This window comes from Exiguobacterium sp. B2(2022), assembly GCF_028823655.1.
Taxonomy (GTDB): Bacteria; Bacillota; Bacilli; order Exiguobacteriales; family Exiguobacteriaceae; genus Exiguobacterium; species Exiguobacterium aestuarii_A.
Genome location: NZ_JAPEHX010000022.1, coordinates 1 through 42,170, shown reverse-complemented (window position 1 = coordinate 42,170; position 42,170 = coordinate 1). Strand labels below are relative to the sequence as shown.

General features: G+C 46.0%; 43 protein-coding genes and 2 riboswitches. Of the genes, 15 read left to right on the top strand and 28 right to left on the bottom strand.

Features of this window, described 5'->3' with window-relative positions:
- Window positions 1–339: 339 nt before the first annotated feature.
- Complete coding sequence (locus ON063_RS06215; protein ID WP_274664559.1) at window positions 340–1,182, top strand: VanW family protein; 843 nt, start codon at window positions 340–342, stop codon at window positions 1,180–1,182.
- A 26-nt stretch (window positions 1,183–1,208) separates the two neighbouring features.
- On the opposite strand, the gene ON063_RS06210 is transcribed toward ON063_RS06215, so the two are convergent.
- From ON063_RS06210 to ON063_RS06180, 7 genes are all read right to left on the bottom strand, one after another.
- Window positions 1,209–2,567 (bottom strand): NCS2 family permease, encoded by a 1,359-nt coding sequence (locus tag ON063_RS06210; RefSeq protein ID WP_251125744.1) that lies wholly within the window; start codon window positions 2,565–2,567, stop codon window positions 1,209–1,211.
- 88 nt (window positions 2,568–2,655) lie between these two features.
- Window positions 2,656–2,757, bottom strand: a riboswitch (purine riboswitch).
- A 134-nt stretch (window positions 2,758–2,891) separates the two neighbouring features.
- A complete protein-coding gene (guaA, locus tag ON063_RS06205; RefSeq protein WP_251127027.1) occupies window positions 2,892–4,415 on the bottom strand; it encodes a glutamine-hydrolyzing GMP synthase in 1,524 nt (507 codons plus the stop codon).
- 110 nt (window positions 4,416–4,525) lie between these two features.
- Window positions 4,526–4,626, bottom strand: a riboswitch (purine riboswitch).
- A gap of 41 nt (window positions 4,627–4,667) precedes the next feature.
- A complete protein-coding gene (locus tag ON063_RS06200; protein ID WP_274664558.1) occupies window positions 4,668–6,524 on the bottom strand; it encodes a DUF4129 domain-containing transglutaminase family protein in 1,857 nt (618 codons plus the stop codon).
- On the bottom strand, window positions 6,493–6,825 hold the full coding sequence (locus ON063_RS06195; RefSeq protein WP_274664557.1) for a hypothetical protein: 333 nt from the start codon (window positions 6,823–6,825) through the stop codon (window positions 6,493–6,495). Before ON063_RS06195 ends, ON063_RS06200 begins: the two co-directional genes overlap by 32 nt.
- Window positions 6,822–7,892 (bottom strand): DUF58 domain-containing protein, encoded by a 1,071-nt coding sequence (locus ON063_RS06190; RefSeq protein WP_214697254.1) that lies wholly within the window; start codon window positions 7,890–7,892, stop codon window positions 6,822–6,824. The genes ON063_RS06195 and ON063_RS06190 overlap by 4 nt, the downstream gene beginning before the upstream one ends.
- Window positions 7,889–8,839 (bottom strand): AAA family ATPase, encoded by a 951-nt coding sequence (locus tag ON063_RS06185; RefSeq protein ID WP_214786260.1) that lies wholly within the window; start codon window positions 8,837–8,839, stop codon window positions 7,889–7,891. Before ON063_RS06185 ends, ON063_RS06190 begins: the two co-directional genes overlap by 4 nt.
- A gap of 172 nt (window positions 8,840–9,011) precedes the next feature.
- Window positions 9,012–9,617, bottom strand: a complete 606-nt coding sequence (locus ON063_RS06180) for a flavin reductase family protein (RefSeq protein ID WP_274664556.1) — start codon at window positions 9,615–9,617, stop codon at window positions 9,012–9,014.
- A gap of 235 nt (window positions 9,618–9,852) precedes the next feature.
- Here ON063_RS06180 and ON063_RS06175 point away from each other — a divergent pair, with 235 nt between their 5' ends.
- Together ON063_RS06175 and ON063_RS06170 are read left to right on the top strand one after the other, a co-directional pair.
- The gene (locus ON063_RS06175; RefSeq protein WP_274664555.1) at window positions 9,853–11,694 is read left to right on the top strand and encodes an ATP-binding protein; all 1,842 of its coding nucleotides are present in this window, start codon (window positions 9,853–9,855) and stop codon (window positions 11,692–11,694) included.
- A gap of 99 nt (window positions 11,695–11,793) precedes the next feature.
- Window positions 11,794–12,210 (top strand): hypothetical protein, encoded by a 417-nt coding sequence (locus tag ON063_RS06170; protein WP_274664554.1) that lies wholly within the window; start codon window positions 11,794–11,796, stop codon window positions 12,208–12,210.
- A gap of 47 nt (window positions 12,211–12,257) precedes the next feature.
- On the opposite strand, the gene ON063_RS06165 is transcribed toward ON063_RS06170, so the two are convergent.
- Window positions 12,258–13,523, bottom strand: a complete 1,266-nt coding sequence (locus ON063_RS06165) for a tetratricopeptide repeat protein (RefSeq protein WP_274664553.1) — start codon at window positions 13,521–13,523, stop codon at window positions 12,258–12,260.
- Between the two features lie 257 nt (window positions 13,524–13,780).
- Here ON063_RS06165 and ON063_RS06160 point away from each other — a divergent pair, with 257 nt between their 5' ends.
- The 3 genes from ON063_RS06160 to ON063_RS06150 all read left to right on the top strand — a co-directional run bounded on the left by ON063_RS06160 (window position 13,781) and on the right by ON063_RS06150 (window position 16,307).
- On the top strand, window positions 13,781–14,452 hold the full coding sequence (locus ON063_RS06160) for a hypothetical protein (RefSeq protein WP_274664552.1): 672 nt from the start codon (window positions 13,781–13,783) through the stop codon (window positions 14,450–14,452).
- A 74-nt stretch (window positions 14,453–14,526) separates the two neighbouring features.
- Window positions 14,527–14,778 (top strand): hypothetical protein, encoded by a 252-nt coding sequence (locus ON063_RS06155; protein ID WP_274664551.1) that lies wholly within the window; start codon window positions 14,527–14,529, stop codon window positions 14,776–14,778.
- 224 nt (window positions 14,779–15,002) lie between these two features.
- Complete coding sequence (locus ON063_RS06150; protein WP_274664561.1) at window positions 15,003–16,307, top strand: N-acetylmuramoyl-L-alanine amidase; 1,305 nt, start codon at window positions 15,003–15,005, stop codon at window positions 16,305–16,307.
- 34 nt (window positions 16,308–16,341) lie between these two features.
- Here ON063_RS06150 and ON063_RS06145 read toward each other — a convergent pair whose 3' ends face one another.
- Both ON063_RS06145 and ON063_RS06140 read right to left on the bottom strand, forming a co-directional pair.
- Complete coding sequence (locus ON063_RS06145; RefSeq protein ID WP_274664550.1) at window positions 16,342–16,854, bottom strand: GNAT family N-acetyltransferase; 513 nt, start codon at window positions 16,852–16,854, stop codon at window positions 16,342–16,344.
- Window positions 16,855–16,885: 31 nt separating this feature from the next.
- Complete coding sequence (locus ON063_RS06140) at window positions 16,886–17,713, bottom strand: CPBP family intramembrane glutamic endopeptidase (RefSeq protein ID WP_274664549.1); 828 nt, start codon at window positions 17,711–17,713, stop codon at window positions 16,886–16,888.
- A 139-nt stretch (window positions 17,714–17,852) separates the two neighbouring features.
- Between ON063_RS06140 and ON063_RS06135 the strand changes: the two genes are divergently transcribed.
- Entirely contained in the window at window positions 17,853–20,201 is a 2,349-nt protein-coding gene (locus ON063_RS06135) for a bifunctional diguanylate cyclase/phosphodiesterase (protein ID WP_274664548.1), read from the top strand.
- A 19-nt stretch (window positions 20,202–20,220) separates the two neighbouring features.
- Here ON063_RS06135 and ON063_RS06130 read toward each other — a convergent pair whose 3' ends face one another.
- From ON063_RS06130 to glmS, 6 genes are all read right to left on the bottom strand, one after another.
- Complete coding sequence (locus ON063_RS06130; RefSeq protein ID WP_274664547.1) at window positions 20,221–21,369, bottom strand: mannitol-1-phosphate 5-dehydrogenase; 1,149 nt, start codon at window positions 21,367–21,369, stop codon at window positions 20,221–20,223.
- The gene (locus ON063_RS06125) at window positions 21,370–21,801 is read right to left on the bottom strand and encodes a PTS sugar transporter subunit IIA (RefSeq protein WP_214748595.1); all 432 of its coding nucleotides are present in this window, start codon (window positions 21,799–21,801) and stop codon (window positions 21,370–21,372) included.
- 47 nt (window positions 21,802–21,848) lie between these two features.
- Window positions 21,849–23,270, bottom strand: coding sequence for a PTS mannitol transporter subunit IICB (locus ON063_RS06120; protein WP_274664546.1), 1,422 nt, complete (start codon window positions 23,268–23,270; stop codon window positions 21,849–21,851).
- A gap of 167 nt (window positions 23,271–23,437) precedes the next feature.
- The gene (locus ON063_RS06115) at window positions 23,438–25,432 is read right to left on the bottom strand and encodes a BglG family transcription antiterminator (RefSeq protein ID WP_274664545.1); all 1,995 of its coding nucleotides are present in this window, start codon (window positions 25,430–25,432) and stop codon (window positions 23,438–23,440) included.
- Complete coding sequence (locus ON063_RS06110) at window positions 25,422–25,691, bottom strand: hypothetical protein (RefSeq protein WP_031424638.1); 270 nt, start codon at window positions 25,689–25,691, stop codon at window positions 25,422–25,424. The genes ON063_RS06115 and ON063_RS06110 overlap by 11 nt, the downstream gene beginning before the upstream one ends.
- 144 nt (window positions 25,692–25,835) lie before the next feature.
- Window positions 25,836–27,632: a glutamine--fructose-6-phosphate transaminase (isomerizing) gene (gene glmS, locus ON063_RS06105; RefSeq protein ID WP_274664544.1), complete on the bottom strand. Its 1,797-nt coding sequence runs from the start codon at window positions 27,630–27,632 to the stop codon at window positions 25,836–25,838.
- A 412-nt stretch (window positions 27,633–28,044) separates the two neighbouring features.
- Here glmS and ON063_RS06100 point away from each other — a divergent pair, with 412 nt between their 5' ends.
- Window positions 28,045–28,380: a hypothetical protein gene (locus tag ON063_RS06100; RefSeq protein WP_274664543.1), complete on the top strand. Its 336-nt coding sequence runs from the start codon at window positions 28,045–28,047 to the stop codon at window positions 28,378–28,380.
- 30 nt (window positions 28,381–28,410) lie between these two features.
- On the opposite strand, the gene ON063_RS06095 is transcribed toward ON063_RS06100, so the two are convergent.
- Genes ON063_RS06095 through ON063_RS06065 form a run of 7 tightly spaced genes read right to left on the bottom strand, consistent with a single transcriptional unit; the run spans window position 28,411 to window position 31,910 of the window.
- Complete coding sequence (locus ON063_RS06095; RefSeq protein ID WP_274664542.1) at window positions 28,411–29,154, bottom strand: endonuclease/exonuclease/phosphatase family protein; 744 nt, start codon at window positions 29,152–29,154, stop codon at window positions 28,411–28,413.
- Window positions 29,155–29,180: 26 nt separating this feature from the next.
- Entirely contained in the window at window positions 29,181–29,651 is a 471-nt protein-coding gene (locus tag ON063_RS06090) for a hypothetical protein (RefSeq protein WP_274664541.1), read from the bottom strand.
- Window positions 29,638–30,156, bottom strand: a complete 519-nt coding sequence (locus ON063_RS06085; protein ID WP_274664540.1) for a hypothetical protein — start codon at window positions 30,154–30,156, stop codon at window positions 29,638–29,640. Before ON063_RS06085 ends, ON063_RS06090 begins: the two co-directional genes overlap by 14 nt.
- A complete protein-coding gene (locus tag ON063_RS06080) occupies window positions 30,135–30,605 on the bottom strand; it encodes a hypothetical protein (protein WP_274664539.1) in 471 nt (156 codons plus the stop codon). Before ON063_RS06080 ends, ON063_RS06085 begins: the two co-directional genes overlap by 22 nt.
- Entirely contained in the window at window positions 30,589–31,038 is a 450-nt protein-coding gene (locus tag ON063_RS06075) for a hypothetical protein (protein WP_274664538.1), read from the bottom strand. The genes ON063_RS06080 and ON063_RS06075 overlap by 17 nt, the downstream gene beginning before the upstream one ends.
- Entirely contained in the window at window positions 31,039–31,467 is a 429-nt protein-coding gene (locus tag ON063_RS06070; RefSeq protein ID WP_274664537.1) for a hypothetical protein, read from the bottom strand.
- Entirely contained in the window at window positions 31,467–31,910 is a 444-nt protein-coding gene (locus ON063_RS06065) for a hypothetical protein (RefSeq protein ID WP_274664536.1), read from the bottom strand. The genes ON063_RS06070 and ON063_RS06065 overlap by 1 nt, the downstream gene beginning before the upstream one ends.
- A 205-nt stretch (window positions 31,911–32,115) precedes the next feature.
- On the opposite strand from ON063_RS06065, the gene ON063_RS06060 reads away from it, so the two are divergent.
- The 7 genes from ON063_RS06060 to ON063_RS06030 all read left to right on the top strand — a co-directional run bounded on the left by ON063_RS06060 (window position 32,116) and on the right by ON063_RS06030 (window position 37,658).
- Window positions 32,116–32,826, top strand: coding sequence for a GntR family transcriptional regulator (locus ON063_RS06060; RefSeq protein ID WP_214696897.1), 711 nt, complete (start codon window positions 32,116–32,118; stop codon window positions 32,824–32,826).
- Window positions 32,827–32,978: 152 nt separating this feature from the next.
- Window positions 32,979–33,326 (top strand): PTS lactose/cellobiose transporter subunit IIA, encoded by a 348-nt coding sequence (locus ON063_RS06055; protein WP_214696899.1) that lies wholly within the window; start codon window positions 32,979–32,981, stop codon window positions 33,324–33,326.
- Window positions 33,323–33,631: a PTS sugar transporter subunit IIB gene (locus tag ON063_RS06050; protein WP_224863627.1), complete on the top strand. Its 309-nt coding sequence runs from the start codon at window positions 33,323–33,325 to the stop codon at window positions 33,629–33,631. Before ON063_RS06055 ends, ON063_RS06050 begins: the two co-directional genes overlap by 4 nt.
- Before the next feature lie 15 nt (window positions 33,632–33,646).
- On the top strand, window positions 33,647–35,053 hold the full coding sequence (locus ON063_RS06045) for a GH1 family beta-glucosidase (RefSeq protein WP_214696901.1): 1,407 nt from the start codon (window positions 33,647–33,649) through the stop codon (window positions 35,051–35,053).
- A 197-nt stretch (window positions 35,054–35,250) separates the two neighbouring features.
- Complete coding sequence (locus tag ON063_RS06040; RefSeq protein ID WP_342455031.1) at window positions 35,251–36,360, top strand: PTS sugar transporter subunit IIC; 1,110 nt, start codon at window positions 35,251–35,253, stop codon at window positions 36,358–36,360.
- Between the two features lie 96 nt (window positions 36,361–36,456).
- The gene (locus tag ON063_RS06035; RefSeq protein WP_274664535.1) at window positions 36,457–36,594 is read left to right on the top strand and encodes a hypothetical protein; all 138 of its coding nucleotides are present in this window, start codon (window positions 36,457–36,459) and stop codon (window positions 36,592–36,594) included.
- Window positions 36,595–36,695: 101 nt separating this feature from the next.
- Entirely contained in the window at window positions 36,696–37,658 is a 963-nt protein-coding gene (locus ON063_RS06030) for a quinone oxidoreductase family protein (RefSeq protein WP_274664534.1), read from the top strand.
- A 33-nt stretch (window positions 37,659–37,691) separates the two neighbouring features.
- Here the strand turns inward: ON063_RS06030 and ON063_RS06025 are convergent, their stop codons facing one another.
- The 5 genes from ON063_RS06025 to ON063_RS06005 form a co-directional block, all read right to left on the bottom strand.
- Complete coding sequence (locus tag ON063_RS06025) at window positions 37,692–37,937, bottom strand: hypothetical protein (RefSeq protein WP_274664533.1); 246 nt, start codon at window positions 37,935–37,937, stop codon at window positions 37,692–37,694.
- 85 nt (window positions 37,938–38,022) lie between these two features.
- The gene (locus ON063_RS06020; protein WP_271306114.1) at window positions 38,023–39,375 is read right to left on the bottom strand and encodes a GH1 family beta-glucosidase; all 1,353 of its coding nucleotides are present in this window, start codon (window positions 39,373–39,375) and stop codon (window positions 38,023–38,025) included.
- A 24-nt stretch (window positions 39,376–39,399) separates the two neighbouring features.
- Window positions 39,400–40,329 (bottom strand): carbohydrate ABC transporter permease, encoded by a 930-nt coding sequence (locus ON063_RS06015; protein ID WP_214748642.1) that lies wholly within the window; start codon window positions 40,327–40,329, stop codon window positions 39,400–39,402.
- 3 nt (window positions 40,330–40,332) lie between these two features.
- Window positions 40,333–41,235 carry a carbohydrate ABC transporter permease gene (locus ON063_RS06010; RefSeq protein WP_214696921.1) on the bottom strand — a complete coding sequence of 301 codons (903 nt, stop codon included), beginning with the start codon at window positions 41,233–41,235 and terminating at the stop codon, window positions 40,333–40,335.
- 59 nt (window positions 41,236–41,294) lie between these two features.
- Window positions 41,295–42,170: ABC transporter substrate-binding protein (locus ON063_RS06005; RefSeq protein WP_274664532.1), on the bottom strand; the 876-nt coding region annotated here is incomplete at its 5' end.

Genomic DNA, 42,170 nt, shown 5'->3' with positions numbered 1-42,170 from the left:
CGAAGCTTGCGCTTCATTCAAAAATTGTAAAACTTATTTTTTTTTTGCCTCATCGTTCAGTTTTCAAAGTTCGTCTGCCGCTCTTGGCGACTAAATGATAATAACATTTAATTCTTTTTGATGTCAACAACTTATTTGTTTGTTCAACATTTGTCGCTGGCAACAGAGATAACTATATCACCTGCTTTTTAATCTTGCAAGCATTATTCTAAAAAAACTTTTGATTATTTTTCGTATCTTCATAAAGTTTGAATCTCAACTTCTAAAAGGAAGAACAGATCACTTTAAAGAATACACTTATATCTAATAACGACTATCAACCGATAAGGAGTCACATTCATGATCCAAACCGATTTACAAAAACCAAAAAAGCGTTCCCCGTTTAGAATCTGGTCCGGTACACAAGTATACACAATGAAACGACGATTGGAATGGATAACGGATAAACGACAATACGTATCGAAACAAAACATTGAACCAATGTCTCATCTCATCTTCACACACCGAACTCCCCTCTATCGACAGCTACGCGATGTAGACATGGAAGTTCAACATAATAAAGTCACGAATCTAAAGATCGCAATCGCAAACCTAAACGGAGCCATCCTAACACCGAACGACGTCTTTTCTTATTGGAAGATGATCGGAAAGCCCACCAAACGAAAAGGTTATGTCGATGGCATGATTCTGCATTACGGAAAGGTCACCTCAGGAATCGGTGGTGGCTTATGCCAACTATCTAACCTCATTTATTGGATTACACTTCATAGCCCATTGACTGTAACTGAGCGTTATCGTCATAGCTACGACGTGTTTCCTGACTATCGAAGAGACCAACCATTCGGAAGTGGCGCAACATGCTCTTACAATTATCTCGATTTACAAATTACAAATCAAACCGCACAAACATATCAACTCCTTCTATATATAGAGGGAGATTATCTCGTAGGTGAATGGCGCTCTACCATCCCGAATAAAGAGCAGTATCATATATATGAAGAAAACCATCATTTCACCCGTGAGTGGTGGGGAGGGACAATACGACACAATCAGATTTTCAGAGAGGTCACTTCAATGAATGGCACTCATCTCCGGAATGAATTCATTACAGAAAACCATGCCATCACGATGTATGACCCTTTCCTAACTGAAAATACTGCATACAAAAAAGCCGACTCTTAATGGAAGAGCCGGCTTTTCAAATGAACTTATGCGTGTGGTAAGAACATGAAGTATGCCAAGAAGATGATTAACATCCCATACATGATTGGATGAATTTCTTTTGTCTTTCCTTTCGCAATCATCATGAGTGGGTAAAGGATGAACCCAAGTCCAATTCCTGTTGCGATTGAAGATGTCAAAGGCATCATAATGATCGTCAAGAAAGCTGGTACGGCGATTTCGATTTTCTTCCAATCGATATCAAGAAGAGCCGAAGCCATGAGCACACCGACAATGATTAATGCAGGAGCCGTAACCGGCGCTGTTACAACCGCCAAGAGAGGTGAGAAGAACAATGCCAAACCAAAGAACAATCCTGCGAACACCGCCGTCAAACCTGTACGTCCACCTGCAGCAACACCAGCTGACGATTCAACATATGAAGTCGCTGTAGATGTTCCGAAGATCGCACCCGCTACCGTTGCTGTCGAATCAGCCATTAACGCCTTACTTGCGCGCGGTACTTTATTTTCTTTCATGATTCCTGCTTGACGCGCCACGGCAACGAGCGTACCAGCCGTATCAAAGAAATCGATGAAAAAGAACGTTAAGATGACAATCAGCATTTGGAGAGTGAACACGTCACTGAAGTTGATGAACGCTTGACCGAACGTTGATGACATGCTCGGTGGCATTGACACAACATCAGAGATTGCCGTCGGAGTCGGAACGAGACCGAAGATCATACCAACGATTGCCGTCAACAACATCCCGATGAAGATTCCACCTTTTACATCACGCGCCATGAGCAACGCACTGACAACAAGTCCGAATACAGCAAGAAGTGTCGTTCCCGTTCCAAGTGAACCGAGACTTACGAGTGTCGCTTCGTTCGCTACGACGATTCCTGCGTTTTTCAATCCGATGAAAGCGATAAAGAAACCAATGCCTGCTGCCACTGCCATTTTGAGTGGCGCTGGAATCGCGTTAACAATTGTTTCGCGAATACCAGAAAGCGTCAATACGATGAAGAAGAGACCTGATACGAGTACACCCGACAAAGCCGTTTGCCACGGTACACCCATTCCGATAACAACGCTATATGCGAAGAACGCGTTGAGGCCCATGCCCGGCGCAATCGCAATCGGATAATTCGCTAAAAGTCCCATTGTCAATGAACCGACTACTGCAACAAGTCCAGTTGCGACGAAGACCGCGCCTGTATCCATCCCCGCTGCCCCGAGAACGTTTGGGTTCACGAAAAGGATGTACGCCATTGCGAGGAACGTTGTGAATCCTGCAATCAATTCAGTGCGGACACTCGTTCCAAGTGCTGTGAGTTGGAAGTAACGATCAATCCGACTCGTTGTAGGTTGTTGCTGTTCTTGCTTGAGCTGTGTGCTCATTTGTTTTCCTCCTTGTACTCGCCGTAAAACGAGAAAAGGCCCCCGGCAAATGACCGAGGACCCCACGCGAAACATACGAGGGCATACACCCTCATCTATGTCTCGCCGTAGTGAAATCATTTAAGGTGATTTCGTAGAGACTCTCGGGCCATATCCCCGACATTATACGGCAAAATATTTTATAATTGTTCGGTTATAATAAGAACGTTCTTATCATATCAGCGTGAAAATAGAATGTCAACTAAATTCACGGATTTTACATCTTAAAAAAACGTTAATGTTCGGTTTTAAGACAAAACAGAGGGTGTGAGCCCTCTGTTTGACTTATTCCCATTCGATTGTTGCAGGTGGCTTAGACGTAATGTCATACAGCACACGGTTGACGTGGCTGACTTCATTGACGATACGGACAGAGATTTTCTCAAGTACATCCCATGGAATGCGCGCCCAATCAGACGTCATCCCATCAATTGATGTAACGGCACGGACGCCGACTGCATAGTCGTACGTACGCTCATCACCCATAACTCCAACTGAGCGAATCGGTGTGAGAACCGTGAAGTATTGCCAGATATCTCGTTCAAGACCTGCCTTCTTCACTTCTTCGCGCAAAATTGCATCTGATTCACGGACAATTTCGAGTTTCTCTTCCGTGATTTCACCAAGTACACGAATTCCTAGACCCGGGCCTGGGAATGGCTGGCGCCACACGATATAGTCAGGAAGACCGAGCTCAGTACCGAGCGCACGGACTTCATCTTTAAAGAGCGTGTTGAGTGGCTCGATCAGTGTGAAGTTCATGTCTTCTGGCAATCCACCGACATTATGGTGTGATTTGATCGTTTGCGCTGTATCTGTCCCACTCTCGATAATATCTGTATAGAGCGTTCCTTGTGCGAGGAAGTCCATATCGACAAGTTTCGATGCTTCTTCATCAAATACATAGATGAACTCGTTTCCGATAATCTTACGTTTTTGTTCAGGATCCGACACACCAGCCAACTTCGTCAAGAAACGTTCCTGCGCATCGATTTTAATGACCTTCATGTTAAACCCGTCAGCGAACGTCTTCATGACGCTATCTGCTTCTCCTTTACGAAGGAGACCGTGGTCGACGAACATACATGTCAATTGATCACCGATTGCGCGATGCACGAGTGCCGCAACGACAGAAGAGTCGACGCCACCTGAAAGGGCACAAAGTACTTGCTTGTCGCCGACGATTTCACGAATCTTTTCGACTTCGAGGTCAATAAAGTTTTCCATTGACCATTCACCTTTAGCACCACACACTTCATAGATGAAGTTTTTCAAGATGTCGTTCCCATACTCCGAGTGACGAACCTCTGGGTGATATTGAACACCATACATTTTCAACTCATCGTTTTTAATCGAAGCGACCGGGCAAGATGGGTTCGTTCCGTCAACGATGAATCCTTCAGGTGCTTCCATGACGAGGTCGCCGTGGCTCATCCAAACTGTATGTTCAACAGGAAGTCCATTATAGATGGCTGATGCTTCCGGCGTTGAGAACAATGTCGCTTTTCCATACTCACGGTGTGCAGCACGTTCGACACGACCACCGAAATGATGCGTCATGAGCTGCATGCCGTAACAGATTCCGAAGATTGGAATACCTAATTCGAAAATTTCCGGGTCACAACGATATGCACCTTCTGCGTATACGCTGTTCGGTCCACCAGAGAAGATGATGCCGACCGGGTTCAATTCGCGAATCTCCGCTGCAGTCATTTTATGTGAATGCAACTCACTGTATACGCCAAGGTCACGGACACGACGCGTGATCAACTGGTTATACTGTCCACCAAAATCGAGCACCAAAATCATTTCTTGTTCTACTTTCACGAAATCTCCACCTTTCTGCCTTCTCCTCAAAAAAAGGACGAGCCTCTCCCCAGATTATCCAAACCGAAGAAGAAGCACGCCCTTTTCTTTGTATGCGAAACGTGCTCCTTCATAGTCGGTCCATTTACGGTGGTCCGGTAGAGACTCTCGCGCCAATTCACGAGTATATACGAAGGAATGCCATGTTCAATTATCTAACTAATGCGTCTATCTTACTTGATGCATCCCGTCACTTCAACTCATAATTCTACGAATCATGATTTTCCAATATTCTTTATATTTTGAATTCGGTTCTTGTTCGGCGTAAACTGCTTGCTCGAACAAGGCCGTCAAACGCGTCATGTCGTTCGTTTCGTAATAGGCATCGACTTCTTTGGCAAGCTCCGACGGCGTACGCCCTTCGACTTTAAATCCGTTCGCGCGAAGTCGCTTCACTAAATAGCGATGCATCGATACGAGACTACCGTCTGTGAGCGGACGACTCATCCACCAGACGTACATGATTTGCCGCTCAATGATTTTCCGGTTCCAAATGACAACGGCCACAAGGAAAAGAATGACAATCCACCCCCATACCGGGATACTGCGAGACTCTTCTTGTGCCTCACCTGTTGTGACATCATCGATCAACAAATCTTCTTGTGGACGATTTTGCGCATTGTTGTCTTGTGTTGCCTGCGGATCATTCGTTGCCGGTGTCGTATCATCTGTGTCCGTTTCTCGTTCCATCTGTAGTAAGTTCGCATCTGAGAAGCTGATCGTCGCCTCTAACGGGACCCAACCTGCACCTTCGATAAAATACTCGACCCACGAATGGGCGTGACGGTTACGAATCGTATGCTCTTCCTCACCTTGAACAACTCCTCGCGTATCACCCATTGTAAATCCTTTTACCCAACGTGTCGGGATTCCATTCGCCCGTAATAAGACGGCTGCTGACGTAGAGAAGTTATCACAATATCCAATCTGTGTGTCGAACAAGAATTGGTCTACATAATCGGTTTCCCCTTCTGGTTGCGCGACATTTTCCGTATCGTATTGAAATTCTCCGTTTCGGAAATACGCTTCTACCGCTTCTGCTTTCTCATTTGGAGTTTCACTTTCAGCGGTAATCTCCGTAGCCAAGTCACGTACACGATCCGGTAAGGAATCCGGTAGTTGTAAATAGACCCGTTCTTCCTCTTCTGTCAGGGATGTTACCTCTTCATTTAAGGCAAGTTGCTCTTCTGAGAAAGCCGGAACACTATAGCGAAGTTGAATCGTCCGAGGTGTCGCTTGATTTTCGTTTTCAAACACAATTTTTCCGGACGGTTGGATTGTGATGGTCTCGTTCGGAAAAGCTTGTTCCACATCACCGACCAAAAACTCTGTTCCGGACTCCGTCTCCGCTGCTTGTGGGTATTCCCCACCATACGGAACGAACGTCTGTCGGCGTTCAAATCGGAGGAGTGCTTGTTCCGGAGTCGTATCTACATCTGAGTCCACTAACTGCCCACGGTTATAATCAGAATCAAGCACTGGTGCCTCAATCCAACCTTTCCCTGTGTAAATGGCTTTTGATTCAATTCGCCAATAACGAGCCGGGACACCTCGCGCAATAAAGACAATGCCGTCATCCTGTTCAAACGGACCACCTAGCGCCTCATCGTTCACACCATATCCGACCCGACCAGGTCCGTTCCCGTCACCTTCTGTTGTCGCATTCCGGAAACTCGTCGTAATTCGATCGGACCAATCTCCTTCTAATGTCGGGGAGGCACTCGCAAGCGCAACGACGACACTGAGAAGCAAACCGATACTGACGAATCGTACGAGCGATTGACTTGGACGCTTCGCTAAATCCGTGACAAATAGTAATAGAAGTGAGGTGACGATTGCATAAAGGATATTCCCTTCTCCGTCATACAGTGTCCACGTATCGAAATAAGCCATGAGACCGAGCGTTGAAACAATCATCCCAAGTGCGAATCCGTAACTCGGGTATGTTCGTCCAACAAGGATGGCAAATAGTAGACCGATGAGCGCCATCGCAGAGAAGAAAATCGCCTCGTTTGGTAACTCACCGCTTATGACGCCCATAAAATCTTCCATCCATATGCTTCGCCTCGTTTGGTAACTCACCGCTTATGACGCCCATAAAATCTTCCATCCATATGCCGAACCAGTCGAAAATACTTCCGTGATAGACGTATAACACAACTAGGAAATTGAGAAGGGAGATTCCAAGAAATGCACTCCACGGGAGAAGACTGACGAACATTGGGACGATCAGAAGAAAATAAAACGGCCAACTTACATCGAACGTTGTACTTCCAACAATCGGCTCAATCCAAAAAGACAATAAGTAGGCGGCGAGCACTGTATATACAATCCGTGTGATCCACGTCTTCATCCCGTCACCTCATTTACAGCTGTGTATAAGTGATAACTACCTTGCGTTTCATGCATGAGCTCTCGAATCGAAGTCGTTTCAAACGGACTGATCAGAATCAAGTCCCCTGTTTGTTGAGGCAAGTTTTGTTTCACACGCTCGACAAGACGCCCCTCCGCTTCAGGAGTCGCAGTTAACAGATAGTGTCCGACTTCTGCACTTTGATCCGGAAGATGGAATAAACGGACCTGTTCTTCAATGACATATAGCTCAAACGGCAAGTTCTTTCGTTCCAACTGTCGAATCGCACCAACGAGCAAGGACAACGAACGTTCAAACGCCTCCTCATACCCGGCAGAGACTGCCGGGACGAATACGAGCGAAAGTTTCTTTTCTTGCTCTTGGTCAAATGTTTTTGTCATCAAGTTCCCACGTCGAGCGGATGCTTTCCAGTCAATCCGACCAATTCGGTCCCCTGCCGCGTATTCACGGACACCGCTCGTCGTATTGGCCACTTCCGTATAAGTACGCATTTGACGATATTGTTCGCCGCGTCCTCCGACATGTTCATCCCGCGGAAGGTCGAACGGAAGTTCAGCAGGTGACACTTCTACGACCGTTTCGATTCGCAACGTCCGCTTCCGGTCGAATAAACCAAACACATCGCGTACATGAAGAACCGTTCGGTCAAAGACATGAATTCCCCGCTTAATCGCATTGACCTCGTAATGGACCTCTTCGGCGCGTCGAAAGAAACGGTCTACCGGTACGATGATTGTCCTGTCTTCATCAATCAATCGTTGTGGCAATCGTTCTTCTAACGTCACCATTCCAATCAAAAAAGGATATTTTCGTTCGATTCGTAACTCGACGTCCATTGATTGACCCGAGACGAGACGTTTCGTCGTGACTCGTCGTGACACATTTGCCGCAGTGACCGGATAAATCATAAAGAGCGTCCAATAAACCGTCAACACCACGAACGACCACCATAATGTCGAAGCAACGATACTCCCTTCGATACGGGCAAATGCGTACAACCCGAATGCCGCCGCCCATACAACGAACAGCTTCATCCAGTTTTTCATACCTCGTTGACCTCACGATCCATCGGGACAGGCAACGTATCAAGCCAACCTTGAATCAATTGATTTGGTGTTTTTCCTTTATAACGTGCTTCCGCCGTCAACAAGACGCGATGTCCAAGCACACTCGTCGCCATCGCCTTGACATCATCCGGTAACACGAAGTCACGATTATGAATATACGCCCATGCCTGCGCCGCTTTCATCAATGCGAGCGTAGCTCGCGGACTACCTCCTAAATACGTATGGGGATCCTTCCGTGACTCATGTACCAATCGTACAATGTATTGTTTGACGGCACTTGATACATGAACCTCTCTCACTTCACGTTGCATGAGTTCTACTTCTTGTTTTGTAATGACACTATGAAGTGCATCAAGCGGCTCGTCCTTTTCAAAACGACTTAAGAGTGCGATTTCTTCATTAAATGTTGGATAACCCATCTCGATTTTGAGTAAGAAGCGGTCCAACTGTGCTTCCGGTAATGGATACGTCCCTTCATGCTCAATCGGGTTTTGTGTCGCCATGACGAAAAATGGTGAAGGTAACACTTTCAACTCACCGTCTACCGTGACACTCCGCTCGGCCATTGCCTCGAGAAGAGCGGACTGCGTTTTTGGTGAAGTTCGGTTAATTTCATCCGCTAAGATAATATTGCCCATGAGCGGTCCCGGACGATATTCGAACTCTCTCGTTTTTTGGTTGTACATTGAGATCCCCGTCAAGTCGGACGGCAACATGTCTGGCGTGAATTGAATTCGCTTAAAATCTAAGTCGATTGCCCGGCTAAACGTACGAACGAGCATCGTTTTCCCGACGCCCGGTACATCTTCTAGAAGAACGTGCCCTCCTGCTAACAAGGCAGTCAGACTCTTGGCGATGACTTCTTCTTTTCCGACAATCACAGTTTCAATGGCAGTTATAATCGATTGGACAGTTGGACGATACATGACGGATTCCCCTTTTTCTCTGAATCTAGGATGACTTGAAGTTAGAATGTTCTGACTTTATTGTGACATAAGAGCATATCGGAATGAAAGAAATACTACATGTAAATACGCTCCTTATTCCTTTACCCAAAAAACGTGCTCGTTCTTTAGAAAAAACGGGCACGTTTGTCGATTATTCAGGACGCTTTACATCAAAAAGTTCACCGAGTGTTGCATAACTATTCCCGGCCATACGGCTGACCGGCGCCAACTGTCTCGCATCGATTCGTCCATGTTCATACAATTCCCGATCAATGTGAAAACGGACAACCCTTGCAATCAACAAGTCTGCTGTCGTTTGTCCTTCATGTTCGATTGGTACATGTTGATGTAAGACACATTCAAATCGAATTTTTGCTTCTTTGATTCCTGGAGTCGCAATCACTTCGCTCGGTTGAATTGTGAACGTTGTACGTGACAGCTCACTCTCATCAGCGTCAAGATTCGCAGCCGTCTCATTCACATCGTGAATATTCGTTTCGTCAACAACATGGATGACAAGTTCTTTAGTCGTAATTGCGTTTCGTGCCGTATCTTTCATCACGCCATTTTTTCGTTGAATAGACACGGAGACGAGAGGCGGATTGGAAGCGACTACGTTGAAGTAACTGAATGGAGCAGCGTTGATCACGTCCCTATTACGTGTCGTTACAAAGGCGATTGGTCGCGGTACAATACTGCCAATCAAAAACTTATACGTGTCCCGCTCAGTTAAAGCGGATGGTTCAATGGATAACATTTAGTCACGCTCCTCGTTTTTATCTTAAATTCAAGATAATAATTATTGATGATCTTGTCAACGACTAGAAAGTTGGGACGTGTATATTTCAATCATTTCGGGTAAATCGCTTTATGTGCTAGATATGCACATCACGTAAGCAAATTAATTCAATTTCCTTTCCCTTTTTCATAAAATGCAGGGCAAGGAAAAGATGGCCTATCGTTTTTTATGTTCAAGGAAGGAAGTAGAACGAATGATCAGCAAGTGGATTGAACAACTAAACAGTCGTCAAATACTCAGTATTTTATATAGCGTATGCGGATTTAGTCTCATTTTAACTGCCATTGGAGCCTGGTTTGTTCGAGATGGAAATGTGTCTACTCTCGAACTTACCGCCCTTCGGTGGATTTGGATGATGGGACTCGTCATGTTCATTAGCGCTATTCTTTTGATTGGGCGTCCGCTCATCAAACGAATGGCCGATCAAAACAGTAGACTTAAAATGAAAAAAGAAAAACTCGAAAATGTGATTAAAGAGTCAAAGTTGAACGAAATGAATCTTCAATACCGCAATGAATTGATCGAAGTATTGGCGTCGAAAGAATCTTTATTTGATTATTCTTCTGTCATCGAAAAAATCGTATTACTCACGAAGTCTGAATTCGGCGCTTTGTTACTCACTAAAGACGGAGAAATCACGTCTGTCGTACCAAAAGAAATGACGGAAGACCAACAAGAGAGTCTCAAAAAGGAATCACTGCTTCTTAAACGTGTCATGATTTCAAAATCGCCTGCAGCTACGTCAAAGCGGGTCGTCGATGCCTTGCACACGTATCCGTATTATATTTATGAAACGGTCATCCCAATTATGGACCCGTCAGATAACAGCCTGATTGGTTGCCTATATTTGGCCCGTTACGATGAACACTATGACGCAAGTGAAAAGTCTGAACTGAATGCGTTCGCTAGTCAGCTCGCCATTTCACTGCTTCGGATGCAACTTTATCGTCAGATGCAACAAGATCGAAAAGAAACCGCTCAATTGATCAATTCCGTGCGCGAAGCCATTTTATACGTGAACTATGAAGACGATACTGTCGTTGGAAATCGCGCGTTTATTCGCATGTTTGATGACCTTCACTTTGACTATAAAGGGTATGAAGAGTTGTCAGCGATTGATATCGATATCGAGCAACTCGCAGAACGTGTGGATCAGCATGAACAATTCGTTCGTTACTTCGAACGCGTCTTTTCACAAGATACGCCTGAAGACGGACTTACAATTTCAATCGATCAAGGTGATTGTTTCATTCAGCTTTATGCCGAAAGCGTCTATCGCGATCGTCGACTTCGTGGAACGATGCTTGTGCTACGTGACGTTACTGCTGAGACCGAGGTAGATCGAATGAAGTCGGAGCTCGTTTCGACCGTATCACATGAGTTGCGAACGCCCCTTTCTTCAATCTATGGCTTTACGGAGCTCATGTTGTCACGTGATTTGAAAGAAAATCGACGAGAGCTTTATTTAAAAACGATTCATGATGAGGCGAAACGATTATCTTATCTCGTTAATGATTTCTTGGACCTCCAAAAAATGGAGTCTGGGAAACAAACGTTTGAATGGGAACCGGTCGATTTGTATAAACTCGCCACAGACAGTGTGACGTTTTATCAAGAAACGACTGATCAACATGAATTGTTTATCGACGCCGATGCTGAAGAGAATTTTATAATCGATGCAGACTTAGAAGGAATGCGTCAGTTACTCGGCAATTTATTAAGTAACGCCATTAAATACTCACCAGACGGGGGGAACATCCTCGTGTCACTCGAACGAGTAGACGAACAAGTCGTGATGAAGGTGCGAGATCACGGAATGGGTATTCCAAGCGCCTCTCTCCCTCATCTCTTTGGAAAGTTTTATCGTGTCGACAACTCAGATCGTCGTAAAATTGGCGGTACTGGGCTCGGGCTCGCAATCTGTAAAGAAATCGCTAAAGCACACGATGGTCAACTTCACGTGGAGTCGGTCTACGGAGAAGGAAGTACCTTCATCTGTGAGTTACCAACTTCAAAAGAACACATCATGCAATAACACGGTCAATCAGACCGTGTTATTTTTAACTCTTTTTCAGAAAAAACGGAAGGAGTTCTTTTACAAAATATAGAAAACCACAAATAGTAAACTGAGAGTATGAAAAGAGCTACACCCTACCCAATTATTTTTGCACGTATTGGAGCAAAAACAAGATATACTGATTATAAAGAGATGTTAGGATCGGAGGGCTTGCCATTGGATCATCGTGACCCACCTTTTTCAGAAATTGGAGACTTTAAACAATGGGGGCGTTTTGAAATCGATGTCCCTCACATGGGGGAGCAGGCGAAGTTCCAAAAAGCTGCCGCATTAGTCCGAAAACATATTCCATTGCGACTAGGTGGATTTTATATTATTGCGAGCGAAGAGCAAATTTTGCACAGTGGCTCATATGAAGGAAATCTTCAAAAACACTTCATTCATTTATTGCAGCAAGTCCATAACGGTCATTTAACAGATGAGCGTCTTGTTCAAGAACAAGTCTGGACGGTGCATTATTTTACAACGCCATAAAAAAGAACTCGAATCGGTACGCTTACTGATTTCGAGTTCTTTTTTATTTATTCCCAGCGTGACATAATTGCTACAGTTTTTTCATAATATTCTGTAGCCAGCTTATATTTCCCTGCGTTTCTTAATTCTCTTGATAACCACAACGCGTATTTATGCGTATAATATTCATCGTACGCTTCAAAATAGCCCACTGCTCTTTTTAAACTTTCAATAAAAGCGTTGTGATCTTCAAATTTGTACTTATTCAAGTAAATATCAAAATGATAACGAAACTCTATTAAATTATCTTCATTACCCTTTAACTCATAACCTGTTTCTAACCACTTCATGATTCCCTCGATATTTTGTTGAGCTACATTCACTTCAAGAAGTGACATGACACTCAATAGCTTACTCTTTTTATCTTCTTTTAAATTGAAACCATCCAAAAAGTATTGTTGAGCTTTTTCTTGATCACCAATAAGAAAATGAATGTCACCTATGTTGTTGTATAGCATCCCAAAATAATTATTTAATCTCGCGGTCTCAGCGACTTTTGCAGCTTTTTCGTAATGCTCAAGAGCTGTAGTGTAACGTTTACGACGCTTAAATGAAAGACCAATAATCATATGCGACTCAATAATTCTTTCTAAACAAAAATTGTCCTGAAAATATCCTAATGAAGCTCGTACGTTTTCAATAGCTTGCAAATAATCAGTAAATCGATGATACAATGCCCCGATGATATAATGCATATCTGCTACTTCCCAGTCAGGCATATTTGTATTTTTCAACCTTTGTCCAATCTGTTCTAACAAATTTATTATCGTCTCTCGATCTGCTGTTTGATATTGAAACATATACAGACAGTGAATAATGTCATATCTTAATCTATTATCAAAATCTAGTTGATCTTCAATCCACCCTACTTCAATTAAATAGTTTGAATTGCCTTTCGGTGTCATACCAAATCTAGCCAATGTAATCATTAGTGTTATATATAGTTCTTTAGACTGAAGTACCACAGGATTCGTTTTATATTCTTCTATTCTTTTTAAATAATTTTCTTCTTTCCGAGATAGAATTGCTTCTTTTAAAATTTCTCTAATTTCAACCTTCACCTGATGTACTTTTTCGCTAAAATCATAATATAGAGGGATGTCTAGTTCTAATCTTTCAAAGATCAATTCTAATACGGTTTCGCTTGGAGAAGTTTGGTTGTTCTCGATTTTACTTAAATAGGAAATAGAGCATATGCCTCTAGCGAGAACGGACTGCTTCATATTTTTTCTCATGCGCTCTACTTTAATAACGTTTCCGTAATTATGTTCCATATCAATTAGTAACTCCCTTAGTACTAAAGTATTTTAAGTTTCTTTAATAATAGGCTTTTTGTCACGTATTGAAGAAACTGATTAGAAAAAGGTCTAAATAACAGTACTTTTTGACGATGATTTTCCCAACCTGTTCGTCCCCTTCATTAATAGAAAGCATGATAATATTGAACTAGTTAAAAAACTTCTACCGAATGCTTTAGTATTTTTTAACTAGTCCACTGACGTTTAGCTATGAATAAGGGGTGAAATCACAAATGGGAAAATTAAGTTTTCTACTCGCGGAAGACTACATTAAACCTAAAATTTACTTTAAGTCAAAACAAGCATCGACTATGAATGACATATTTACTTCTGAAGATAAACAGTATTTTTCAGGTTTAGAAAATCTGCCCCCATTGTTGAATGCACCTAGAGGTTTTATTGTAAACGCTTTTCAAATTGATTACTATCAATCCTTACCCCGACTTATCGCTAGATCTTTGAAAAAAACTCACTCATTTAAAAAGCTATACATTTTAGGACCAGAATTATCTCTTTCCATTTTAAAAAGAAGTACCAAAACCATTTACGAAACACAGTATAATGACTATGAGTATATTAATGTAGAGCAAGATACTGACTTCGTAACAAGCCAATGTGAAAAACTAATTCAAGAAGGACATATTTTATACATTCTTCCTGAGACGAACGTTTGTTGGAAACCGCAACATAAAACCGATTCTGCTGATCTTTCTCACTCACTTTGCAGCACATTATTTAGCCAACAACTGCAAGTCCCTATCTTAGCAACAGCTCATGAGAATGAATCTGATAAAGTTATTATTTTTCCGTCAGACTCTCCAGATTCATATAGTGGCGAGCTAGACAGTCGTATCTACGCACAATCCGAAGCTTTATGTCACTTACTAGAATCTACAAAAATATAATTCACATGCACCTTCAACATACTAGGAATTACAGCTTCATCAAATAAACAATTAATCTAATGGAGGTTATTCAAATGAAAAAAATTACAGGAGTATTATTCTTAGCAACGGCTGTTTTACTTTTAGGGAGTGCAGTCAAACCGTTGGCAGATGAAATGCCACGCATCGTCAAGGTTGAACAACCTATTAAATCATATGCAGATGAAATGCCACGTATCGTTAAAGTTGAGCAGCCTGTCAAATTATTTGCTGATGAAATGCCGCGCATCGTTAAGGTTGACGCTCCTATCATCCTTTTCGCAGACGAAATGCCACGTATTGTATGACAATGTTTTAAAAAATATAAAAACATACAATCCTTTACATCAATCATCTTAGACGCCTCGTGCGTCTTTTTTATTTGTAATAGTCCTTTATATTTCAAAAAAAGATAAATAAATTAAATATTAATGACCATTTTTTTCTTTATTATCTATATAATAATAGTGATTTGTTGATCGAATAATGAAACGTTCAACTATTTTTCTGCAAAGGAGTCACTATTTTGAAAATGTTAAAGTCTAAATTACATACAAAATTGTTTATCAGCTCGACACTCATCGTCTCGGCTGTGACATTTACACCATTTGATTTCCAATCTCCATCTTCTCTCAATCATCGCGTTGAAGCAGCTACGAAATATTACACAACGACCGTCAATTTAAATCTTCGTAAGATGGCCTCTACTTCGGGAACAATTTTGACGACGATTCCTTCTGGAAAAACCGTCACGTATATCAGTACATACGGATCATGGTACCGCGTTTCCTATAATGGAACTGTCGGATACGTATCTTCTCAATATCTTAAAACATATCAGCCGACCACTGTGAAAACCTACACGACAACAGCAAATTTGAATCTTCGTAAAATGGCATCGACTTCAGGCACGATTTTAACGACGATTCCGAGTGGAAAAGAAGTGATTTATCTCAGTACATATGGCTCGTGGTATCGCGTGTCTTACAACGGAACAATTGGGTATGTGTCTTCCCAGTATGTCAAAGTCACATCTTCCTCTACGATTACGCCAGATTCAACAGCAACCTACTATACTACCGCAAACTTGAATCTTCGCAAGATGGCATCGACTTCAGGTACGATTTTACTAACCATTCCTTCAGGCAGTGCTGTGACGTATCTGAGCATGTATGGTTCTTGGTATCGCGTTACTTATAAAGGTGTCACGGGCTATGTTTCTTCTCAGTATGTAACAACATCTAGCGGAGGAGATGCGGACACGTCTCAAAAAACGATCGTCATCGATGCAGGACACGGTGGGAATGACCCTGGTGCTGTTTATGGATCGGTATACGAAAAAGTCATTGCCCTTGATATGGCGAAACGATTGATGAGCACGTTGACGAACACCTATGACTACAACGTCAAATTGACCCGTTCGACCGATATGTATCTTTCCTTATCAGAACGTGTCTCATTGAGTAAATCGTATAAAGCGGATGTTTTCGTTAGTCTCCATGCAAACTCATCTGTGTACAGCTCTGCACATGGACATGAGGTGCTCGTGCCGACAACGGAAAGCTACACGACAAATCCATACGTTTCTGCGAGTCGATCGCTTGGTTCTTCGATTAATCAAGAGATTGGTTCACGTATTTCGGCCGTTCAAAACCGTGGCGTGAAATACCAAAATGTATATGTTGTCGGGAAAAATGTCGTTCCCTCCACACTTGTTGAGTATGGCTTTATCAGTAACTCAAATGATCGTGCCTATTTGACGAATGCGACGAACCGCCAACAGATGGCGAATGCGACAGCGACCGGTATTCATCAGTTCATGCGTTCTTATTATTAACAAATAAGGAACTTAGCATTCATCGCTAAGTTCCTTATTTTATGTTCACTTCCCATATCATGTGAGGTGCACCAGGACCCCAGTAATGGTCAAGAATCAATGAAGGTTCACCCAACTGTTTTTGCCAATAGGTCTGAGCACTGGGAAATCCCGCATCTAAGTAGAAGACGTGTTGCTTTCTCCCGAGGATTTCTCGCTTCATTTCTTCTAATAGAAATTGCCCGACTCCTTGACGCTGCATACGAGGAAGAACGTAGACGCTCCCGAGTTCGATGGCGCCACGCTTTATTTCCAAGTTACCTGATATAATATCGTTTGGAGGCAACAAGGCCCCTGCTCCAATAAGGTTTCCTTCGTGCTCAACCACATACAATTGGACATGATCGTCGTCAAAATGATCCTGGATAGTCGTATTTAGGCGCGCTACTTCTTCATCGAGCAAATCGGCGTCTTCAAAACGCTCTCGTCGAATCAAGTCACTCAAACTCTCCATAAATAAGCGTTGTAAGGATTTTACGTCTGATTGCTCGAGTGCGCGAAAGTTCAAGACGTCCACTTCCTTTTCTCTTTTTTTGTTTTTACTCTTTACCCTCGCGAATCCGATGCGTAACACTCGGGTACGAAGGAATGAATTCTTCAAGCGGCTCGTAATTCAATTTCCCGTATGTTTTCCATAACACTAAAATCGCTGCGGTCCATAACGTGATCATCAAATGAATTAAGCCGATGGGATACCCTTCTTCCGCTTCGAAGCCTACCATCACGAACATGACGTTGAACATTGTATGCATGAGAAATGCGGACCACAAATTGCGCGATGATCCATTGTATACCCAGCTAATCAGAATCGAATAGGCCATGACAGACAACCCATATGCCCAAAACGGCAAATTTGCCTGACCGGTACCAGCCATAAGAAAAAGCGGTGTATGCCAAATCGCCCAAATTCCTCCTAGCACTAAACTTGCCAATAATGGGGACAATCTCGACTGCAACGCATCAAGCAAATAACCTCGCCATCCGTATTCTTCTTGTAGCGTCCCACCGAGGAAGAGCATATATAAAAAGTAAGGAGCAATCCACCACGGTTCACGAGCGATTAACGCACCACTCCGGTCCGTCCACCAATACGCGACAAGGAATATGAATGGAATCAATCCGAACGGGATTGCGTACGTTTTCCAACTCATTCTCACTTGAATACTTTTTTGAAGAATATGCCTGACCCCTGCTACACCCCGAAGTCGATACATCGTCAATACACCGGCAAGACTCGGTCCAAACGCTCCAATAATGACGATTGCCATAATCGGTAAATCGGTCCACCAATAGAGACTCGCCCAGACAATCCATGAATAGCTGAACGAAATCAATAAAAAGTAAAGAATGTATTTGTTTTTATACATCGTCAGCACCCCTTCAGCAACTTAGTACCCGTTATTTGACGCAAAGAATAGCATTTCAATATTTTTATATGTAATTGACACGATTCCGCATATAATAAATTGAACGTACTACAAATAAACCCCACGAGGTATGGACACTATGGAAGAGATTAGCACACAGACCATGAGTCATAACGAATTTCTAATGACACTCGCCTTTATCATTGCTAGCGTATCTGCCTTAATGGCACTCGAATTAGCGAAACGGGTCACGGGAGGATTGACCTCATCCAACCGAATTTGGATTTTGTTTGGCGGCACTATATTAGGACTTGGAATCTGGTCCATGCATTTTGTCGCCATGCTTGGTCATGCTTCTTTGCATGAAAGTACTTACTCCGTCTGGCTTATTATCGTGTCCATGATGCCTGCGATTGTTGGATGTATTCTGTCATTCGGATTAATCGCGCGTAACACGACATGGATGACATTACTTCAGTCTTCTGGGTTGATGGGATTGGGCATTGTCAGTATGCATTATATCGGGACTGCAGCCATTCAAGGCGTTCAACTGACTTTCGACTATCTTTGGGTTCTCTTATCACTCGGCATCGCATGTGGAGCCTCGCTTCTTGCTTTATGGGTAGGTTTCTTTTCTTCCTACTCGACAACACGTGTCACCTTCTCCGTGAAGCTCATGTTCTCACTATTAATGGGAACAGCCATTTTTAGCATGCATGTCGTCGGTATGAAAGCCACGACGATTACACCAGACGGTTCCGTAATGAGTCGAATCCCAATCGATCCGACTTTACTCGCTTGGCTCGTCACGGGCATCGTATTCCTCTTGTTCGGAATGTACTTTATCGCCTATACGTTAGATCAACAAATTCAGAAACGTGACCTCTTTCAAGCGACCATATTAGAATCGACGACGGATGCCGTAGTGACGACGACAAACGATGGGGAAATCCAATATCAAAATCGAGCGTTCGTTCACTTATTCGAGGGACATCCGATAGAACCTTTTTTTCAAGACTATCATCCGTCGTTATCGGCTCAACAACCGTTCTACCAACCGATTCAGATTGAGACAAATGATCAAGTGTTAGAAGTAACATCGTATCCGCTCCAAGATGGTTCGAATCGCCAAATACTATGGTTCATCCGAGATGTGACGAAAACGGTCACTTCACAGCGCTTAGTCGAACATATGGCGTTCCATGATGCATTGACCGATTTGCCAAACCGTCATAAACTCGATTCACTTCTTCAAGAGAGCATCTCACAAGAGCGTTCTGTTGCCTGCTTGTATATCGATGTGAACCGCTGGCGTTTTTTAAGTGATATTCTTGGTCATCATAGAGCTGATGAATTAATCATCCAAGTCGCTGATCGTCTGCGACTTACGATTCATCCAGATGATCTGCTGACGCGAATTGGACCATCCGAGTTCATCATTTTATTATTCGCTCAACGCAGCTCGCTCGCTCATCAAAAAGCTGAAAAATGTATGAAAGCCATCTCCTCGACGTTTGATGTCGACGGGACGACAATTGAACTAACGATGAGTGCAGGAATTAGTCATTATCCAAAAGATACACATTCTCCGAATGAACTGATTCAGTTCGCTCGTCTAGCTGCGCACGAATCAAAACGGGACGGGAAGAATAAGATCAAGACGTTTGAAGAATCGTCACGTCCTCAAATTTTACGCAATATCGAGATTGAAAAAGCGCTCGTCACCGCATTAAGTAAAGATGAACTCACACTCGTCTATCAACCAAAAATTGATTTGAAGCGGAATCGATTAGAAGGTGTCGAAGCGTTACTTCGTTGGCATCATCCCCGCATCGGAAACATCGCACCTTCTGACTTTATCCCGATTGCCGAGAACACAGGGTTGATTCATTCAATCGGCAATTGGGTGATTCGGGAAGGCTGTCGTACTTGGGTGCGCTGGCAACGGAGTGGGATTGATCCATTCACGCTATCTCTCAACGTCTCACCGCTTCAATTTGCACGTGAAGATTTCGTTGATACCTTGCAATCCATTCTTTTAGAAACCGGGATGGACCCCATGTATCTAGAATTAGAAGTGACAGAGTCCTCGATGCTCTCTTACGAAGCCTCAACCCGTGAAAAATTGACACAGTTGCATCAACTAGGGATTCTCATTTCCCTTGACGATTTTGGTACGGGTTATTCTTCGTTCAGTCAACTTCGAGAACTTCCGGTGCAAGTACTTAAAATCGATCGGTCGTTCATCGTGAACTTGTTTACCGACCGTAATCAAGAGGCCATCGTTCGCTCGATGATTCAACTCGGTCACAATTTGGGCATGAAAGTTCTGATGGAAGGTGTCGAAACATCCGCACAATTGGAATGGCTTCTCAAAGAGTCATGCGATTTTGTTCAAGGGTATTATTTTAGTCGCCCGTTAGCCGAGACAGACGTTCCACTTCACGTAAAACAAACAACGACCTATCTCGAATTTGGGAAACACTAAAAAAAAGCCGGTGTTTTGGTTAAGACACGCGTTCTTTCTCTTCTTCCCGAATCAAATGATATTGGTCGAGAATCAATTGCGTCAATGTGTCTCCCTCATGGAGCTGCAAATATTTTTCGATCGTTGATGAGATCCCGTGCTCTTCAATCGACAAATTGAGTTCTGACGATTCCGAATCCTCGGGGTTGTGGTAATGGAGGGCCGCTGCAATCCCGTAAGCGAGTTCGTTCGGCTCGATCCCATTATCCATCAACTCACGGGCTGGTTTGACGAGACGGTCACTCGGTCCGAGTTTACGAATCGGCGAACGTGCCACCCGTGACACTTCATCCTTCAATTTCGGATTCTCAAAGCGCTTGATGATTTTTTGGATGTATTGGCTATGCTCTTTCGCCTCGAAACCATATTTCTCAAGCAATAACCAACCCGTTTCATACAATGCGCCTTGAACGACTTGACGCACACGACGATCTTGTAGCGCCTCATCAATCGTCGCCTTCCCGAATAACGAACCGATGTAAGAGGCGATGGCGTGCCCTGTATTCACTGTAAAGAGCTTCCGTTCAATGTACGGTCCGATTTCCTCGACCCATGTCACACCTTGAATCGATGGTTGCTCGTTCAGTCCTTGCGTCTCAATGACCCACTCATGGAACGTTTCGACTTCCACGTAAAGTGGGTCTTCATGCTGTTGAAGGGGAACGATACGGTCAACTGCCGCATTCGGGAAGAAGACGTTCGCCTCCCCGACACCGCCACGTGCCTCTACTTCTTGACGAAGAATGGCACTCCCACCAATCATGTTCTCACATGCGATGACATAGACCGGCGCGTCCTCAACTTCACGCGCACGGAGACCTTCACTGATCAATGGCGCTACTTTTGAAAGAAGTGAGGGTCCGACAGCCGTTGTCACGAGATCCGCTTCTGCAATCAAAGCCGCGACACGGGCTGGCTCTTTCAAACTGTTGACCCCGCGTACTCGGTCGACGACGATTCGATCGACACCGTCTTCCGCGAATCCGACCTCATAGTGACGTTTTGCTTCGAGTGCTTCGATGACCGTCTCGTTAATGTCGACGAACGTCACCTCATAACCACTTTGATTGAGCAACAATCCGATAAATCCGCGTCCGATGTTTCCTGCTCCAAAATGAACAGCTTTCATTTATGCCACCTCTTCCATGAAGAGCGCCAAGATTTCTTCTTTCGTCTTCGCCTGAACAAGACGCTCCACGTTTTCTTCGTCCGAGCAGAGAATCGCGATTTGCGAAAGGAGCTCTAAATGTTCATCATTCACGCCCGCAATCCCGATGACGAGTTTAGCCGTCTGTCCACCAAAGTCGACACCGTCCGGTACTTGCAGGAACGAGATTCCCGTCTTCTGAACCGCTGATTTCGCCGCTTCTGTACCATGTGGAATGGCTACGTGATTTCCGATATAGACGTTTGCGATCGCTTGACGTTCATGCATCGCTTCTACATACTCCGGCGTCACACAGCCGGCGTCTTGTAGGACTGCCCCAGCTGCTGTGATTGCTTCCTCTGTCGTTGCGAATGTTTGGTTAAGTCGAATCATCTCTGTTTGAATGAATGGCATTTTAATTTCCTCCTAATAGCTAAACCGTATCTCTATCTGTTCTGTGTTCAAGAAATTTTGCTGCGTTCTGCTTTAATTTCTTCTACCAATTGATCATAGTAATCGGCGTTCAAGAAGTTTGTGACCGAACGATGAATCGCATTCGGTGCTTGCACTTCTGCACGCTCTGTTAAGTCTTCATGCGTAATGACAAACTGCGCATCTTTCGGCAAGTTGCTGATTGACGTGTTCGTCACTTTGATTGGTAAGTTGGCTTTATTGACCTTGTTCCGGAGAACCGAGGCCCCCATCGCACTTGACCCCATTCCTGCATCACATGCGAAGATGATGTGATCGACTTTATCAAGGCGATCTGTCACGAGAGCGGATGCGTAAGACTGTTTGCCTTTCATCGCGCTCACGTTTTGTGTCGCTTCTTCGAGTGATACTTCCTCTGCTGCGCTCGATTTCAAGATGACACTCGCCACAGCAAATGTGACCGCTGCCGATAAGAAAATCCCTGCCACGAGTCCGAGGTATGAACCGCGTGATGCCATCGCGAGAATAGCGAAGATACTACCTGGTGAAGCTGGTGCGACGAGACCGACATCAAAGAGTACGAATGTGAAGATCCCTGTTGCCCCCCCTGCGATCATCGCAAGGATCAAAATTGGCTTCATTAACACGTATGGGAAGTAAATCTCATGAATCCCACCGAGGAAGTGAATGATTGCTGCACCAGGTGCTGTACGTTTCGCTGCACCTTTGGCGAAGAACATGTATGCGAGAAGTAATCCAAGACCTGGTCCTGGGTTCGCCTCAAGTAAGAAGAGAACTGACTTTCCAGCCTCAGCCACTTGATCGACACCGAGTGGACTTAAGATCCCGTGGTTAATGGCGTTGTTCAAGAAGAGAACTTTTGCTGGTTCAATGAACAAGCTCGCCACTGGAAGTAATTTCGCGCCGACGATCCAGTCAACACCTGCTGCCATCACTTTATCGAGGGCACTCATGATTGGACCGAAGATTTCGAATCCTCCAAGCATGAGAAGTCCACCGATAATCCCGACCGAGAAGTTGTTGACGAGCATTTCGAATCCTGCTTTGACTTTGCCTTCAAGGGCACGGTCGACTTGGCGGATGATGTAACCACCGAGTGGACCCATGATCATCGCTCCGAGGAACATCGGAATGTCTGTCCCGACGATGACCCCCATCGTGGCGAGCGCCCCGACGACACCGCCTCGTACGTCATGAAGTAATTTACCGCCCGTGAAACCGATGAGTAATGGTAAGAGATATGTGATTGTTGGACCAACGAGTTCTGCTAAGTTTTCGTTTGGCCACCATCCTGTCGGAATGAAGAGTGCTGTGATAATCCCCCAGGCAATGAAGGCACCGATGTTCGGCATGACCATCCCACTGAGGAAACTACCGAATCGTTGAACTTTGACTCGGACCCCGCCCGAGCTCGCTTGCGTATTCGCCATGTATAAAACCTCCAGTCTGTAAAATGTGAAAGGTTGAATGTGTAGTGTAGCTAACCGGTTTGTGCTCTACACCCATATTGTATGTCTAGAGTAAGCGCTTTCTCAATTCAATCCAGTTCACACTTTGGCAACATTTTGTGCCAAACAAAAAAATGACCATGGTTCGGTCATTTTTCGTACAACGTCTCATGAATCATTTTCTTCATGCATTCGTGCAACAATAAACGAAGGTCCTCTTTCGTCCCCGTGCTGTATAGACGCATATGTTCCTCACTCTCAATGAGCGACCCACTGATCGCACTTAAAAATTGAAGTTCGACATCGCGCGCATCTTCTGGTGCTAGGAGCACGAGAAGTCGCGTCACGGGTTCAGTCGATTGATCCATCATGAGGAGCGGGATTGACGTCGTTAAATCAAATGCAAACACACTCGCTTTCTCAATCGAAGTATGTCGTCCATGGAAGAGTGCCAGTTTTGTACCTGGGACACCAAGACCCGCAACTTCGTGACGCCGGAGCAATTGCGCGGATAACTGAATTCCGCTTTGCACAAGATTTCGTTCCTCAAGATGTGTTCCGATATCGACCAAGATATCCTCTAAACGGTCCGTATTGTTGAGTGTGACCAAATCAAACTGATCATCCATCCGCTCGAACGTCTCTACGAGTTCGCCAAGTTCGGCAAAATCGAGCATCGTCGATCTCGGCTTTGAAGTAACCGTTTGGAATGATTGCGGTAACGACAACAAGAGATGACGGACGCGCTGTACTTCCTCACTCGTCAACAACGGATTGACAATCAATGTCGGTACCGAGAGTGGTGGTAATGGCACCGTCGACAAGATGACATCATATTCCTCAAGTCGGTGTTGCTCTAATCCGAATAAAGACGAGTTGACGACGTCTTGCATCTCCGGGAACTCTTGACGTACCCGATTGACGAGCATTTTCGACGAACCGAGTCCGGCCGAGCAGACGACGAGTGCCCGATACTCACGACGCCGCACCGGTTTGACAAGTGCTGCCGCGAAGTGCATCGCCCAAAATACCGTCTCTTCCTCAGAGAAGGTATTCGTCCCAAAGACGATGTCGGCAGCCTGTTGAATGGCCGAACGGAGTCCCGGATAGTCGCGGTCGATATGAGGTTTCACCGTACTCGTTTCCGGCAAAGCCTGCGTGTTCATACTCGACAAGATGTGCGCGAGCAGTCCACGTTCGAGTGCCGTGTCATCCGTAAAGGTAAACCCGTAAATGAGCGAGACGTGATGAATTAGTTTATGCACCCGAATCTGCATGATCCACCGCTCTTCTTCATCTTCTTTCATTTGATCTTTAATCGAGCGAAGTCGATTCGCCTCCTCGGCAAACCAGACGCGTTCCGCCATCGAGTAAGTGATGCCAAGCGCTTCCTCCATGTCGGTCGCGACTTTCAAATAGTCCTCGGACCGACCTTTCGTATACATCTCTAAAAAGAATCCGGACGCTAGCCGTGCTTGTTGCACACCATAGGCGAACGTGACCCGCATGATGGTGCGGTCATCCATCCGCTCAAACGAGCGTGACTTCAAATAATCGTAACCGTCCCGAAGACCTTCCAGCATCTCTTCGCATGGTACGGTCTTCAAAAAGGCCGGAATGTAGTCATCCTCGCCACGAACGAAGCGGTAAAAGGCAAGTGTATCCCAGTGGGCAAGTAGCGCGTTGATCAGTAATTTTCGTTTCTCCGACTCATAGCCAAGCACTCTGGCGCCGACACCTTTTTTCCGTTCGACTTCTAAATGATATTCTTCGAACCATCGATCCAACTTCTCCAAGTCTTGTGTCAACGTACTCGGAGACACGTGCATCTGTTTGGCGACGCGCCACGCCAGCTCAAATAAGCGGTCCTCGCTCGTCGGGATCGCTTCTGCGGATAAGATGAGGTCTTCTCGTAACTGTTGCTTCGCAGACGGTTTGCCGACAAGGCTTAGTCCATGCCCGCGTTGCCAAGCGAGCTCGAGCTCGAACTCTTTTAAGATGCCTTCAAGTAATTGTCGTTCTCGTTGAATCGTACGCTCAGACAAATTCACCGCCTGCGCGATTTCGGCGAGCGGTGTCGATGTCTCAGTTGCTAATAAGTGTAGTAAAATCGACCGTTCTCTCGCGGTCCACTCATGTCTCATGCTCATCCATCCATTCTTCGACAAGTAGTCGGTATTCCTCGAGCGACAGGAGTTGTCGGACTGACCGGACACGTGCGGTTGGATGGGTGACCGGGGTCGCCCCTTCCTGATAGAGAATCAAATCCACCTCATTCGGGATGTTTTGAATCGTTCCGTGCGTAATCGTACAAAGCAAGCGCCCCTCGCTTGCCTGTGCGAACAACTTCGCCGCCATCGCACTTGTCACAAACCCGCTATGGCAAGCAATGTATACGTTCATGTCAGCCCTTCTTTCGTCGCTTATCTTTATCTAATCATAAGTTGGAACCGCTTACTTCTCCTACTATTTTGCTTGTTGGCAAAGATATCGGCAAGCAGTAAAAAGCACCTCTCCTGAAGAAAGGTGCCTTACACTATGTTCAGTTTATTCGACCGTCACCGATTTCGCCAAGTTCCGTGGCTTGTCGACGTCACAACCACGGGCGAGTGCCGCGTAATATGCCATCAACTGAACCGGCAATACGTTGATGAGCGGTGCCAAGAGTGGCTCGACGTGCGGCAAGATGAAGTCATCATTCTCATGTTCGACGCCTTGCATGGAAATGATACAGGCGTTCGCGCCACGGGCAACGACCTCTTTGACGTTTCCACGAATGTTCAAGTTCGTCTTCGGTTGCGAGATGAGCGCGATAACCGGTGTCCCGTCCTCAATCAAGGCGATCGACCCGTGCTTCAGTTCCCCACCTGGGTATCCTTCCGCTTGGATATACGAAATCTCTTTTACTTTGAGCGCTCCTTCGAGACAGACAGAAGCGTCAAGCCCACGACCGATGAAGAACGTGTTCGGTGTCGTTTTCAAATAACGTTCCGCGAGGTCTTCGAACAACTCTTTTTGCGCCATGATGGAGTCCATAATGGTCGCAACACGTGCAAGCTCCGGCATCAGGTCGAAAGGTAATTCTTTCCCTGTCGCACGAGCGATGTCATACGCGAGAATCGCGAGGACGGCAATCTGTGCCGTGTACGCTTTCGTCGACGCGACGGCGATTTCCGGTCCGGCGTGGAGGAGCATCGTCTCGTTCGCTTCGCGTGAGAGCGTTGAACCCGGTACATTCGTCATGGTGAGCGCTTTATATCCGCGTTTCTTCACTTCGACGAGGACGGCACGGCTGTCCGCCGTCTCACCGGATTGTGATAAGAAGACGAACAACGGACGTTCACTTAAGAGCGGCATATTGTAGCCAAATTCAGAAGAAACGTGCACTTCTGTCGGAATGCCGGCGATGCGTTCTAAAATGTCTTTCCCGACGAGTCCGGCGTTATAGCTTGTCCCACACGCGACGATATAGACGCGATCCGCTTCCGAAACGAGCTCGCGCACGCCTTCCGTGAGTTCGATGTCGCCGTTTTCGTTCTGGTAGTGCTGGATGATGTTGCGGATGACGGCCGGCTGCTCGTCCATCTCCTTCAACATGTAGTGCGCGTACGTGCCCTTCTCGATGTCTGACGCGTCGATCTCGGCCGTGTACGGTGCACGCTCAAGCACTTCGCCGTCGAGCGTCTTGATTGTCGCCGACTCACGCGTGAGGATGACGATCTCGCCGTCGTGGAGCTCGAGGTACTGGTCCGTCACCTGGAGCATCGCCATCGCATCCGATGCGACGACGTTGAACGTGCCGTCACCGAGTCCGACGAGGAGCGGTGACTTGTTCTTCCCGATATAGAGGCGCTCTTTGTCCTCTGAGTCAATCATCGCGATCGCGTATGAACCGTGGAGGTCCGAGAGCGTCTTGCGGAACGCCGCCTCGACTTCGCCGAGCTCGACGAAGTGTTTCTCCATGAGCTGGACGATGACTTCCGTGTCCGTCTCTGAAAGGAACGGGACGTCAAGCGTCTTCTTGATGATTTCATCGTTCTCGATCACGCCGTTGTGCACGAGCGTGAAGCGTCCTGTCGTACTTTGGTGCGGGTGGGCGTTCGGTACGCTTGGTACCCCGTGTGTCGCCCAACGTGTGTGGCCGATTCCAATCGTGCCGTCTACTTCTGCTGGGATGATTTCGCGTAGCGCAGCGATGCGACCGACTTCTTTGTGAACGTTGACATTTTCATGCATCAACGCAAGACCTGCCGAGTCATAACCACGGTACTCGAGTTTTTCAAGACCTTTGAGAAGGACTTCCTTCGCTCCGGTATTCCCAATCATTCCTACAATTCCACACATAAACAAATCTCCTCTATTCTTCGATTTCTCGAAAAAGGAAACGGGCTTTTTAGAGTAATGTCATCAAGTCTCGCTTTGTCCGTCCGGTCACCCGAACGCTTTAACGAGACCCTCTCAGTCGTGACACGCGACTGGAAGGCATCCGCCGAAATCTCGATCACCTTCGTCCTCGTCAACTCCGTAGAGTTCTGGCGCTTCTGTTTCATATCCAACCGTTTCTCCAGATACGCTTTCATGCTATCGAGTATAAAAAGAATTGGATAGAGCAATCTGAAAAATTGTCGCCGAATACTTTTTTACCGTTCATGTAAAAGTCACCACTTTCACTAAAAAGCCATCACTCCTTCAGGTTTTCGACTAGGGAGAGAACGGGCATGATACAAGTAACGAGTAAAGAAATGAGGGGAAACACATGGGCGGCATCTTCCTGTTGATTGGCATACTGTTATCTGTCTTATCCAGGTGGCTAGAATTTGAAGGGAATAGCACGTTAGGGGATGTCATGTTGTTTCCTGCGATTTTCTTTATGGCCATGGCATTCTTCTGCAGTTTTCCTTACTTTAAAGAATGGTGGGACGACCGCTCCACCCGCAAAAAGGCACTGCTATTTGTGATTTTTGCCGCAGTTGGCATCCTGTGTCTGCAAGCCGCTTTTTGGTTTGTCGTCTGGCGAGATCAATGGCTCGGGCTTCTTCTCCTTCTTCCCTTTGCGGCATGTGTGGGGTTCATCGCTCGGTTGTTCAAATAAAAAAGGAGGCGCCGCAGCACATCCTCCTTGTTAATTCACGATGAAGTCAACCATCACACCGTAATGATCACTCGGTATAACGTCCGTACTCGTTCGTATGTCTCCAAATACATCGACATGCTGAACCTCAACGTCTTTCCACTCGGAACGGATCAAAATCCAATCGTATCGTTCAGGTTGCTCGATATTAGAGGATTGTAGGTACGGGTTGTGCTTTACGTCTAACGTCGCCCGTGGCTCTTCCTCAACAAACGTCGTAACGTCTAACCACCTTGCATCCGATAAATCTTGATAGATGGCAGATTGAGGATGATCATTGAAGTCTCCACATAACACTTCGACCGACTTCCGGCGTCCTTTACTTAACCAGTCTTGAACCGCTCTCACCTGACGTTCTCGAATCGAAGAAGAGCGCCAGTTCAGATGCATGTTGGTGATGCCCCATTCCTGACTTCCCCGCTCGAGCGTCACTCGGGTCGCACAAAAGTTTGACTCTTCCACATCCTCTTCCCAAATCGCTTCAACTGAAGAAAAAGGGACTTTACTCAAAAAAGCGAGTCCTTCGTTCGGTGAGTCGGGGTAAGCATGAAAGACACAGTATGGATAACCCGTTGCTTCCGCAATGTCATGAGCCACACTACCCTCTTCGTAAGAACGGACTTCTTGCAGTGCAATCAAATCCGCGTCGATTCGTTTTACTTCTTGGCAAATCGCATCGATTCGTTTTTGCCATAGCGTGTCATGGTTCCAAATGTTATACGTCGCAATCCTCACTTCATATTCCTACTTTCTCGAGTGAGTCACGCGCTCCCCCATTTTTGTTCTTCTTTTAACTCTCGTTCCGTGACATAGTTCTCGTCGAGACGAACCATATATCGCTCATACCATTTATGTCCGATGACGGATATGACACCTTCAGTCACCATCAACCCAATAAAGTAAGGTGTCTCAATTTGTTTCGTTACCCATCCGAACATAAGGATGAGCAAAATCGGGAACGTCAAAAAATTAAAAATCGACATCAAGTGTATGTGACGTTTGGCGTCTCGATTCGTTAAATACTTCAATTGAATCGTTTCTTTCTTCCAAGACTTTTTAATCGCAAATAATCCTGCAAATTGACCAATCAAAAGAACAGTTCCTGCTGACACCCATCCTTTTTCCGTCGCCACAAACAACGATATACAGACCATCCACGACAGAAAAGTGAAGACTCTATTCTTTTCAGTTTCCACTGTGACAAGCTCTCTCATCTGATCACGTTTGTTCACGACGTTGCTCCTTCTCGTATTCTCGAACTTCACGAATTTCTTTTAAATCTTGATCCGTCAAATAGTTCTCATCATAAGACTGAATGACGCGATCGAACCGTTTCGCCAAGTATTCAATCCCGAAAAACGTCAGCTGGGAAAGGAGGAACATGCGGAACGATTGTGTGCCTGTCGTTTCACTCGTAAAGTAAAAGAGTCCATAAATCCCGATACCGGTCAAAGCGAGCGTGTGTGCCATCATTTTGATTGATAAGAGGTTACGTGCCATTTGATTCTTCACAAAGCGCAGCCACATCCGATATTGAATAAAAATACCCGTCAAGATTGCGGCGAGCACGGCATACAATGTGCCTGTAACAACGCCGTCAGAGAGTGTCCAATACGAGGCGTAAATCAAAAAACTGACGACAAGCCCGATTCCGATGATGCCTACACCCCATTTCGTCAAACGGTCTACTTTTAAAATCGTATCGATTTGCGACTTTACTTTTGGTGATAGTTCCATACGTCCTCTCTCCTTTCCAACACGTCTTCATACGTCGGTAGCCTAGACTGATGTCCAAGAATTCGCTCTTTCCACTTCTTCTCTCGATACGATTTCGTCAACCCCCAAAGGGCGACGATCCCGCCAATCAGGATGAAGGCATCTTCGTTTACATACATCGGGATGAAGAGCGCAAATAAAGAAACGGCATCAATCCAACAGTCAATGAGTCGATAGCGTAGCACGCGAGCGACCGCTCGATGTTCGGCAAAATGGCGAATGACTCGATATTCCATGTATCCTTTATAAGCCATACCCATGGCTACGACCAACATGACCGGGATGACCCACATCGCCTGTGTCCGCAACATCACGATGAACGAAATCAAGAAAATGACGAGTACGGGCCAACCAAAGAACCGCTCGAACTGTTTGGCATGCGTTACTGTAAGTTCAAATGGACGATTCATGCGAGACCCTCCCTTCAATCACTTCTTCATACGTCGGAAGCCCTGGTTCAATATATTGGAGTTGATTTGTGAACCACTTCTGCCGAAGCGGACTAAGTACTCCCCATATCCCGAAAAAGAGACCAATCATGAGACCAACATCTTCTGTGGTCAGCAGGGTCACCATGAGTGTCGTCAATAAAATCGCATCCACCCATTCGAATACGTATTGAATAATGAGAATTCGATGCGCCTTTGGATGCTTGGTCATTCGCCACATGATGCGCATCTCTTGATAGCCCATTACGACGATGATCACGGAGACCGACCCCATGATGGGATTGAGCCACATTTTCTCTAACAAGAGGGCGACAATGACGGCTGTGACATATAGAATCATGACGGGTACGGCATAACCTCGCATCCGTTGCATCCACTTTACGTCTTGCTCCACTTATATCGCCTCCTTGTTAAAGTTGATACACTCTACATCTTGTCGTTTTGTCTGCGTCTCCACGTTCCATGTCCATAACATCGCGCCTGCGATGAACACCGTGACACATATATACGCCACGTTTGATGTGAACAATAATTGATGATTCAATGCGAGAAAGAAGGCAACACTGTTGATCCCGTCCCGAGCAAGTTGACGACGATATAACCCTTTCAATTCTGGTTGAAATGACAGGCGCATCCGATAACGCCTCACATATAAGATGTTCAACGGAATGAGTGTACAGGCGATATACAACACGCCCCATGTAAGGTCATCCGTCCATAAACTGATGGGAAACATGAGTACCACCAATGTTCCAAATATGCCGAAGATCCATTGGTCGAATAAACGTTTCCATGCCTTCTCTTGCGTTATCCGTTCATTCATCATTTTTGTCGCTCCTGATCCAACTGCTTTAATAATGGAACCTGTTCATTTAATTTCTTTTGAAACGTTCGTGACACCTGATCGCTCACCACTCCCCATACGAGAAAACCTATCGCTAACGCCAAACTGTCAAATTGAAAGATGAGAAGAGCTGAAATGAGTGAGATAAGCACACCTGAACTGATCAAATCATAAAGTAGGTTCCCTATCAGTAATCGCATCAGATTTTGATTATCCATATGCTTACGACGTATTCGATACTTTTTCACATCTAATCCAATCATGGCGATTAAGATCAAAACAAACGGAACGGTCAGCCAGACATAACGTCCGAAGAACGATAGGATAATTGCAAGTATAATAAACGCCAGCAATGTATAACCGACCTGAAGATGTGACTTCCGCCATGTTGTCTCTTCTATATACCAATGTGTCTCAGTCAAATCGAGCACCTCCTTTCTCTAACATGCATTTTTCTTATATACGCATTCTATGCCATCATTGTTTCACATTTTCCGAATATTCCCGCAATGAATCGTTCGACTTTTTTCAACAATTGACGAATGAGACGTATCCGCTTACAAAGGTTATCTGCTATACTGTTAGCAAATTCATTCCCACAAATTTTTTTGAAAGGTGTAGAACTGTATGTCTCCGAAGTACAAGCAAGTTGCGAGCCAGATTGAATCAGACATTGTCAATCACGTCTACCAACATACGAATAAATTATTGACCGAAGATGAGTACGCTAATAAATATGGTGTCAGTCGCAATACGGTCCGAAAAGCGATCGAAATCCTCGTCAACAAAGGATACGTCTATCAAGTTCAAGGGAGCGGCGTCTTCGTCCGTGACCATTACAATAGCGATTACATCAATTTAGAAAAGCTCCAAGGTTTAACAAGTGACTTCAGCGGTCGAAAAGTCGAGACACGCGTCTTACATTTCGAACAGACGGTGGCGAACGATGAGGTCGCCGAACGTATGAAGTGCCCAATCGGGACACCTGTCTACTTCGTGAAACGTCTACGTCTCGTTGATGATCATCCGTTCTCTGTAGAGGATTCATACTTCCGAAAAGAGCTCGTCATCTACTTAGATGAGAACATCGTCCAAAAGTCGATCTACACATATTTACGAAGTGACCAAAAACTTGCCATCGGATTCGCTGACCGAGTCATTTACGCAGACTTTTTAGATTCTGAGTCCGCCGATCTGCTCGACCTGAACGAGAATGACCCAGCCTTGATTGTCGACAACACCGTCTATTTGACGAACGGACAAATCTTCGACGTCTCTCGTTCCATCCATCATTTTAAACATGTCAAAATGCTCAAAGTCTCGAACATCAAGTCCTAAACGCGCCCGAGAGATGCTTTTCTCGCGCGCATTTTTTATGCACTTTTTCGAAAAGTAAGGGTTTACACGAAAACGCTTTCGTGCTACTATCAACGTGTAGAAAATATTTGTACCTATGAATTTTAGTTATCCATACAAAAAGGAGAGATATTATGGTTTCTGAAACAATCGAGATCTCACCGGAAGATATTTTCGGTCTCATCGCCCTCTCGGGTGACGCCAAAGCGAGCTACCATCAAGCGATGCTCCTCATGCAAGAAGGAAAGAAAGAAGAAGCCGAAGCAGCAGTCGTTGCTGGTGACGCGACATTAAAAGAAGCACATGCGATTCAAACGAAATTCGTCACGCTCGAAGCACAAGGCAAATCGGCAACGGTCGGTGTCCTCATGGTGCACGCGCAAGATCACTTGATGAACACAATTCTCGTCAAAGAAATGCTTGGATATATGATGAACATGCAAAACGAAATCAACGAATTGAAAGGAATGGATCAAAAATGATTAAAATCGGACTCTTCTGTGCGGCAGGTATGTCAACAAGTATGTTAGTAGAAAAAATGAAAGCGGTTGCCTCTGAGCGCGGCATCGAAGCTGAAATCGCAGCTTACCCAGAATCAGAGATGGAAACATACGTTAACAACATCGACGTCGCTCTTCTCGGACCACAAGTGAAGTACCTTCTTTCAAAAGGGAAGCAAATCTGCGAACCAAAAGGTGTTCCAATCGACGTCATCAACACAGTCGACTACGGAATGATGAACGGTGCGAAAGTATTAGACCACTCATTAAAACTTGTAAATAAATAAACTGAGGTGACTACTTTGAAAATGCCTAAAGATTTCTTGTTCGGCGCCGCTTCGGCCTCTTATCAGGTCGAAGGCGCATGGAACGAGGACGGGAAAGGTCTCTCGAACTGGGACGTCTTCTCGAAAATTCCTGGTAAGACATTTGAAAACACAAACGGCGACGTCGCAGTCGACCATTACCACCGTTATAAAGAAGACATCGCGCTCATGGCGGAGATGGGACTCGAATCGTATCGCTTCTCGATCTCATGGCCACGCGTCTTCCCGAACGGTACGGGTGAAGTGAACGAAAAAGGACTTGAGTTCTACAACAACTTGATCGACGAATGTTTGAAACACGACATCGTCCCATTCGTCACACTCTACCATTGGGACCTTCCACAAGCACTTGAAGAAAAAGGTGGCTGGAAGAACAAAGAGACGGTTGACGCATTCGTCCGTTTCGCGGATACTTGCTTCCAATCGTTCGGTGACCGTGTTAACCACTGGATCACATTCAACGAAGCGGTCATCTTCTGCTCACTTGGATACTTAACAGGCGCACACCCGCCAGGCATCGAAGGCGACGTCAAAGGTTATTTCCAAACGACGCATAACGTCTTCGTCGCTCACGCCCGTGCCGTCGAGCTCTTCAAACAAAACGGTCACACTGGCGAAATCGGGATCACGCACGTGTTCAACCCGGCGTTCAGTATCGATGACGCAGAAGAGAACAAGTTTGCCGAAATGCATGCGAACGCTTATGCGACACATTGGTTCTACGACCCGATCTTAAAAGGTGAATATCCAGAGTACGTCGTGAACGGTCTGAACGAACAAGGTCTTCTCCCTGAAATGACAGAGGAAGAACTCGACGTCTTGAAACGTACCGCTCCGATGAACGACTTTATCGGTCTCAACTACTACAGCCCGCAGCGCGTCATGAAAAATGACTCAGCGCTCGTCATGGCTGGTGGACGTGAGAACTCGACAGGTCGCCCCGGTAACCCATCGTTCGATGGCGTCTATAAGACAGTCAAGATGGACGACAAAGTGTACACGAAATGGGATTGGGAAATCTCACCGGAAGCGTTCCTCGATGGGATGCACATGTTAAAAGATCGTTACGGCGACGTCAAAATCTATATCACAGAGAACGGTCTCGGTGATGTCGACCCGATCGTCGACGGTGAAATCATGGACACGCCACGAATCGAGTACATCGAAGGTCACCTTCGTGCAGTCAAACATGCTGTTCAACAAGGCATCAACGTTGCCGGTTACTACGCTTGGTCTGCAATTGACCTTCTCAGTTGGTTGAACGGTTATAAGAAACAATACGGCTTCATCTACGTCGACCACAACAACGGTCTCGCACGGAAGAAGAAACAGTCGTTCCACTGGTATAAAGAGATCATCGCCACGCGCGCTGAAGACCTATAAGGAGGTTCCCCTATGAGCCGCTTAGAAAGAGTATTTGAAAAGTTCACCCCTGCTTTTGTTCGCTTCGCGAACGCCAAGCCCGTCCTTGCGATTAAGGACGGGTTCATCCTCACGATGCCGATGACCATCATCGGGTCGCTGTTCCTTCTCATCCTGGCGTTACCGATTCCAGGTTGGGCTGACTTCATGTCAGGTCTATTCGGGGCAGACTGGTCACTCCCGCTCACGCAAGTCGTCGGTGCGACGTTTGTTACTCATACGTCAAGAACGAAAAGATCGAAGGGGTACCGGCTGGTATTCTCGGGATTATCTCGTTCCTCATCATCACACAAGCTTCTGTCTTGTCTGAATCTGGGGAATTCGTCGGTGGCGTCATTCCAAAAGTATGGACAGGTGGACAAGGTGTCCTCGCTGCCATCATCGTCGGATTGACAGTTGGATTTATCTACTCGCAGTTCATCAAACGCGGGATCAGCATTAAAATGCCGGACGGTGTACCGCCAGGCGTATCGAACTCATTCTCTGCACTTGTTCCTGGTTTGGCAATCATCTCACTCGCCGTTGCGACGTTTGCGATTTTCCAAGCGGTTGCAGAGCGTACGTTCACAGAAGTCATCTATGATGTGCTTCAAGCACCACTTCAAAACTTGACAGACACACTCGCTGGAGCCGTTATCATCATGGTGCTCATGTCTGTCATGTGGTGGTGTGGGATTCACGGTGCTGCAATCCTTATGGGAATCATGGGACCACTTCTCACAGCGAACGCGCTTCAAAACCAAGCGATCCTCGATGCTGGTGGTACGCTTGTCGCTGGTGAGAACGCAAAAATCGTTACAATCCAGTTCCTTGATGTGTTCACGAAACTCGGTGGATCAGGGATCACAATCGGTTTCATCATCGCGACACTGATTGTCGCACGTTCGGCACACTTGAAGCAGCTTGGTAAGTTATCACTTGCGCCAAGTATCTTCAACATCAATGAGCCGGTCATCTTCGGGATGCCAATCGTCTTCAACCCGATCATGTTCGTCCCATTCGTTATCGTGCCGGCCATCGCTTCATTCATGGTTTACTTTGCCATCCTTTGGGGTTGGGTCGAGCCGTTCAACGCCCTTCAAGTACCATGGACGACACCTCCAGTCATCTCTGGATTCTTGATCGGTGGATGGCGTGCTGCCCTCTTACAGATTGCAACGATTGCTATGGCCGTTGCAGTTTACCTTCCATTCGTTCGCATTCAAGACCGCGTCTCGTACGGTGAAGAATTGAAAGCACAAGAAGAGGCAGACAAAGCGTCAGCCTGAAACAAAAACGACAGCCCTTCTCAGCAATGAGGAGGGCTGTTATCATGTAGGAAAAGATTGGAAAGTTGGGTCAGGATGAAAAGAAATGTTACCGTCATGTTTACGTTATTGGTCTCTTCCTCATTTGCAGCAGGTCTCGCCTTTCAGTCCGTCATTCCTTATATCATAGGTACCTTATTCATTCTCGTGGCTGGGTATCAGGCAGGAAAGCAAACCGAGTCGAACAAAGCCTGAGTTCACTACAATGAACTCAGGCTTTTTCTTAGGCATCTCTACAAATATTAGAAGATGCATATGCTATAGTTTGAGTGAATCTAACGAAGGAAGTGATCAGCATGAAGGCACTCGTCTTCCATCAGTTCGGTGGTCCTGATGTTTTAACATATAAAGAAGTCCCGACACCGATGCCACAAGTCGATGAAGTATTGGTACGCACGAAAGCCATCGGATTGAACTATGCCGATGTGTATCGCCGGAAAGGCAACTATCATCTCGTCGGAGAACCTCCATACATTCTCGGATATGAAGGAGCCGGTGTGATCGAAGCGGTCGGGGCGAACGTCACCTCGCTTCAAGTCGGGGATCGCATCGCCTTTGCCGATGTACCGCACGCCAACGCAGAATTTGTTGCCGTCCCGCTCGACAAGGCGATTCCTCTTCCAGATGCCATTTCATTCGAAACAGCCGCATCGACCATGCTTCAAGGATTGACGGCCCATTACCTCGTCCACGACAGCTATCGGATTCAAGCCGATGATGTCGCAGTCGTACATGCAGCCGCTGGCGGTGTCGGTCAATTGTTGACACAAATGATTCAGCGTCTCGGCGGGCAGGTCATCGGTCTCACGTCGACAGATGAAAAAGTGGCGACCATCCAAACACATGGTGCCCGTGCCTATCGCTATGACGAAGCATGGGTCGAAGAGATTCGTAATGCCACGGACGGTCGCGGTGCCGATGTCGTTTATGATTCGGTCGGTGCGACATTAGAAAACAGCTTTGAAGCGACTCGCATCGGTGGGACGGTCGTCTTCTACGGCATGGCCGGCGGCGATCCAAAACCGGTCGATCCGCGTATGCTCATGGACACATCGAAGACATTGACGGGTGGCGACTTATGGAACGTCCTCACCTCAAAGGAGGAACGCATTCGTCGGTCGCACGAATTGTTCAGTTGGATCGAGGACGGTTCACTCATCATTCCATCACCGACAACGTTCGCCTTGTCAGATGGTGCATCGGCCCATGCCTTGTTAGAAAGTCGGAAGAGCCAAGGCAAAATCCTCTTGATCCCATAAACAAACGCCAGCCCGTTTTCGGTGCTGGCGTTTTTACATGTCTTCTTTCCGGAGTGAGTATCCGTCCACTTCAAGCAGTCGCATCCGTTTCTGGTCGACCGCCGCATGGATAATCACAGTCACCCCGGGATTCAGTTCCATCATCTTCTTGATTTTTAGTAAGTCGTCTCCTTTAATCTCAACCGGCAACACGAACTCCCCTTCTCTCAAATGAACGAACTTGATCTTCCCTTGGTCGTCATAGCCTGTTACTTCGTATGTCGAAAATTCTCGTTTCATGAATATCCCTCCCCTCTTACAGTTCCCGTAACAGATAAAATACACACAAAAAATCCATCCCCGTAGCGGCAGGGATGGATGCATGTTACGCCTCAACGCTATCCGCGTGTTTGGCTTTATGGTCGGCGATGACACCAGCATACCACTTCGCGCTATCTTTCCAGATACGCTCTTGTGTCTCAAAGTCGATATAGAGGATTCCGAAGCGCTTCTCGTATCCGAAGCTCCATTCGAAGTTATCCATGAGCGACCAGAGGTAGTAGCCTTGAATGTTCATGCCTTCATCGTTCAAGTCAGAAACGGCTTCGAGGTGCTGGCGGACGTAGTCGATCCGGTTATCGTCATGGACTTCGCCATTTTCCAGCACGTCGTCAAATGCGGCGCCGTTCTCTGTGATGTAGATGGGAAGGTCAGTATACTCGGCGCGTAAACGACGGATCAGGTCTTTGAATTCGTTCGGGGCGATATCCCAGCCCATGCCCGTCTTCTCATAGTCCGAGTAAGCGTCTGCCTTCAAGAAATCATTTGCTGCGTTGAACTCGACAATGCCACGGCTGTAGAAGTTAATGCCGAAGAAATCGCAAGCTGTCGAGATCGTCTCCATATCACCCGATTGGATGAAATCGAAGTTATGCACATATTTAGAGAACAAGTTCATCATGTCGACCGGATACTGGCCTTTGAAGACCGGATCGAGGAACCAACGATTCGAATACCCGTCGGCATTGTTCATCGCAAGGCGGTCATTCGCCGAATCCGTCTTCGCGTACATCGGTGACAAGTTGAGCGTGATGCCGATCGGGGTCGTGGATGTCATCTCTCGCTTCAACAATTCGACCGCTTTTCCGTGCGACAACAAGATGTGGTGCACGGCGCGTACCGCTTCGTTCATGTCACGATGACCCGGTGCGTGAACACCGACATGGTAGCCGAGGAAGCCGGCACACCAAGGCTCATTGTGGGTGATCCAAGAGTCGACGATGTCATCAAGCTCTTCAAAACAGACTTTCGCATAATCGAGGAACCAGTCAACCGATTCACGGTTGACCCAGCCACCTTCTTCATGAGCCCACATCGGAAGGTCCCAGTGGTAAATCGTGACGGCTGGTTTGATTCCTTCTTCACGGAGACGCAGCGCCAAGTTTTTGTAGAACGCCATACCTTCTGGGTTATACTCTCCCTTGGCAGGGAAGATTCGTGGCCACGCGATGGAGAATCGATACGTGTCGACACCTAGCTTTTTGATGTGCTGGATGTCTTCTTCGTAACGATGGTAGTGGTCACATGCGACATCGCCGTTATGCTTTTCAAACACGCGCCCGTCGATGTCACAGAACATATCCCAGATGGAAGGGGTACGTCCCCCTTCATTGTGTGCGCCTTCAATTTGGTATGAGGACGTGGCTGTCCCGAATACGAAGTCTTTCTTAAAATGCATAGTGTTTTCCTCTTTTCTCTATATTTATTCTTTGACAGCACCTGCCGAAATACTGCTGACGATGTACTTCGAGAGGAACAAGAAGGCAATCATGATCGGTACGACCGAGATCGCGATTCCTAGGTAAAGCGCGCCAAGGTTTTCTGCGACTTGTGATCCTTTCAAGAAGCCCATCAAGACAGGCAACGTGTATTTCTCAGGAGAGAATAAGAGGACAAGTGGCATCAAGTAGTTGTTCCACGAGCCGATGAACGTGAAGATCGACATCGTCGCAATCGCTGGCATCATCATTGGGAGCGCGATTGTATGGAAAATACGTAACTCGCTCGCACCGTCAATCCGTGCCGCTTCAATCAAACTGATGTGAAGTGTCGCTTGCGTGTACTGGCGGATGAAGAAGACCGTGAACGGTGTTGCAATCGCAGGGACGATCAACGGGATGAACGTATCGAGAATGCCAAGCGTTTTTGAAATCTCGTAGAATCCGATGAGTCCAAGTTGTGCCGGAACCATCATCATGACGAGCATGAAGATGAACATCGCATTCTTCCCTTTGAAGTTGTAGAACGTGAATCCATAAGCTGTAAGGGCTGAGAAGTAGCCCGAAAGTACCGTTACCGATACCGAGATAATCAAGCTGTTTTTAAAACCGGTCCAGATGTTGATGTACTCGCTCAGGGTAGCGTAGTTATCGAGCAACGCATTACCAGGGATCAAGGTGAAGCCAGATATGACTTCTCCATTCGTCCGCGTCGCGTTGATGATCATCATCAAGAACGGGATGAAGCAGATAATCGCAAGAATAACCAAACTTGCATAGATCAAGCCTCGCACAACACGATGCTTCGACTTTTGTTTTTGAGGTGGCGCCACTTTGAGTGGACGGTCTTCTTTACGTTTTGGCTGCGCTTCGCTATCCGGAAGCATTCGCCGTGTTTCTGCATTTTGTTCCATCGCTTACGCCCCCTTCTTCTGTGTTGCGCGTTCGTTGCGGAACATACCTTTGAAGACGATCGCCGAGAAGATGAGCGTAATCAAGAATAAGCCGTAAGCGACCGCAGATGCGTAGCCGTAGTTGTTGTACTTGAAGGCTTGGTTATACAAGTAAAGCACCATCGTGTTCAACGAACCGTCTGGTGAACCGATTCCATCTGTAATCAACATCGGAAGGTCGAACAATTGAAGTCCACCAATGAGCGATGTAATCATGATGTAGAGAAGAATTGGTTTTAAGAGCGGCAACGTCACTTTCGTAAACATCTGCCAACGGTTCGCACCGTCGATGTGAGCGGCTTCAAAGTAATCTGTCGAGATTCCTGAGACACCGGCCATCACGATGATGAAGGAGTGACCGAACCACATCCATGTCAAGATGAGTGAAACGGATAGTTGAGCCGTCACGGGTTCTGCCAACCAGTCGATCGGATTTGAAATCAAACCGATTTTCATCAACACCATGTTGAGTGAACCATGCTGCCAGTCGAGCAAGATACCGAACAAAAGCGCGACCGAGCTGATTGTGATCAAGTTTGGAAGATAGAAGAATGAACGGAAAAAGTTTAATCCTTTTAGCTTCAAACGGAGATCTGAGAATAAGAGCGCTAATAAAAGTGCCATTCCCATCTGCAAGGCGAAGTTGACTCCCCAAATCTTGATGGTGTTGAAAAACGCTTCGATGAAGTATGTGTCCGTCAACAACCGTGTATAGTTCGCAAATCCGACAATCTCTTCTCCTGGGCTACCGGTGTAGTTCGTGAAGCTATAGTAAAGCGTCAAGAAAACCGGATAAATGCTGAACGTCAAGAAAACAACCCAGAACGGGGCGATGAACAGATAGCCGTAACGATCTAATTTTTTCACGTGTATTTCTCCTTCCATAAGAACCGAGGGAGGAAATTCCTCCCTCGTGTTGGTCATCGTCAATCTACTACGATGTCTGGGTAAGCGTTTTTAACTTGTTTCTTGAACTCTTTGATTGCATCTTCTTTCGACTTCTTACCTTCTACGTAAGATGTAACTGCCGCTCCGTAAAGCGTGTCGAGCTGTTGGTCGTATTTCGTAACGATCCCTGGTTTGATCGATTCTGCTTCGCCGAGGAAGAACTCGTAGTTGTTCTGTCCGCCGAGGAACTCGTCGCTGAAGTCCGTTTTGATTTTTTCTGTAACTGGGTTGAAGGCAAGTACGTCGCCTGTCTCTTTCGCCCATTCAGTCAAGAACTCTTCATCTTGTGTCATGAGTTTGATGAATTCGTAAGCCTCTTCTTTATGTTTAGAGTCTTTGTAGATCCCGACCCATGTACCGCCCCAGAAGTATGGGCTCGGTCCGCTTGTAACAGCCCAGTCACCAGCAGTCTCTTTCGCGTTCTCTTTCAAGACAGCGTGGAGACCCCAAGTTGGAAGTACGTAAGAGAAGACTTCTGTTTCCGTTTCTTTGCCGCCTTCTTTCACTTTGATCGGCTTATCCATTCCTTCGAACCAAGATGGTGACCATTCTGGTGCGAGAGCAGTCAAGTTATTTTCACGAAGCTCTTTCGCGTAGTCGAAGTAGTTTTCTTTTCCTTCAGTCAACACAAGTTCATTGTCTTCGTTTACCCATGCTTGTGGGTCATCGCCTTGTGCGAACCAACGGATTGAACCTTCGTCTGGGAAGAGTTTGTAGCCTTTATCTTTAAGCTTTTCACCGACTTCGAAGAGTCCGTCCATCGAGCTCATCATTTCGCCGACTTCGGCCGGGTCATCAGTACCGAGTGCTTCTTTAGCGATGCTACGTTTGTAGTAGATCCCACCTGGAGTTGT

What these genes read in the sequence shown, in the direction of transcription:
- ON063_RS06215 (WP_274664559.1), top strand. Translation starts at nt 340, where the DNA reads ATGATCCAAACCGATTTACAAAAACCAAAAAAGCGTTCCCCGTTTAGA.
- ON063_RS06210 (WP_251125744.1), bottom strand. Translation starts at nt 2,567, where the DNA reads ATGAGCACACAGCTCAAGCAAGAACAGCAACAACCTACAACGAGTCGG.
- guaA (WP_251127027.1), bottom strand. Translation starts at nt 4,415, where the DNA reads ATGATTTTGGTGCTCGATTTTGGTGGACAGTATAACCAGTTGATCACG.
- ON063_RS06200 (WP_274664558.1), bottom strand. Translation starts at nt 6,524, where the DNA reads ATGGAAGATTTTATGGGCGTCATAAGCGGTGAGTTACCAAACGAGGCG.
- ON063_RS06195 (WP_274664557.1), bottom strand. Translation starts at nt 6,825, where the DNA reads ATGAAGACGTGGATCACACGGATTGTATATACAGTGCTCGCCGCCTAC.
- ON063_RS06190 (WP_214697254.1), bottom strand. Translation starts at nt 7,892, where the DNA reads ATGAAAAACTGGATGAAGCTGTTCGTTGTATGGGCGGCGGCATTCGGG.
- ON063_RS06185 (WP_214786260.1), bottom strand. Translation starts at nt 8,839, where the DNA reads ATGTATCGTCCAACTGTCCAATCGATTATAACTGCCATTGAAACTGTG.
- ON063_RS06180 (WP_274664556.1), bottom strand. Translation starts at nt 9,617, where the DNA reads ATGTTATCCATTGAACCATCCGCTTTAACTGAGCGGGACACGTATAAG.
- ON063_RS06175 (WP_274664555.1), top strand. Translation starts at nt 9,853, where the DNA reads ATGATCAGCAAGTGGATTGAACAACTAAACAGTCGTCAAATACTCAGT.
- ON063_RS06170 (WP_274664554.1), top strand. Translation starts at nt 11,794, where the DNA reads ATGAAAAGAGCTACACCCTACCCAATTATTTTTGCACGTATTGGAGCA.
- ON063_RS06165 (WP_274664553.1), bottom strand. Translation starts at nt 13,523, where the DNA reads ATGGAACATAATTACGGAAACGTTATTAAAGTAGAGCGCATGAGAAAA.
- ON063_RS06160 (WP_274664552.1), top strand. Translation starts at nt 13,781, where the DNA reads ATGGGAAAATTAAGTTTTCTACTCGCGGAAGACTACATTAAACCTAAA.
- ON063_RS06155 (WP_274664551.1), top strand. Translation starts at nt 14,527, where the DNA reads ATGAAAAAAATTACAGGAGTATTATTCTTAGCAACGGCTGTTTTACTT.
- ON063_RS06150 (WP_274664561.1), top strand. Translation starts at nt 15,003, where the DNA reads ATGTTAAAGTCTAAATTACATACAAAATTGTTTATCAGCTCGACACTC.
- ON063_RS06140 (WP_274664549.1), bottom strand. Translation starts at nt 17,713, where the DNA reads ATGTATAAAAACAAATACATTCTTTACTTTTTATTGATTTCGTTCAGC.
- ON063_RS06135 (WP_274664548.1), top strand. Translation starts at nt 17,853, where the DNA reads ATGGAAGAGATTAGCACACAGACCATGAGTCATAACGAATTTCTAATG.
- ON063_RS06130 (WP_274664547.1), bottom strand. Translation starts at nt 21,369, where the DNA reads ATGAAAGCTGTTCATTTTGGAGCAGGAAACATCGGACGCGGATTTATC.
- ON063_RS06125 (WP_214748595.1), bottom strand. Translation starts at nt 21,801, where the DNA reads ATGCCATTCATTCAAACAGAGATGATTCGACTTAACCAAACATTCGCA.
- ON063_RS06120 (WP_274664546.1), bottom strand. Translation starts at nt 23,270, where the DNA reads ATGGCGAATACGCAAGCGAGCTCGGGCGGGGTCCGAGTCAAAGTTCAA.
- ON063_RS06115 (WP_274664545.1), bottom strand. Translation starts at nt 25,432, where the DNA reads ATGAGACATGAGTGGACCGCGAGAGAACGGTCGATTTTACTACACTTA.
- ON063_RS06110 (WP_031424638.1), bottom strand. Translation starts at nt 25,691, where the DNA reads ATGAACGTATACATTGCTTGCCATAGCGGGTTTGTGACAAGTGCGATG.
- glmS (WP_274664544.1), bottom strand. Translation starts at nt 27,632, where the DNA reads ATGTGTGGAATTGTAGGAATGATTGGGAATACCGGAGCGAAGGAAGTC.
- ON063_RS06100 (WP_274664543.1), top strand. Translation starts at nt 28,045, where the DNA reads ATGGGCGGCATCTTCCTGTTGATTGGCATACTGTTATCTGTCTTATCC.
- ON063_RS06085 (WP_274664540.1), bottom strand. Translation starts at nt 30,156, where the DNA reads ATGGAACTATCACCAAAAGTAAAGTCGCAAATCGATACGATTTTAAAA.
- ON063_RS06080 (WP_274664539.1), bottom strand. Translation starts at nt 30,605, where the DNA reads ATGAATCGTCCATTTGAACTTACAGTAACGCATGCCAAACAGTTCGAG.
- ON063_RS06070 (WP_274664537.1), bottom strand. Translation starts at nt 31,467, where the DNA reads ATGAATGAACGGATAACGCAAGAGAAGGCATGGAAACGTTTATTCGAC.
- ON063_RS06060 (WP_214696897.1), top strand. Translation starts at nt 32,116, where the DNA reads ATGTCTCCGAAGTACAAGCAAGTTGCGAGCCAGATTGAATCAGACATT.
- ON063_RS06055 (WP_214696899.1), top strand. Translation starts at nt 32,979, where the DNA reads ATGGTTTCTGAAACAATCGAGATCTCACCGGAAGATATTTTCGGTCTC.
- ON063_RS06050 (WP_224863627.1), top strand. Translation starts at nt 33,323, where the DNA reads ATGATTAAAATCGGACTCTTCTGTGCGGCAGGTATGTCAACAAGTATG.
- ON063_RS06035 (WP_274664535.1), top strand. Translation starts at nt 36,457, where the DNA reads ATGTTTACGTTATTGGTCTCTTCCTCATTTGCAGCAGGTCTCGCCTTT.
- ON063_RS06030 (WP_274664534.1), top strand. Translation starts at nt 36,696, where the DNA reads ATGAAGGCACTCGTCTTCCATCAGTTCGGTGGTCCTGATGTTTTAACA.
- ON063_RS06025 (WP_274664533.1), bottom strand. Translation starts at nt 37,937, where the DNA reads ATGAAACGAGAATTTTCGACATACGAAGTAACAGGCTATGACGACCAA.
- ON063_RS06020 (WP_271306114.1), bottom strand. Translation starts at nt 39,375, where the DNA reads ATGCATTTTAAGAAAGACTTCGTATTCGGGACAGCCACGTCCTCATAC.
- ON063_RS06015 (WP_214748642.1), bottom strand. Translation starts at nt 40,329, where the DNA reads ATGGAACAAAATGCAGAAACACGGCGAATGCTTCCGGATAGCGAAGCG.